Origin of the sequence: Lentzea sp. NPDC005914 (genome assembly GCF_040629405.1) — a bacterium.
In the GTDB taxonomy this organism is placed as follows: domain Bacteria; phylum Actinomycetota; class Actinomycetes; order Mycobacteriales; family Pseudonocardiaceae; genus Lentzea.
Map to the genome: position 1 here is coordinate 1 of NZ_JBEXVQ010000053.1, position 56,463 is coordinate 56,463.

At 66.8% G+C, this 56,463-nt stretch carries 55 protein-coding genes, 1 tRNA gene and 2 pseudogenes (1 of these 58 only partly in view); 17 read left to right on the plus strand and 41 right to left on the minus strand.

Going from position 1 to position 56,463, the window contains the following annotated elements; translation table 11 throughout:
• Positions 1-137: 137 nt before the first annotated feature.
• Positions 138-785 (minus strand): GntR family transcriptional regulator, encoded by a 648-nt coding sequence (locus ABZ345_RS43705; RefSeq protein WP_359861038.1) that lies wholly within the window; start codon positions 783-785, stop codon positions 138-140.
• 53 nt (positions 786-838) lie between these two features.
• Between ABZ345_RS43705 and ABZ345_RS43710 the strand changes: the two genes are divergently transcribed.
• On the plus strand, positions 839-1,555 hold the full coding sequence (locus tag ABZ345_RS43710) for a haloacid dehalogenase type II (protein WP_359861040.1): 717 nt from the start codon (positions 839-841) through the stop codon (positions 1,553-1,555).
• Positions 1,556-1,595: 40 nt separating this feature from the next.
• On the opposite strand, the gene ABZ345_RS43715 is transcribed toward ABZ345_RS43710, so the two are convergent.
• Entirely contained in the window at positions 1,596-2,066 is a 471-nt protein-coding gene (locus ABZ345_RS43715) for a GatB/YqeY domain-containing protein (RefSeq protein ID WP_359861042.1), read from the minus strand.
• 68 nt (positions 2,067-2,134) lie between these two features.
• Here ABZ345_RS43715 and ABZ345_RS43720 point away from each other — a divergent pair, with 68 nt between their 5' ends.
• Together ABZ345_RS43720 and ABZ345_RS43725 are read left to right on the plus strand one after the other, a co-directional pair.
• Positions 2,135-3,088, plus strand: coding sequence for a metallophosphoesterase (locus tag ABZ345_RS43720; protein WP_359861043.1), 954 nt, complete (start codon positions 2,135-2,137; stop codon positions 3,086-3,088).
• Positions 3,089-3,107: 19 nt separating this feature from the next.
• Positions 3,108-3,181 (plus strand) — tRNA-Pro (locus ABZ345_RS43725).
• A gap of 643 nt (positions 3,182-3,824) precedes the next feature.
• On the opposite strand, the gene ABZ345_RS43730 is transcribed toward ABZ345_RS43725, so the two are convergent.
• The 10 genes from ABZ345_RS43730 to ABZ345_RS43775 all read right to left on the minus strand — a co-directional run bounded on the left by ABZ345_RS43730 (position 3,825) and on the right by ABZ345_RS43775 (position 15,317).
• Positions 3,825-5,924, minus strand: a complete 2,100-nt coding sequence (locus ABZ345_RS43730; RefSeq protein ID WP_359861045.1) for a hypothetical protein — start codon at positions 5,922-5,924, stop codon at positions 3,825-3,827.
• A gap of 481 nt (positions 5,925-6,405) precedes the next feature.
• Complete coding sequence (locus ABZ345_RS43735; RefSeq protein WP_359861047.1) at positions 6,406-7,914, minus strand: LacI family DNA-binding transcriptional regulator; 1,509 nt, start codon at positions 7,912-7,914, stop codon at positions 6,406-6,408.
• Positions 7,915-8,555: 641 nt separating this feature from the next.
• Positions 8,556-9,719, minus strand: a complete 1,164-nt coding sequence (locus tag ABZ345_RS43740; protein ID WP_359861049.1) for a DUF3631 domain-containing protein — start codon at positions 9,717-9,719, stop codon at positions 8,556-8,558.
• A gap of 88 nt (positions 9,720-9,807) precedes the next feature.
• Positions 9,808-10,221, minus strand: coding sequence for a DUF2742 domain-containing protein (locus tag ABZ345_RS43745; protein ID WP_359861051.1), 414 nt, complete (start codon positions 10,219-10,221; stop codon positions 9,808-9,810).
• Between the two features lie 349 nt (positions 10,222-10,570).
• A complete protein-coding gene (locus ABZ345_RS43750) occupies positions 10,571-12,850 on the minus strand; it encodes an ATP-binding protein (protein WP_359861053.1) in 2,280 nt (759 codons plus the stop codon).
• A gap of 1 nt (position 12,851) precedes the next feature.
• The gene (locus ABZ345_RS43755; protein ID WP_359861054.1) at positions 12,852-13,778 is read right to left on the minus strand and encodes an ABC transporter permease; all 927 of its coding nucleotides are present in this window, start codon (positions 13,776-13,778) and stop codon (positions 12,852-12,854) included.
• Positions 13,775-14,056 carry a hypothetical protein gene (locus ABZ345_RS43760; protein WP_359861056.1) on the minus strand — a complete coding sequence of 94 codons (282 nt, stop codon included), beginning with the start codon at positions 14,054-14,056 and terminating at the stop codon, positions 13,775-13,777. The genes ABZ345_RS43755 and ABZ345_RS43760 overlap by 4 nt, the downstream gene beginning before the upstream one ends.
• Positions 14,057-14,168: 112 nt before the next feature.
• Positions 14,169-14,387: a hypothetical protein gene (locus tag ABZ345_RS43765; RefSeq protein ID WP_359861058.1), complete on the minus strand. Its 219-nt coding sequence runs from the start codon at positions 14,385-14,387 to the stop codon at positions 14,169-14,171.
• Between the two features lie 133 nt (positions 14,388-14,520).
• On the minus strand, positions 14,521-14,922 hold the full coding sequence (locus ABZ345_RS43770; protein WP_359861060.1) for a hypothetical protein: 402 nt from the start codon (positions 14,920-14,922) through the stop codon (positions 14,521-14,523).
• A 50-nt stretch (positions 14,923-14,972) separates the two neighbouring features.
• Positions 14,973-15,317 (minus strand): hypothetical protein, encoded by a 345-nt coding sequence (locus tag ABZ345_RS43775; protein ID WP_359861062.1) that lies wholly within the window; start codon positions 15,315-15,317, stop codon positions 14,973-14,975.
• 127 nt (positions 15,318-15,444) lie between these two features.
• On the opposite strand from ABZ345_RS43775, the gene ABZ345_RS43780 reads away from it, so the two are divergent.
• The gene (locus ABZ345_RS43780; RefSeq protein WP_359861064.1) at positions 15,445-15,774 is read left to right on the plus strand and encodes a winged helix-turn-helix domain-containing protein; all 330 of its coding nucleotides are present in this window, start codon (positions 15,445-15,447) and stop codon (positions 15,772-15,774) included.
• A gap of 5 nt (positions 15,775-15,779) precedes the next feature.
• Here the strand turns inward: ABZ345_RS43780 and ABZ345_RS43785 are convergent, their stop codons facing one another.
• The gene (locus ABZ345_RS43785; protein ID WP_359861066.1) at positions 15,780-15,983 is read right to left on the minus strand and encodes a hypothetical protein; all 204 of its coding nucleotides are present in this window, start codon (positions 15,981-15,983) and stop codon (positions 15,780-15,782) included.
• A gap of 183 nt (positions 15,984-16,166) precedes the next feature.
• Here ABZ345_RS43785 and ABZ345_RS43790 point away from each other — a divergent pair, with 183 nt between their 5' ends.
• Positions 16,167-16,952 (plus strand): aminotransferase class IV family protein, encoded by a 786-nt coding sequence (locus tag ABZ345_RS43790; protein ID WP_359861068.1) that lies wholly within the window; start codon positions 16,167-16,169, stop codon positions 16,950-16,952.
• 55 nt (positions 16,953-17,007) lie between these two features.
• Positions 17,008-17,946, plus strand: coding sequence for an SUMF1/EgtB/PvdO family nonheme iron enzyme (locus ABZ345_RS43795; protein ID WP_359861070.1), 939 nt, complete (start codon positions 17,008-17,010; stop codon positions 17,944-17,946).
• 176 nt (positions 17,947-18,122) lie between these two features.
• Here ABZ345_RS43795 and ABZ345_RS43800 read toward each other — a convergent pair whose 3' ends face one another.
• Positions 18,123-18,488: a hypothetical protein gene (locus ABZ345_RS43800; protein ID WP_359861072.1), complete on the minus strand. Its 366-nt coding sequence runs from the start codon at positions 18,486-18,488 to the stop codon at positions 18,123-18,125.
• Positions 18,489-18,596: 108 nt separating this feature from the next.
• On the minus strand, positions 18,597-19,829 hold the full coding sequence (locus ABZ345_RS43805; protein WP_359861074.1) for a helix-turn-helix transcriptional regulator: 1,233 nt from the start codon (positions 19,827-19,829) through the stop codon (positions 18,597-18,599).
• A gap of 124 nt (positions 19,830-19,953) precedes the next feature.
• On the opposite strand from ABZ345_RS43805, the gene ABZ345_RS43810 reads away from it, so the two are divergent.
• Both ABZ345_RS43810 and ABZ345_RS43815 read left to right on the plus strand, forming a co-directional pair.
• Complete coding sequence (locus tag ABZ345_RS43810) at positions 19,954-20,388, plus strand: hypothetical protein (RefSeq protein WP_359861076.1); 435 nt, start codon at positions 19,954-19,956, stop codon at positions 20,386-20,388.
• An 823-nt stretch (positions 20,389-21,211) separates the two neighbouring features.
• Positions 21,212-21,436 (plus strand): hypothetical protein, encoded by a 225-nt coding sequence (locus ABZ345_RS43815; protein WP_359861078.1) that lies wholly within the window; start codon positions 21,212-21,214, stop codon positions 21,434-21,436.
• Positions 21,437-21,442: 6 nt separating this feature from the next.
• Here the strand turns inward: ABZ345_RS43815 and ABZ345_RS43820 are convergent, their stop codons facing one another.
• Entirely contained in the window at positions 21,443-21,922 is a 480-nt protein-coding gene (locus ABZ345_RS43820; RefSeq protein WP_359861080.1) for a GAF domain-containing protein, read from the minus strand.
• A gap of 152 nt (positions 21,923-22,074) precedes the next feature.
• Between ABZ345_RS43820 and ABZ345_RS43825 the strand changes: the two genes are divergently transcribed.
• A complete protein-coding gene (locus ABZ345_RS43825) occupies positions 22,075-22,827 on the plus strand; it encodes a heparin lyase I family protein (RefSeq protein ID WP_359861082.1) in 753 nt (250 codons plus the stop codon).
• Here ABZ345_RS43825 and ABZ345_RS43830 read toward each other — a convergent pair.
• Complete coding sequence (locus tag ABZ345_RS43830; RefSeq protein WP_359861084.1) at positions 22,806-23,255, minus strand: DUF3291 domain-containing protein; 450 nt, start codon at positions 23,253-23,255, stop codon at positions 22,806-22,808. The genes ABZ345_RS43825 and ABZ345_RS43830 overlap by 22 nt on opposite strands.
• Complete coding sequence (locus tag ABZ345_RS43835) at positions 23,252-23,872, minus strand: hypothetical protein (protein WP_359861086.1); 621 nt, start codon at positions 23,870-23,872, stop codon at positions 23,252-23,254. The genes ABZ345_RS43830 and ABZ345_RS43835 overlap by 4 nt, the downstream gene beginning before the upstream one ends.
• Before the next feature lie 42 nt (positions 23,873-23,914).
• On the opposite strand from ABZ345_RS43835, the gene ABZ345_RS43840 reads away from it, so the two are divergent.
• The 3 genes from ABZ345_RS43840 to ABZ345_RS43850 all read left to right on the plus strand — a co-directional run bounded on the left by ABZ345_RS43840 (position 23,915) and on the right by ABZ345_RS43850 (position 28,634).
• Positions 23,915-25,726: a prolyl oligopeptidase family serine peptidase gene (locus ABZ345_RS43840; RefSeq protein ID WP_359861088.1), complete on the plus strand. Its 1,812-nt coding sequence runs from the start codon at positions 23,915-23,917 to the stop codon at positions 25,724-25,726.
• A 59-nt stretch (positions 25,727-25,785) separates the two neighbouring features.
• A complete protein-coding gene (locus ABZ345_RS43845) occupies positions 25,786-27,291 on the plus strand; it encodes a trypsin-like peptidase domain-containing protein (protein WP_359861090.1) in 1,506 nt (501 codons plus the stop codon).
• Between the two features lie 365 nt (positions 27,292-27,656).
• Positions 27,657-28,634 carry a DUF4872 domain-containing protein gene (locus ABZ345_RS43850; protein ID WP_359861092.1) on the plus strand — a complete coding sequence of 326 codons (978 nt, stop codon included), beginning with the start codon at positions 27,657-27,659 and terminating at the stop codon, positions 28,632-28,634.
• 51 nt (positions 28,635-28,685) lie between these two features.
• On the opposite strand, the gene ABZ345_RS43855 is transcribed toward ABZ345_RS43850, so the two are convergent.
• From ABZ345_RS43855 to ABZ345_RS43865, 3 genes are all read right to left on the minus strand, one after another.
• Positions 28,686-29,162, minus strand: coding sequence for a DNA starvation/stationary phase protection protein (locus ABZ345_RS43855; RefSeq protein WP_359861094.1), 477 nt, complete (start codon positions 29,160-29,162; stop codon positions 28,686-28,688).
• Positions 29,163-29,178: 16 nt separating this feature from the next.
• Positions 29,179-29,601, minus strand: a complete 423-nt coding sequence (locus tag ABZ345_RS43860; protein WP_359861096.1) for an organic hydroperoxide resistance protein — start codon at positions 29,599-29,601, stop codon at positions 29,179-29,181.
• Positions 29,602-29,680: 79 nt separating this feature from the next.
• Positions 29,681-30,256 carry an NAD(P)H-dependent oxidoreductase gene (locus tag ABZ345_RS43865; RefSeq protein ID WP_359861098.1) on the minus strand — a complete coding sequence of 192 codons (576 nt, stop codon included), beginning with the start codon at positions 30,254-30,256 and terminating at the stop codon, positions 29,681-29,683.
• 65 nt (positions 30,257-30,321) lie between these two features.
• Here ABZ345_RS43865 and ABZ345_RS43870 point away from each other — a divergent pair, with 65 nt between their 5' ends.
• The gene (locus ABZ345_RS43870; protein WP_359861099.1) at positions 30,322-31,374 is read left to right on the plus strand and encodes an alpha/beta hydrolase; all 1,053 of its coding nucleotides are present in this window, start codon (positions 30,322-30,324) and stop codon (positions 31,372-31,374) included.
• On the opposite strand, the gene ABZ345_RS43875 is transcribed toward ABZ345_RS43870, so the two are convergent.
• The 7 genes from ABZ345_RS43875 to ABZ345_RS43905 form a co-directional block, all read right to left on the minus strand.
• Positions 31,350-32,525 carry an MFS transporter gene (locus ABZ345_RS43875; RefSeq protein ID WP_359861101.1) on the minus strand — a complete coding sequence of 392 codons (1,176 nt, stop codon included), beginning with the start codon at positions 32,523-32,525 and terminating at the stop codon, positions 31,350-31,352. The genes ABZ345_RS43870 and ABZ345_RS43875 overlap by 25 nt on opposite strands.
• A gap of 11 nt (positions 32,526-32,536) precedes the next feature.
• Complete coding sequence (locus tag ABZ345_RS43880; protein ID WP_359861103.1) at positions 32,537-33,721, minus strand: MFS transporter; 1,185 nt, start codon at positions 33,719-33,721, stop codon at positions 32,537-32,539.
• 195 nt (positions 33,722-33,916) lie between these two features.
• Positions 33,917-35,335 carry a gluconokinase gene (locus ABZ345_RS43885; protein ID WP_359861105.1) on the minus strand — a complete coding sequence of 473 codons (1,419 nt, stop codon included), beginning with the start codon at positions 35,333-35,335 and terminating at the stop codon, positions 33,917-33,919.
• Between the two features lie 10 nt (positions 35,336-35,345).
• On the minus strand, positions 35,346-37,346 hold the full coding sequence (locus tag ABZ345_RS43890; RefSeq protein WP_359861107.1) for an ADP-ribosylglycohydrolase family protein: 2,001 nt from the start codon (positions 37,344-37,346) through the stop codon (positions 35,346-35,348).
• Positions 37,343-37,648, minus strand: a complete 306-nt coding sequence (locus tag ABZ345_RS43895) for a hypothetical protein (RefSeq protein WP_359861108.1) — start codon at positions 37,646-37,648, stop codon at positions 37,343-37,345. The genes ABZ345_RS43890 and ABZ345_RS43895 overlap by 4 nt, the downstream gene beginning before the upstream one ends.
• A 284-nt stretch (positions 37,649-37,932) precedes the next feature.
• Complete coding sequence (locus ABZ345_RS43900) at positions 37,933-38,997, minus strand: aspartate-semialdehyde dehydrogenase (RefSeq protein WP_359861110.1); 1,065 nt, start codon at positions 38,995-38,997, stop codon at positions 37,933-37,935.
• Positions 38,994-40,259, minus strand: a complete 1,266-nt coding sequence (locus tag ABZ345_RS43905; protein WP_359861111.1) for an aspartate kinase — start codon at positions 40,257-40,259, stop codon at positions 38,994-38,996. The genes ABZ345_RS43900 and ABZ345_RS43905 overlap by 4 nt, the downstream gene beginning before the upstream one ends.
• Before the next feature lie 104 nt (positions 40,260-40,363).
• On the opposite strand from ABZ345_RS43905, the gene ABZ345_RS43910 reads away from it, so the two are divergent.
• The gene (locus tag ABZ345_RS43910; protein ID WP_359861113.1) at positions 40,364-41,587 is read left to right on the plus strand and encodes a hypothetical protein; all 1,224 of its coding nucleotides are present in this window, start codon (positions 40,364-40,366) and stop codon (positions 41,585-41,587) included.
• Positions 41,587-42,147 (plus strand): nitroreductase family protein, encoded by a 561-nt coding sequence (locus ABZ345_RS43915; RefSeq protein WP_359861115.1) that lies wholly within the window; start codon positions 41,587-41,589, stop codon positions 42,145-42,147. Before ABZ345_RS43910 ends, ABZ345_RS43915 begins: the two co-directional genes overlap by 1 nt.
• Here ABZ345_RS43915 and ABZ345_RS43920 read toward each other — a convergent pair.
• From ABZ345_RS43920 to ABZ345_RS43930, 3 genes are read right to left on the minus strand one after another with little or no spacing between them, the layout of a single operon-like run.
• Positions 42,133-42,633: an NUDIX domain-containing protein gene (locus ABZ345_RS43920; RefSeq protein ID WP_359861117.1), complete on the minus strand. Its 501-nt coding sequence runs from the start codon at positions 42,631-42,633 to the stop codon at positions 42,133-42,135. The two genes, ABZ345_RS43915 and ABZ345_RS43920, sit on opposite strands and share 15 nt — an antisense overlap.
• Positions 42,634-42,643: 10 nt before the next feature.
• On the minus strand, positions 42,644-42,931 hold the full coding sequence (locus ABZ345_RS43925) for a hypothetical protein (RefSeq protein WP_359861119.1): 288 nt from the start codon (positions 42,929-42,931) through the stop codon (positions 42,644-42,646).
• 18 nt (positions 42,932-42,949) lie between these two features.
• Positions 42,950-43,246 (minus strand): hypothetical protein, encoded by a 297-nt coding sequence (locus ABZ345_RS43930; RefSeq protein WP_359861121.1) that lies wholly within the window; start codon positions 43,244-43,246, stop codon positions 42,950-42,952.
• A 570-nt stretch (positions 43,247-43,816) separates the two neighbouring features.
• Here ABZ345_RS43930 and leuA point away from each other — a divergent pair.
• Positions 43,817-45,625, plus strand: coding sequence for a 2-isopropylmalate synthase (gene leuA / locus ABZ345_RS43935; protein ID WP_359861123.1), 1,809 nt, complete (start codon positions 43,817-43,819; stop codon positions 45,623-45,625).
• Positions 45,626-45,635: 10 nt separating this feature from the next.
• On the opposite strand, the gene ABZ345_RS43940 is transcribed toward leuA, so the two are convergent.
• The 4 genes and pseudogenes from ABZ345_RS43940 to ABZ345_RS43955 form a co-directional block, all read right to left on the minus strand.
• Positions 45,636-46,577, minus strand: a complete 942-nt coding sequence (locus ABZ345_RS43940; protein WP_359861144.1) for a hypothetical protein — start codon at positions 46,575-46,577, stop codon at positions 45,636-45,638.
• Positions 46,554-47,713: pseudogene (locus tag ABZ345_RS43945) on the minus strand (MFS transporter); the annotation flags it as partial. The gene ABZ345_RS43940 and the pseudogene ABZ345_RS43945, both read right to left, overlap by 24 nt.
• A 14-nt stretch (positions 47,714-47,727) precedes the next feature.
• Positions 47,728-49,296: a discoidin domain-containing protein gene (locus ABZ345_RS43950; protein ID WP_359861125.1), complete on the minus strand. Its 1,569-nt coding sequence runs from the start codon at positions 49,294-49,296 to the stop codon at positions 47,728-47,730.
• A gap of 154 nt (positions 49,297-49,450) precedes the next feature.
• Positions 49,451-50,146, minus strand: coding sequence for a DUF4184 family protein (locus ABZ345_RS43955; protein WP_359861127.1), 696 nt, complete (start codon positions 50,144-50,146; stop codon positions 49,451-49,453).
• A 92-nt stretch (positions 50,147-50,238) separates the two neighbouring features.
• Here ABZ345_RS43955 and ABZ345_RS43960 point away from each other — a divergent pair.
• A pseudogene (locus tag ABZ345_RS43960) lies at positions 50,239-50,661 on the plus strand (VTT domain-containing protein); the annotation flags it as partial.
• A 20-nt stretch (positions 50,662-50,681) separates the two neighbouring features.
• On the opposite strand, the gene ABZ345_RS43965 reads toward ABZ345_RS43960, so the two are convergent.
• The 6 genes from ABZ345_RS43965 to ABZ345_RS43990 all read right to left on the minus strand — a co-directional run.
• Positions 50,682-51,263 (minus strand): helix-turn-helix domain-containing protein, encoded by a 582-nt coding sequence (locus ABZ345_RS43965; RefSeq protein ID WP_359861129.1) that lies wholly within the window; start codon positions 51,261-51,263, stop codon positions 50,682-50,684.
• 68 nt (positions 51,264-51,331) lie between these two features.
• A complete protein-coding gene (locus tag ABZ345_RS43970) occupies positions 51,332-52,408 on the minus strand; it encodes an oligopeptide/dipeptide ABC transporter ATP-binding protein (RefSeq protein ID WP_359861146.1) in 1,077 nt (358 codons plus the stop codon).
• Positions 52,409-52,434: 26 nt separating this feature from the next.
• A complete protein-coding gene (locus ABZ345_RS43975; protein ID WP_359861131.1) occupies positions 52,435-53,433 on the minus strand; it encodes an ABC transporter ATP-binding protein in 999 nt (332 codons plus the stop codon).
• 6 nt (positions 53,434-53,439) lie between these two features.
• Positions 53,440-54,363, minus strand: a complete 924-nt coding sequence (locus ABZ345_RS43980) for an ABC transporter permease (RefSeq protein WP_359861133.1) — start codon at positions 54,361-54,363, stop codon at positions 53,440-53,442.
• A gap of 5 nt (positions 54,364-54,368) precedes the next feature.
• Positions 54,369-55,373: an ABC transporter permease gene (locus ABZ345_RS43985; protein ID WP_359861135.1), complete on the minus strand. Its 1,005-nt coding sequence runs from the start codon at positions 55,371-55,373 to the stop codon at positions 54,369-54,371.
• Positions 55,374-55,414: 41 nt separating this feature from the next.
• Positions 55,415-56,463, minus strand: partial view of an ABC transporter substrate-binding protein gene (locus ABZ345_RS43990; protein WP_359861137.1) — the 3' portion only. The gene runs 631 nt beyond the window's last position; the window shows 1,049 of its 1,680 coding nt (coding positions 632-1,680); the start codon falls outside the window, past its right edge; its stop codon occupies positions 55,415-55,417.

Sequence of the window (56,463 nt, forward strand, 5' to 3'; positions counted from 1 at the left end):
CCCGTGTTCGGTGGTCAGACGGGTGCATCGTGGCGCCGGCCCCGCGTCCTCATCCTGGTTGGCTGTGGGCGTGGGGCCGGTGCCGCGAGGCGCCCTGCTGAGCGCCGAAGACACGGCGAAGGTTGGCGGTCGCAGCACTAGAGCATTGCCTTGAGACGCTGCACGCTGGCGTCGATGTGTGTGCGGATCTCGGCGACCGCCCTGTCGCGGTCGCCGGATCTGATCGCGTCGAGGATCACCTGGTGCTCGGCCACGACCTCCTCCGGCTTCTCCTGCCTGGTGAGCACCGTGAGGTAGAAGCGCAGCTCCTTGGTCATGGCGGCGAAGAACTCGTCGAGCCTGGTGCTGTCGAGCAGCGCGACGATCTTCTGGTGGAAGACGAGGTCGCGGTCGACGATCTGGCTCGTGTCGCCGGTCTTCGTGGCCTCTTTCAGCTCGTCGAACGCCCTGGTGATCGCGTCGAGCTGCTCGGGGCTCGGCGTGCGGGCCGCCGCAGCCGTTTCGAGGCGCTCGCGGGCGGTGTAGAGGGCCTCGACGTTTTCGGGCGTCGGGGCGATGACGACGGCGCCGCGGTTGACCTCGTAGCGCACGAGGCCGGTCAGCTCCAGGATGCGGACGGCCTCGCGGATGGTGTTGCGCGCGACGCCCAGCTCGGCCGCGATCGCGCTCTCCCTGAGCCTGTCACCAGGGCCGAAAGCGCCGGCCATGATCCGTTCGGAGAGGCCGTCGGCGAGCTGCTGGGCCGTGGTGGTGCGGCGTACTTCGAGGCCGTCGAGGGCGGACATGTGCCGAGTTTAACTCGGTTGCCCTACAGTTGAACTGTACTACAGTTTGGGTCATGGACCTGACTGCGTTCAAGGCGCTCAGCTTCGACTGCTACGGCACGCTCATCGACTGGGAGAGCGGGCTCGCCGCGGTGCTCTCACCGTGGGCAGGCTCCGAGGGACTCTCGCTATCCGAGGAGGAGTTGCTGCTCGCGTACAGCTCGCACGAGGCGGAAGTGGCGGCGGAGACACCGTTCCGGCTGTATCCGGACGTGCTGGCCGAGGCGTTCCGGCGGACGGGTGCGGAGCTGGGGCGCTCGGTGAGCGACGAATGGGCTGCGCGGCTCGGTGCGTCCGTACCGGACTGGCCCGCGTTCCCCGATTCCGCAGATGCGTTGGCGCGCCTGGCTTCCCGTTACAAGCTGATCATTCTGTCCAATGTGCACCGTGCCGGGTTCGCGGGCAGCAACCGGTGGTTGCGCGGCGACTTCGCGGCGATCATCACGGCGGAGGACGTCGGCGGTTACAAGCCCTCGGAGAACCACTTCCGGGCGCTGGACTCGACGCTCGACTCGTTGGGCATCGAGCGTTCCGGGCTGCTGCACGTGGCGCAGAGCCTGTTCCACGACCACGTTCCCGCACGTCGCGAGGGGCTGCCGTCCGTGTGGATCAACCGGCGGCACGACAGGCCGGGCTGGGGCGCGACGCCTCAGCCGTCCGGCGAGTTCAGCTACGACCTGGAGTTCGGGTCGATGGGCGAGTTCGCGGACGCGGTCGAGAAGGCGTTCTAGATGGGGGTGCCGCAGCGGTTTGGGCCGCTGCGGCACTTCGTCAGCTCGTGAGCCTGGACTTCACCGCGGCGGCCACCCGGCCACCCTCGGCGCGGCCGGCGACCTCGGCGTTGACTGCCTTCATGACCTGGCCCATCTGCTTGGGTCCCGGCGCCTCACCGAGCTGCGCCGTCACGGCCTCGACCGCCTTGTCCACAATGGACGCCAGCTCGGCGTCGTCGAGCTGGGCGGGCAGGTAGATCTCGAGCACGGCGAGCTCCTGACGCTCCAGGTCGGCCTTCTCGGCCCGACCGGCACCGTCGAAGGCCTCCGCGGCCTCCTTGCGCTTCTTCGCCTCGCGCGTGAGGACCTTCACGACCTCGTCGTCACTCAGCTCGCGGGCCTGCTTGCCCGAGACCTCTTCGTTCGTGACAGCCGTGAGCGCCATCCGCAGCGCACCAGCCGTGACCGTCTCCCGGGCCTTCATCGCCACAGTCAGGTCGTTCTGCAGCCGCGCCTTCAACTCCGCCATGGCGCAGAACGGTACCGCCCGCAGGATGCCGCGCCGATCGAGTTACCCACCTTCCGTACCCTTGACGCGTGAACAAGCTCGGCCGAGCCCTCCTCGCCACGACCGCACTGGGCGCCGCAACCGTCGCGTACGCGGCGGGAATCGAGAGAAGGCACTGGACCCTGCGCACGGCGACCGTGCCGGTGCTGGCCCCCGGTGCTCGCCCGATCCGTGTGCTGCACATCTCAGACCTGCACATGACGCCGAACCAGGTGTCGAAGCAGCGCTGGGTCGCCTCCCTGGCCGACCTGAACCCGGACTTCGTCGTCAACACGGGCGACAACCTCGCGCACAAGGACGCGGTCCCAGGCGTGCTGCGCGCGCTCGGCCCGTTGCTCGACAAGCCGGGCGTGTTCGTGTTCGGCAGCAACGACTACTACGCGCCCCGACTGAAGAACCCGGTGCGCTACCTGCTGCCGTCCTCCAAGACCAAGCGAATCCACGGCGTGACGCTGCCGTGGCGCGACCTCCGCGCGGGCATGATCGAGCGCGGCTGGCTCGACCTGACCCACGTGCGCCGCAAGATCGAGGTCGCCGGCCAGACGATCTTCGCGGCAGGCCTGGACGACCCGCACCTGAAGCGCGACCGCTACGCCGACATCGCGGGCGAGCCGGACCAGTCCGCGGCGTTGAGGCTCGGCGTCACGCACTCGCCAGAGCCGCGCGTGCTGGACCCGTTCGCCGCCGACGGCTACGACTTCGTGATGGCCGGGCACACACACGGCGGACAGTTGCGCGTGCCGTTCTACGGCGCTCTCGTGACCAACTGCGAACTGGATCGTGGTCGTGCGCGCGGGGTTTCGCGGTGGGGATCGCACATGTGGATGAACGTGTCCGCAGGGATGGGCACTTCGCCGTATGCGCCGGTGCGGTTCTGCTGCCCTCCAGAGGCTTCGCTGCTCACCCTCGTTCCTCGGCCCGTTACGCCTGGTCAGGGCCGGAATGAGGGGGTCCGATTCGGAGCTGGGGCGGACATGATGTAGAGTTCTACTCGTTCCCAGCCGGGGTGTGGCGCAGCTTGGTAGCGCGCTTCGTTCGGGACGAAGAGGTCGCAGGTTCAAATCCTGTCACCCCGATTGAAATAGATGCAGGTCAGCCCCTGTCCACAGTAGACGTGGACAGGGGCTGATTTGTGTTCGAGGCTCATTCCGGGCCGTTTTGGGAGAAATTTGGGAGAACAACTCTCCGACTCGTCTCCCCTGGCTGGGCGTTGAAGCGCCCCAGAGTCCTCCAGCGCGCACGAGCGAGCAGCAAGGTCGGCGAGTTAGCGCGAACCGGCAGGTAGCCCATCAACGGGCGTTGTGCCCACGAGGCGAACGCACTGGCATGCAACCCATCGAAGTCACTACGTCCCGGCAGTGCGCGGCGGCTGCTCGACTGAGGGCCCGGACGCTTGTGAGGCAACCAAAGAGCAACTCGACCAGCGTGGGCACACAGCAACGGGCAGCACGCGGTGGCTCAGCCCTGCCGGATGCTGCCACGTATGAGCGCTGAACTCGTGTTCAGATCGTCAGGGCGGCCCCATACTGGTCGCTGGCGCGCAAGGTCTTTCCGGCCCGTCCCTACACGGACAAACCGACAGGATGACCGAAACCGCCGGCGTGTTCTGTGCCAGCGGGCGACGGGGCGCGCGCCGTCCCCGCCAACCCATCAGAGGCAACCACACGCGTCAACGTCCTTAGGTGAAAATCCCGTAATGCCCCTACATGCTGTACGGCGTTAGGAGATCTTGCGGATGACCGAGTCGTATCGATCCTGGATGTGGTCCTCTTTCGCCTTGCCAGCTTTGGCCTGCCTAAGGAACGTCAAGAGATCGCGCTCCGTAAGGGGAAGGACAAAAGCGCCCCGATCCTGCGCGATTCTCCGAATGTGACTGTAGTACGCGGGACTGATGGCATCTCCGCGGTAAGCAACTACGATGAACTTACCGATGATGTCGTTCATGTAGTATGACAACTGGTGAAAGTCGTCGGACTTTAGGTCCTCGTAGTTCTTGCACTCCCAAATTACCTGTTTAGCTTTGTAGCTGCTTCGCACCATCTCCCAGAAGCCATCACTTGCCCGATTGGCGCATACCCAATCTCGAATTACGGATCCGTTGACATCTCGGACACGGGCCTCAATGTTGTTGAGAGATCGATAGAAGCATAGGCGCAAAATGTCACCTACAATATCTTCGAACTGAGAAGCGCCTTCCGTTCCCTTGGGGAGTCCGCGCAATTGGGTCATCACTTCATCGACACGTTCGACGTACTCTGCTGCCGTTGCGCCGTCTGGCAGTTCGGTCAAGAGACCAACACGTCCAAACTCCGCCGCCTGGGGCATCTCACGGACGAGTACGTCTTGAAGGTCGAGCGCAGACCAATATGCCCGATGAACTTCAACCTCGGTTTGATAGGAAACAGGCGGAGGCGAGGTATCTTGAGAACCAAGCGCACGGAACTGCGTGGACTTATGTGGAGCACGGAGTCCAATAAACCCAATGTTGTAGAGCAACCGTACGAATGACTCTACCGTAGCGTGGCGGAAAATCCACGCCGCACAGGCCTTTTTAACTTCTTGGTCGTCGAGCAATCTCGACAGGACGGATTCCATTCCGCCAACCGTGAATCGTCGCCCGAGGCCATAGAACCGTGTGAGGACAAGGATAACTTGGGGGTAGTTCTCGGCATACTCATCACCGAGGTCCTTAAGGCGGTTGTCAGAGAAACGTCTACGAGCACCCAGGACGTCCACTGTAAGAATGCGGCTATGCTTTTGACTCTGCGCAGCCTCTACAGCGTAACTCACGTAGATCAGGACATCGCGAGGACGGTACTGACAAAACTGCAATATCTCCTGGCGTGCCGTATCGCCGTCCTCGAAGAAGGCGTTCCAAGTAGTTCCGTCGAGAGCGAACTTCGTGTTGAATGGGCGGTTCAGTCGCCGCTCAACCAGCTCGACCAGCTGAGGTTCGGTCCAGTCAAGGCCGACTACAGCGGTTTCAATCCTTGATGACTCGGAGTCTCGCTCGCGAACTCGTTCGAAGATATTCTCTCGCAGGAACATCATTGCGCGCGCCCATGGAATTTGACTAGACATTTCGAGGCACGCGTGCATGAAGGCGGTAAGGTAGGCCAAGGCCTGCTCAGAACCATCCCAGAAGTCGTCGATGCTGTCGATCAACAAAGTGTACTTGGCGCCACCACCAGGATCTAAAGTGTTCATAGCATCACCGATCAGCTTGGCCATTTTGTTTTCGCGTAGCCACGCCTGATCATCGTGGTTGGCCAAAGGTCGACTGATTCGGCTAATGAACTGCAAAGTCCGAAGATCGAAATCGTAATCCCGGAACTGATCCAACTCTTGGGCGATTACAGGCGGGATATTCGCATAGAATGGATGATCCTTGCGCCACATAGCAAGGATCTCGTCCTGCAGTGCGCGCCTAAACGCGGATACGAGAGAGCGGAAGGGCTTCTTATTTGTATCTTTGAACAGGTCGACATCGATGAGAGAGTACGACGGCGAAAAAATCTCTGGGACAATAACGGTCGTGTGATCTGAAGACCTGTCACAGAATCGGCGAAGTGCTGTCTTACCGGTACCGCGCCTTCCAACATAGAAGTACTTGCCAGATCTAAAGTCCTGCACGGTTCTGTACGCAGGTGTCTGAACATATGTACGCTCGTCTTCCAGCGCTGGGTCATACTCGGCAAACGCCTGGCCGATGTTTATGCGATCTATACCGCCTTTGGGAAGGCGTGGTCCGGAAGTGGCCTGCGGCATTGGCTGCGAAGCGGTTGTTTCAAGATTCCGACGTCGCCGACTCTTCGCCATTGGCCCTCCTGTCGCCTCACCGATGCCGCAGCGTAGCAACGGTTACCGCAGTCTGCATCGATTAGACGTGTGGGCGTGTTACCGCTGGTGAGTACCAGCTCTGACTCACGACACCTGCACTTGCCATATTTGACTCGACTAGATCAACGGCGCCGCTGCTGGTGGCATGGAGGGCCAGTTGGCTCAACGTCCGTCCATCCCGGCTCCATCCAATGCGCTGCGCCGGTCGGCCAGGCGGCGCAGCGCGCCGTACCGCGAATGTCGGCTGATCGGCAACGATCCGAAGCGAAGTCGGCCCCGACTCTCAAAAACGCCAACATGGTCACCTCGGACAAGCTGAGCGCGGCGCTCGACCAGAGGACGAAAGACGACGCTGACCCACGAAGAAGGATTCGCAGGTCAGCGTCGTCCGCAAGGCTCTACTTCAGCCTTGCTTGGTCTCCTCGAAAATCTTGTCGACTCCATGGAAGCGTGAGCTGCCTTAGGTGGCCCTGAGCAGCCTGTCGAGCGCGACGACCAGCGACCCTGGGCTCATCGCTCGCCGTAGCTCCAATGCTTGCTCCCAGACCTCCGTCAGGTCGGCCATGAGCCGATCCCTCATCGTCTGCGTCACGTGCGAGTAGCGCCCTTGCACTGTGCCGTCCAGGTGCCCCAACCGCTCATCCTGAAGCGGCCTCGCCACCCCCAACTCGACAAGCAGCGTCTTATGTGTGTGCCGGAGGCCATGCGGTGTGAGGCCGGCCGCCACAGGAAGCCAACTCGCGTCCGCCCGAGCCGCGGCGCCTCTCCCCCGTGCTGGCACTCCAGGAAACGGGTTGCCAAGGATGGGCACCGGTTGTGCGGCACGCGGCGCTTTCGCCGGATACCAACCAGTCGCGGCAGGCTTGAAGAGCCACGTCGCGAACCCGTTCCGACGCCAGTGCGAAGCGAGCTGTGTCGGGACACCGCCACGGACGTACCCGAGGTCGGCAATCGCGGCCTCGATCGCAGGCCGGGTTCCCGCCGCCACCAGGTCCGGACGGTTGAGGAAGTTCGACACCGTTCCCGTTGAAACGCCGGCCAGTCGAGCGACGTCGACGAGCTTGGCACCGACCCGGCGAACGGACGTGTTGCTTGGCCGGTGACCCGTGAACACGTAATCGCGCTCGTGACACGAGCACGGTGCAGCCGTCTTGTACGCCAGGTGCTCGATGAGGAGTTCTGAGTGCCACTTCGGGACGTCAATCGTCCGGTATGAGTCGTCTTTCGGTGGGCATCGATGGAACTCGCCCGTATCCAGCTCGTAGAGCTGCCACTCAACGCGAATCCCGTCCTCCTTCACGTACTCGGTTTCCAGTCCGACCAGTTCGCCCCAGCGCATCCCGGTGTAGCCCTTCGTGGTGATCGCTACGAACTCGTCATCACGCCCGGACAGCAGGGCCGCACGTTCGGCGATCAGCAACACTCCGAGCATGGTCGTGATGACCTTCTCCGGTCCTCGCTTACTGGACCGCCCAGCGCGCTTCCCTCTCCCCCGTCGCCTTGCTGCTGGGTTCGAGTCGGCCAGCCCCTCGTCGAACGCGTCCGCGAGGACCAGGTGCAGGGTTCCGCGCCAGGTCTTGATGCTCGACTCGGCGTAGCCTGCCGCGCGCTGTTCCTTCTCCCACTCGTTGACGTCCATCGGGCGTATCCGGCGGATCACCTCATCCTCGAACTTCGGCAGGATGTGTTCCTCAAGATGCCTGCGGTAGTTCTGCATCGTGGATGCCGCGAGGTCCTGCACCGAGTACCACTTGTTCACGTACTCGCCGAAGCTCATGTCGGCCTTCATGACCGCAGTAACACGGCCGTTGCGGATATCAGCCTCGGCCTCGTCCGCCGCCTTTTCAGCATCACGCTTCTTCGCGAACTTGATTAGCTCGCCGAACTCGTCCCGCACCGTGCCGTAGTTGCCCGGCGCAATCTTGTACCTCGCGCGGTAGTAGTCGCCGCGCTTCTCCGCGTATCCCATCGTGCGTGCTCCCGAGAGAAAGCGTGTCCCGCCGCGATGGATCTCACGGCGGGACACGGCAGTTGGTCATTCAAGCGGCGGTCGAGCGCGTTTCGTTCTGGCGAGCACGCCGTGGTGAACGCGAGCGAAGCTTGACGACAGGACCGTTGGTACGTGCGGGGTTTCCGCGCGGAGCTGCCTCCGCAACCACGACCGGAACAGGACCCGAGATTGGCCGCTTCTCGCAGATCGACACGATTTCGTCAATGTGGGCGTCCGTGAACAGGTAACGGCCACCGATCCAGCTAAACGGGATCCTCCGGCGCCGTGCCTGCTCTTTCACCCACCATTCCGAGCATCCGAGCCTCTTCGCTACTTCGCTCGGCTTGTGCAACGTCGAGACGTTCTTGTTCTGGGACATCGCGGCATCTCCCCCATTGGGCAGGAGGCGGGCCGCCCAGATTTGGGCGTGCGCCATCGCCTCAGGTTCGAGTGGTGACTGCGGTGGCGCGATCACGCCGGGATTGGTCGGGTAGCCGTCCCAAGCGTCCCAAGCGTCCCAGTGCAGGTCAGAGCTGGGACGCTTGGGACAGCCGGGACGCTTTGAGGCGTCCCAGGGACGGTTACGGGGTAGTTCTGCGAGCTACGGCCTTCGGGACGCCTCAAGCCGTCCCAGACAGTCGAGCCGTCCCAGGCCTGACCTGCGTTGGGACGCTTGGGACGGACGGGACGGGTGTCCCCGTGTCGGTGTCGGAAACGAGCGCAACCGGCAACGGGCAGTAGCGTTCCCAAGCGTCAACGAAGTCGGCTTTCTCGTAGCCTTTTGCCTGGCCGCCTTCAGCAAATCGGATGTTGGACGAGCGAATATCGAACTCACCGAGCATCCGACCGAGCTTCGCCGCAGTGAGGCCACTCGTTCCGTACTCCCTCCACGGTGCTTCAAGGTCGGAGTTGAGCCGTTCGAGCAGCGTCGCGGACGGCAGGGCGGTTGCCCCGGAGAACGCCGTCCGACAGTCCTTCAGCAAGCGCACACCGAGCGAACCTTTGTCGCTGTCTTCAGCTTCAGCGGTAAGAGCGAGTACAGCGGCACGAGCACGTTCGGGCCAGTGACCTCCTGCGTGGTTGGCGACGATGAACAACGGTTCCCAGGTGTCGGCGGCCCGGTCCTCCACCGGCATGGCTGGCTCCGCGGCTTCCAGGTCCTCAAGGTCAGTTCGCAGCCACTCAGCCAGTTGGCCGGCGAGTTCACGCAGGGCGGTCCGGTCGCGACGGTGCCGGAACGGCGAGACGGTTTCGCCGGGTGCACGGCGACGCATACGCACCACCACAGCACGGTCTTCGATGGTGTCGGGCATCGCGCCGATGCCCGCCAGCGCGGCCATTGCGAACGTGGGGATGGATTCCACGCGTCCGGTGGCTGCGTCGTAGCGCTTGGCAGGGCGGTTGCGCTGGTGACCGGCATTGAGCAGGCCCCGTAGGTCTTCGTTGCCATCGGCCTTGGGGCCGAAGATCGTGTCGGCCTCGTCGACGAGCATGGTCGGCGGGTCCTCGCTGATCGATCGGTAGACAGCGGCGGACGACGAGTTGACCGTGATGAACGGTTGGTGGCACGTGGCTTCCACGACGTCGAGCAATCGCGACTTGCCACAGCGCTTCTCCGGAGCGCGGATGACGAGCCGGGGCGCGTGTGCCCACGCGGGTTGGGCGTGAGTGGCCGCGATCCACAGCGTGACGGCGTCAACGGCGTGTGCACTGGGCAAGATGACGTAGCGGGTGAGCGCGGCGTGCAGGGCGTCCAGCAGCTCGGCACCGGTCGGTGTGGTCATGCGGCTGTCCTCCTCTCGGCATCGCGGCCGGAGTGGCCGTGTGCTTTGTCGGGTGTGAAGTTGTGGGCAAGCAAGACAAACGGGTCGTTCAAGCGGCGGCCTTCCGTGGTGTGGCGGTGGTGTCGATCAGCCCCCACGACTGGTGAGCGCGACGGCGGATCTCGTCGGCGGTGAGCGGCGGTGTGGCGTAGGTGGTGCGGCGAGCAGCGAGCGTGCAGAACGGCAGGTAGCGGTTCAGTGCGCCTGCGGTGGACATCGCTGCCGACACTGCGGCGGCGGTCTCCTTCTGTGCGGTCAGCTCGTCGCGGTGCTCCGCTGCCAGTTCGTGCGCGAAGCGCGTCGCGATGGCGCGCGGCGTGGACTCCTCAAGATGTGCGAGCGCGGCATGCAGAACCGCGGCGAGCTTGCGCGGGTCGTCGTCGTTGAGGGCCTCCCACCGCGTGCTGCCTGCCATCGGCATGGAGTCGCCGGGGCTCATGGCGGCCCATGCCTGCTTGAGCAAGGGCTCGCACCAGGCACGTACGACGGCGGGGTCTCGAAGCGGCCGACGGTTGAAGGCTTGGATGTCGTCAGGGTCAGTGAGGAACGTGCGGCGGTTCGTCATGCCTTGCTCCAAGGTGACTACCTTCAGTGACAGTGATCGGGTATGCGGAACCGCGACGGGGAGGCACAGCCTGGCCGTCACAGGTCCTGTTTCTCGGGGTTATTGCAGGTCGGAGGCGGGCACCTCCCCGGCTCCCCGTCGAAGCGTTGTCGCTGCTCAGCGTGGGGAGTTCGGTACGGGGAGGCGTGCGGGGACTACTCCCCGCACAAGGCGCGCCTCCCCGTGTTCCTCCGCGTCGGGTCCCCGCTTACTCGCCATCGATTTCGTCACGCTCCGCGATCGCCGCGTGCACAGCGGCAGTGCGGACGGCCATGACTCCGCCATGTGCCTTGTAAGGCTCGATCCCGGCGGCGCCGAGCCTGGCGGCGAGGTCGCCCGCCGCCATGCCCTCGTAGGTCGCTGGGTGGAGCTCGCGCAGCCGCTGGCGGATGACCTCGGTTCGTACACGGGTCTCGCCGCCCATCACCGCCGCAAGATCGGCGAGAAAGTCCCGAGCCGGGCCGACACTGCCGGCGTCGGTCGTGACCGGAGCGCGCATCGCCTTCGCTCGCTCGGCGACCTCGGTGGCTTCCTCCCCGTCCACGAAGTGGGTGCGAACCGTCAGGCTGGACTGACCAGGGGCCAGAGGCACGCCGTCACCAGCGACCACGAGCGTGCCCTTGTCCAGGCCCTGCCGGAGCTTGTGTGGTGCTGCTCCGGCGTTGACCGCCTTGTCCCCCAACGCCATCCGAGATTCGGCCTCGGTACCGAGCACCAGTGATCCTCGGATGTGGGCGCCCTCGCGGACGAGCTTCGGGAGGTTCTGATCGGTGGGATTCTGCGTGCCCTGCCAGAGAATCACGTTCACCGCGCGGCCCTGGTTGTGGATCTTGCGTGCGGCCATGAAGTACCGCGACGTGCTCTTGCTTCCTCCATACGGTCGCTTGTCATCGCCCACCGCCGGACACATGAACGCCTGCTGTGCTTCGTCCACGATCAGGACGAGCGGGTGGAAGCCCTCGCCGGAACGAGCCAGGTCACGCGTAACGCCGTTCTTGTGCACCTCGGGGTCGACGGCGGCCAGGCGACGTTCCATCTCCTCCACACCTCCCTCCAGCATGTGCGTGGCCGAGATGACGTGCTCGTCGGTCGGTCCGGCGATCATGGTCGTGGCCAGGCCGGTGAACATGTGCCAGTCACCAATGCCCTTCAGATCAGCAATGCGCAGCTCGACCGTGGGGTCCAGCGCGAGCCACAAGGCCAGCGCTCGCAAGGCAGCGGTCTTGCCCTGGTTGGACAGACCAGTGACGAGCAAGTGCCTTTGCAGCAACGCAATCGCTACCGCGTCACCGCGCAGGTCCTGACCCCACGGGGCGCGGCCGGTGTAGAGATCGGCGGTCATCGTGTCGTCCAGCACGAGCGGCGACGGGCCGATCGGCTCGTCCAGCGCGCCGGGGTCGGCGATCCACAGCCGCACCGTGCGCGCAGCAGTCGGGATGGTGATGAACACCTCGTGCTCGTGCCGGTTGAGGTTCTCCGCCAGGCGGCGATGCCGGTCGGTGATGTCCTTCGTGGACACACCGGACGGCAGCGACACTTCCAGCTCGACACCGCACCCGGCGAGCACGATCGGCGAGAGCATTCCGGCGCCCGCGTCTCCCATGTCGTCAATGGCCTTGCGCAACTCCCGGACCCCGAGGTCACGCAGAGCCTTGACCACAATGGACGGCGTGATCGGCGGAGCGTCGTCACGGGCCTGGCGGGCGGGGGCGAGCCAGGTCGGGACGTCGACCTTGCGGCCGATGTTCCACAGCACGCCCAGTCCAACCGTGGGCACGGCCACGGCCAGCGGCAGCGCAAGCACCGACGCCAGCCACACCAGCCACGCAATCGCGTCGATCACTGCCGCAATCGGCTCCAGTACCTGCGCGAACTCGCCTGACGACACGGCCAGGATGATCCCGAGCAGGAGCAGCAGCACCGTGACCGTGACGATGCTGACTGCGGTGGCCCTCGCGATTGCAGCCGGTGCGTTCAGCAGCGCCTGGCGGCGGCGGTGACGGCGTTCCCGTTCCTGTTCGCGCCGGGCCTCCCAGTCCGCGACCTTGTCCAAATCGCCGGCCAGTTCGGCCTGTCGCATCATCCGCTCGTAGCGGGCGGAAGTCTGCGACTCCCACAGCCGTTGCGCTACCTTGGCCGCGCCTGCCGGGATGTAGACGAACATGTTGCGGCCCAGCGCTTTTGCCACGCGATGAGTGCGCTCGTCACGCACCACGCGCACGGTGCCAACCGCGACGGTGCGGCTCGTACGCACTACAACCGCGGTCGTCCTCGCGGCCCGCGACAACACCAACTCGCCACGCTCCACGCGGGCGTCCAGTGCGGCGTTTGCCTTGTCGCTGACGATCTCGCCGTCGAAGACCTTCGGCTCGACCGCCGTACCGGGCTCAACGGCAGGTGCGGCGCGGTGAGCACTCAGGTCGTACACGGTCGCGCCCGCGTCAGCGGTGTCGTCGTTGTCGGGCTGGGTGTTGTCCAGGGTGCTCATGTCAGCGCACCTCCTCCGGTTCTGTGTCGTGGGTGTTGTCGTCGGTCATCAGGTGCACCAGCGCGGCGCCGAACCCGAGCACGATCACGGGCAGACAGGACACGACGGTGGTGATCTGCCACGGGGCAACGGTCATGCCCGCGGCTTTCATCAGGTGGTAGGCGACCTGGCCGCCCGCACCGAGTACGAGCGCACCGAGCGCGGACCACTTGGCGAACGAGCGCGCCTTGTCCGAGCGGGTGTGACCGGACAGCCACACCTGCAACGCCAATGCCGCGTAGGCCTCCATCCCGAGCGGGAGAGTGATCGCGGAGTTGATCGTCCAGCTGTCCGCGATGCCTGGAAGCGGGGTGATCTCACCGAACCCGGTGAGCTTGCCCAACTCGACCCAGCCACCCCAGATCGCCACGAACGCACCAAGCGCAATGAGCGCAATCGGCCATCGCCGAACCCTCGACCGCGCTCGCAGCCATCCCGCGCGGCCCGACGTGCTCACGGTGGGCACAGGTGCGCCCACGACGGGGCTTGCCTGCGTCGCCGTCTCCGGACCGCCCACAATGTCGATCGGCGAGACGAGCGCGCCCGGCGTTGTCGTGTCCGTCGCGACTGGTGCGGCAGGCACTTCCTCGACTGCTTCCGAGAAAGCGTCACCGGTGAGCGCGCTCGTCTCGGCGGTGATCGGTGGGACGGCGTGCAGCAGACGAGCACTCAGTTTGTCGTGCGCAGGCTCGGACGCAGGCGCGGTGTCGGAGTTGAGTGCGTTCACGGTGTCGTCGGCAAGCGCGGCCAGGGCCTCGCGGGCTTTCGGCCGGCCGACTCGGAACTTCGTCATGACCTGGTTCGCGGACGGCGTCTCGCCAATCTCCTCGGCCAGGGCGCGCACCTGCGCGGTCAGCTTGTCCATCGATGTGGGGTAGGCGCTGGTCATCGGTGTGCTCCCTTCGCGAGAACGCGGGTTGAACGGACAGCGGTACGAGCGGCACCACGGGCGGCGATGCTCGGGAGGTAGAGAAGAGCGAACGCGGCCAGCAGCGCGGGAACCCCGAGCGCCAGAACCTGTGCGATGGGCTCGTCCGGCAGGCCCGTGATCACGGCCCACTGCGAGGCGACGATGCCGACCGTGGTGATCAGCAGCTTCCACAGCAGTACGGCGAACACGAACACGAGGCCAGAACCCAGCAGCAGCAACAACATCGGCTCGTCCATCACCGCGTCACTCCCATCGAGCGCGCGGACTGACACAGCGCAAGCGCGTCGTAGGAGTGCTCCCGCGCCAGCTCGCATGCCTCCGCGTACTGCGGGTGCGTCGGGACGGCGGTCATGACTCGTTCTCCTTACTGCGCAGGTGGTTGGCGGACTGCTCGGCTTTGCGGGCGAAGTGCCGCGCCTGGTCGAACTCGGGGTGGTCGGGGTTGCAGGTGATGACGGCCAGCAACTCGGCCTTCAGCGCGAACCACTCGGCAAGCTCGGCATCGGTCGCGGTGGCGCGCGGCGTGCGCTCGGTCCAGACCGCGAGGACTTCCGCGAGCTGTGGCAACCGATCCACTGTGCCGCCGTCGGGTGTCGGGGAGGACACTGGCTGAGCCCTTTCGGTCATGAGATTGATCGAGAGATGGGCACCCCGGGCCTGTGGCTGAGTCCCGCCAAGAACCGCCCACAGGCCCGGGGCTTCACGAGTCGGCACGAAATGCCTCGTCGGCCTCGCGCCACGAGCGCACCCAGGCCGCAACCTTCTCGGCGGAGTCGCGCCACGAGGTGTCCGGCGCGGCGTGAAAGGCTCGGGCCAGACGAACCGCCTGCGCCTGGTCGGTGGTCGTGAACGGCAGCAGCGCGCCGAACCCGTTGCCGCAGAACCCAGGCGTCCAGCGGCTGAAGTCCACTCGAAGGCTGGTGTCGCCTTCGGTGTAGACCGCCGGAACGAGGACCAGGCCGCTATCGATCGGCAGGCTCGGCAGCTCCCACGACACCGTGGTGCCGTCGCCCAGAGCGAGCGTGCTGCGCAGCGTGTTCACGCCGATGCCGCCGGGGTGGCGCTGGACGAAGTGGCTGTGTAGCTGAAGGAAGTTCGGCACGTTCTCGCTCCTGGTCTTCTCAAAGTTGTTGGAAGTAAAGGACTTGCTCATCAGGCCGCGTGGCGAGCGACGACCTGTGCCCGCACGGCGTTGCGACGAGCCCGGCGGCCCTTGGCCTTCGTCCTGCCGTGGACCGGGGTGGGGAGAGCGGTCGTGACCGCGACGGGCCGAACCGGCGCCAACTCCTCCCCCACGGCCTGAGTCAGCGTCACGCCGTACTTGGGCGTGATGCCCTTCGCGGCCCGCGCCAACATCCGAGCGTTTCGTGCCGCACGTGCTGAGCCGTCCGACAGCGCCGACGTCGGGGCGTAGAGCGACCCGATTTCCTTCGAGACCTCGCTGACCAGGGCGGTCACGTTCTTGTAGGTGAGGCCGTCCGGGCTGTAGTTCGTCATCGTCGTTCTCTTTCGCTCTAGTGTGCGCTAGTGCGCTCTAGTTCAAAACTACGCAGACGGGTTCCGCTGCGTCGATACTCCGAATGAGTGATCTAGTGCGCGCTAGTGCGCGCTGTAAGCTGACGGGATGGCGCTCTCAGAGGTCGAGGGACACCCGTACGAGGTACTTGCGAGCAAGTACAGGGACAAGATCAGAAGAGGTGAGCTTCAGCCGGGCGACAAGATGCCGACCCAACGGCAGCTCATGGAGGAGGAAGGCCGGCCAGCCGCCACGGTGCAACGGGCATTGGCCAAGCTCGAAGAAGAGGGATGGATCAAGGCGATCCCTGGTCGTGGAAGCTTCGTCCTCGATCGCCAAGACCAGGAAGAACCTGATCTAGCCGAACAGGTGCGCGAGATGCGCGGTCAACTCGCAGCCCTAGCCGAGCGCGTTGCGACGCTCGAACAGGACCGGTGACCCGGTCACGATCCGAAGGCCCCTGCGAACGTGGCCAGGGCGTCCAGCGCCGTCCCTCCCCATCCGAGCAACTGCCGGGCCGCCGTCGCCGACCCGGCGGGGTCGCGGATCACCAGGGCCAACAGGACCCCGCACACCACCAGCCCCAGGAAGCGTCGGCCAGTTCCGCCGCCGGTCGGCAGCGGCATCATCGTCTGCTTCTTCGCCATCTCGGTGCCCCGTTCTCGTCTGTGGTCCGTTCTGCCCCAAGCTTGCTGCGACCTGGGCCACACGAGAACTGTCCGAGTAGTACCTCAACGCCGAACTTGCACTGAACTTCGATCACTGAACTTTCACCGAACTTCGGTGCGCCCCACCTTCAGAATCCGGCGCTTGAGTGGGAGCCTGAGCGCATGGACCTGAATGGCACCCCCGCCACGATTGATCAGATGAAGGTGCTAGCCCTCACGAACTACGGCCACTTCACGTCGATGCTCGTGGAAAGCGGCGCGGTTCGAGGTCTTTCGTTGCACATGGCACGACTTGCCCGTGATTGCCGACTGCTTTTTGACCACGACCTCGACACGGACCAGGTCCGCGGCTACGTCCGCAAGGCCCTCGGTGAATACGCGGGCGGGCGTGTGGTCGTCCGAGTTTCGGTCTTTGATCCTGCCTTGGACCTGGGGACCATCGGACGCGACGCGCGCCCCTACGTGCTGGTCACACATCGCGAGGCGGCAAGCGGTACTCCGGCACCTTGGCGGCTTCAGGCTGCCGCGTACCAACGCGACATGCCGGCCGTGAAGCACGTCGGGCTTTTCGGCTCTATGCAGCGCCGTCGAGCCGCACAGCGTGAGGGCTACGACGATGTTCTTTTCCTCAACCCTGACGGCACAATTTCTGAGGTCGCCACCTCGAACATCGGATTCGTTCGTGAGGGGCGAATCGTCTGGCCACGATCGGCATACCTCGCGGGCATCACAATGACCCTGCTCCATCAGGAACTGGACGAGCAGATCGAGACGGAAGCTCTGACACTGTCGGACCTTCCGCGCATGGATGCGGCGTTCGCAACCAACGCAGCGACCGGCGTTCGAGCTGTGTCCTCGATCGATGCGACTGAGTGGCCGTCAGAGGCGCACCCTGTCCTGAAGGAGTTGAGGGAGCTGTATGCCGACATTCCTGCCGAACCGGTATAGGCGGCGCTATCGGCGAGCTAGGCTCACTCGGAAGCTATCCGAGGGGACGTGTTCAATGCCGACCGTGCAGCGCTGGACCGGTGTGGAAGTTCGCGCCCTACGCGATGCAATGCGCATGAGCCTCCGCGAGTTCGCCGCCCATCTCGGAGTGAGCGAGCGCATGGTCTCGAAGTGGGAGGCAGGCCGCGAGAACATTCAGCCGCGGCCCGTGAACCAGGCAGCCTTGGACACCTGCCTCAACCGCAGCGACCCCGACACCCATGCGCGCTTTACTTTCCTCGTCGGTGACTCGGTGCTTGGCGCTGGTGAGCAAGAGACGCAGGTCGAGCCGATCGGGAGCGGCCAGGTTCACCACCCGACTGATGGCAGCGCCATGATCATGGTGGAGGGAAGCGTCTTCCTAGGAGGTCCTAGCAACACGCCTGCTTGGATACCTGGCTACTACATCGATGTGTTTCCCGTGTCCAATGAGGACTACGCGCGTTTCGTTGCCGCAACTGGACATCAGGCTCCGGATCACTGGCCGGATGGGCAGTGTCCTCCCGAGATCAAGGACCACCCGGTGGTCTACGTGACGTGGAACGACGCGAGTGCCTATGCGGCTTGGGCAGGGAAGTCGTTGCCGACGGGCCAGCAGTGGGAGAAGGCCGCGCGAGGAACGCGCGGCACGGTGTACCCATGGGGCGACCAGCCGACGCCAGCCAAGTGCAACGTCAGGGAGAACGGCGTCGGGCAGACAACAGCGCGTGACAACTACCAGAGCGGCGTGAGCCCGTACGGTGTCTACGACCTGTGCGGGAACGTCTGGGAGTGGTGTTCGACCGAGACCAAACCAGGTCGCCACGAACTCAAGGGCGGCGCTTGGACGAGCCCGTTCAACCGGGCCACTCCCTCGTCCTTCAACGATGCGAACGCCACGATGAAGGATGACGACACAGGCTTCAGGTGTGTGGTCGCCGCCGACGCGATGGACGAGCTGCTCCGCCGCCGCTGACGGCTCCAAGCACTTCTGACAGCGTTGGCGGTCCACGAGAATTCGAGGAACGGGCACACAGACGGCGCCGCACGTGGCGAACCACAGAGGTATCCCGTTGAAGAGGATCTGTGGCGCGTCCGGGGCGATGACGTGGATAAGCGGCCGGAAGACTCCTGCCCCGAACTGGCGCTGAGCTACGGCGTCCATAGCTTCGGTGCTGCGCCGATGATCAGCGTTGGTGCAAGCTGCGAGCCCGGCGAGGGAAGTGCCAGCAGTTCGTGGACGACCTCGGGCAGAGTGCCGCTTCGCTCCCACACAATCGCGGGCGCAGTGTGCTTGTCTGCGGGGACGCGAATACGTAGGCCAAGTGCGTCGGTCTCATCACGGACTCGGATGCAGTCCCGCCATCCGGCGGGCCAGATCCTCACGGCGTCGAGTTCGGCGTTGGGGTCGCCGGGGTCCTCGACCGGGAGGAACTTCCAGCCCGCATCGCGGAGAAGGATCAGGTGCTGGAGGCTGGGGAAGAGCTTCACTGCCTCCGCGTCGGTGAGCGGATTCATGACCCACCCGCCGATACGTCATCCGCACTAGTGATCTGCCGCATGTTCGGGACCGTAGGACTGCCGCGACATGCCACGGGGTACAACCTGTACCCCCACCTGATCAGGTCAAGCCGCGATGCCCACCCGTTCGCACAAGTCGTTGACGTCCTGCCGCAGTCCAGTTGGCGGGTTGCTGCGCAGACCGATCAGCATCTCCCGCGCGAACCCGTTGTACTTGATCGTCTCGGAGGCGGTGCGCTCCGAGTGATTGAGCAGCGCCCAGGCCGCGTGCCGCTCGCCGCGCTGGTCGTGCGCACGCGCCACCTCGATCAGGTGCCGGGCACGACGCGGCACAGACGCAATCGTGTCCGGGTCGAACTGGTCGGCCGCACGCAGCGCCTCTGCGGGACGTCGCAGCTCCACACCGAGTGTGGTGGCGTGCGCGGACATCACGGGACGGCTGAACGACGATTGCGTGTGCCGGTAGCCGATCGGGAGCTCCTGGGCGACGCGGTCCGCGAGCTCCCATGCTTCCCAGGCTTGCCCGTGTCGACCGCGGCGAGCGTGCACATACGCAACCTCGACCTTGAGCGCGCCCCACATGCCGCGCCAGTCGTCGCCACTCTCCAGGTAGGGCTCGATCTCGCGGGCACCGAACGCTGCGACGTCCAGCGCTTCATCCCAACGACCGGCATCACGCAGCACTTGAACCTTTGCCCAGGCGCCCCCGGCGATCGCGAGCGGATCGTCAGCCTCCATCGCCTCGTTCATCGCGCGATCAGCGACGAGCCACACGAGTTCTGGCGCAGGTTGGTACGCGCAGTAGAAGTCAGCGAGCCGGTACACCCCGGCAAGCACGCGTCGCGCGTCGCGGCGTTGCTCGCCACGGATCACACGGACGGCGCGCTGAGCGTCCCGGATGAGATCGGGGAGGAGCAAGCCGAGTTGGGTCCGGTGGTCGGGGCTCGCATGCCGAACCTGCCACGCCTGCTCCAGGCGCACGGCGAGGTGCGCAACGTTCGGCGGCGAAGCATCGCCAAGTAGGTGGTAGTCGGTGAGCGCGGCTTGAACCGCGGTTAGCGCCATGTGCCGTTCGCCCGCGAACACAGAGACGGGGACGGCAAGTCCGTTGCCCGTGAGGTCAGCGAGGTCCTGCACGCCAAGGGCGTGTGCGATGCGGAGCAGCATCGGCAGGCGAGGCGCTTGCAGCCGACCGTTCTCGACCGCTTTCACCCACTCGGCGCCCCTGTCGACCAGGCCACCGAGGACGGGGCGCGACATGCCGGCACGTTCTCGCGCCCACTTGATGCGCTGCCCGATCGTGGTGTGCGCAGGGTCGGGAAAACCCGAGGTCACCATAGGTCCACCTCATCGCCGGATGTGTCCTCGCCGATGCCCCCGGTGGCCAAACCGGGGGCGCGCATCCGGCGAGGATGTCAGCTACCAGCGTAGCGAGTCGTGCGCTGGTTTCGATGATGTCGGCATGGACCCAGTTGTGGCGACTTTGCTCGGCACGGTGGTTGGCGCCGTAGGAACAATCCTCAGCCAACATGTGGCCGGAAGGGCGACGGAACGTAGTGAACGGCGTGTGCGGTTGGCTGAACGACGCACTGAGCTTCGGACAGCCATCGAGGGATTCCTAGAGGTCTACCAGGAGATGGAGCGTGCGGTTTCCGATGATCACAAGCGCTCGTCCGAGCTTTCCCACCGCATGTGGTTCATGCACAACCGTTTGGCGCTGATCGCTTCGACCGACTTGTTGGGGCCACTGGGAAGCCTGGCCGACGCGTTGAACAGGACTTACTGGCACGGCACTCCTGATGGCCAGCAGGCCGGGGAGTATCTCCACGAGGCGAACCGCCAATTCCGCAGAGCGGCACACATCGAGTTGAACGCTCTTGAGCTACCCAGTGGCTGAGGAGGCTGTCTGACCGATCGCTCGTCAGGCAGCGTCGAGTGTGTCCCTCGTTCATGCCGTAGCCCGTTCCTGTCAGGAGGCCAACACCAGCAGGTCGCCCGCCAACCATGACTGGTACTCCGCTGGGCGGCCCGTCGCGGCCGACTTGAGGCTTACGCCTGGGAGAGCTTGGGAGAAATTTGGGAGAAGAACCTCCGACAGTCACCCTTGGCGGCCAAAGCAGACCAACGGCAACCAACGCCTTGACCAGCAGCGATGAAGATCAGCGCAGCTCACCGCCGCCGTTGGACTTAGTTCGGGACGAAGAGGTCGCAGGTTCAAATCCTGTCACCCCGATTGAATAACACAGGTCAGCCCCTGTTCACAGTAGATGTGGATAGGGGCTGATTTGTGTTTCCGGCCCGTTGTGGGAGAAATCGAAAAAGGCCGAACTTCGCGAATGTCGCCGGCCGCCGTACATCAGCTTTCCGGCAGCGGTAGCGGCCGGCCACCTGGTGGTGCCCACCCTGCGCGACCAGGGCGCGTCCCAGCACCACGAGCTCGGTGCGGCCAAGATCGCCAGGCCTCCTCCACCACAGTGTTTCCGCAGCCCAATAAGCCACCCGAACGTGTGGTGTAGCTCGACACGAGCGGCCGCGAGGGTCACCGTGTTGATATGACTGAGCGCCATCGTTCCGCACCAAACTATACGGAACGTGCACGTAGTGTTAACCCTTACGAGTGAAGGTTGACGGTTCAACTCACGGTGCGTAACAGCTGTCTTGATCCAAACGACGAAGGCAGTGGTTCGGCACTCGTTGAAGAAGTCGGGAGATGCACTGTGATGGACTCCGCTGCCGCCAATCCTGTTCACAGGTCATGGATCGTCATAGCCGCCAAGTCGATCGTGGTGCTGCAGGCGCTGGCGATCGTGTACATGCTCAGCTCGGTGTGGGTGACGGTTGCCGTCGCCGCCGGTTTCATGACCGTTGTCGTCGCGATCAAGGCGCTGTCGCGGGCCTCGCGGCAGGTCGACGAGATCTTCGACGAAGAGCTCGGCCGTCAGTGAGCCCGTCTAGCTGAAGAAGCCTCGCGCGGGCAGGCCCTCGGGGAAGCGTTCGAGTGCGGCGCCCGCGTCCAGGGCCAGCGTCTCCAGCGTCTCGATCTCGGTAGGCGTGGCGGCATGTGGAATCGCCCAGTAGCAACCGATCGCGCCGAGGGGTTCGGGGCGCAGGATCGGGGCCATCAGCAGGCTTCGCACGAATGTCGGGCGATACGCTTCCTGAGGAATTCTCGCATCGAAGCGGATGTCCCTGATCGCCACCGTCTGGCGGTTCAACATCGCCCAGCCGCTGATGCAGTTCACCGCCGGGAAACGCTGGCCCTTCCACAGCGGGCTCATCGAGTCCTCGTCCGCGTAGTAGCAAAGATCGCCGTCTAGCAGCACCAACGTGGCTCCGTGGGCTGCCAGCGAGGAACGGGCCGTGGTGCGGACGATCCGTTGCACTTCCTCCAACGTGGCTGCCCCGGCGAGGCGTTCCATCGTTTCGGACATGTATCAACATTAACTCGCGCCGTGCCGCAGACCTAGATATTCCGGGGGCCGCGGAAAGCTGGCGCGATCAATTGAAGGTCGATACTGTGCGAATCACGCCGCAGACATCCGATCTATGCCTTCGCCGCGGGCGTTGCACAGAAGGAGATCTGATGCGCGCACATTGGGCGCTCGCCATCATCATCACCGCCGCGTTGATCACGCCGGGCCAGGCGCAGGCCGCGAACATCCTCTGGGAGGCCGATCCCGCGAAGGGTCCGGCGGCCGTGTTCGACGGGCTGGAGCAGGATCCCGGCAGCATCACCGTCGCCAACGACGCGAAGTACGGGGCGTCGATCAAATACGAGACCTGGGACTGGAGCAACGGCAAGGAGCGCTGCGAGAGCCGGGGCATGCGCAAGAACGGGTCGCCGTACCGGATCGGCTCAGCGGACGTCGGGAAGGTCTTCTACTTCGGCTGGCGGGCGAAGTGGGACGTCAACCCCAACGGCGGCCACTGGATCTCGGTCTACCAGCTGCACATCTCGGGGGCGAGCGGGTCGCAGCCCAAGTCCGGGCCGTTCGTGCTGCGGACGCTCGGTGACGGCAAGCTGAGCTTCCAGCTCACCGCGCCGAGTGGTGGCAGCAAGCACATCTGGACCGTGCCGTTCCCGACCGGGCAGTGGAACGACTGGGTGATCGGCTTCAAGCTCAGCCGCGGCAACGACGGCTGGGTCGAGCTCTACCGCAACGGCGTGCAGCAGACGTTCGACAACGGGCAGAAGCGGTACGCCGGCGCGACGCTGTGGGGCACGCACGTCAACACCAAGTGGGGTGTCTACCGATCGGGCCCCAACAGCGGGCGCGCCACGGCCTGGCTCAACAGCGCCAAGCTCGGCACCAGCTACGCGGACGTCGCGCCGTAGGTCTGCTGAAGCGTGAACACGTGCGAAGACGGGCCGTGCGAACGCAGGTGCACCAGCCGTTCCTCGGCCTCCGCGACAGACGGGCGGTGTCCCGCGGGCACCCACCACAACGCCGTCATCGCCTCGGCCGGGTGATGGAACCACTTGCGCCGGCCGCGCAGCACGGACCGGTGGGCGTCGCCGTAGACGTAGGCCAGCAACGTCTCCGGCGACTCCCACACGGACATGTTCACGATCAACCAGTCGTCGTCGAAGACCCGGATCGCGGTCGCGTCGCCCGCCTCGCTCTGCAGCCGCCAGCGGAAGCCGGGTGCGGCGTCCGCGACCGCGTTCACCTCGTCGAGGGCGTCGACGAACTCCTTGAGCTGCGGGCTGTCCAACGGCGCCAGCAGCCGCGAGATGTTGACCTGGGCCAGCTCGGAGGTCATCGGCGGTTCCTCGGCACGTGACCCTGTGCCAAGGACAGCTGATGCTTCGCCACGATCCACTGCTTCACGGCCGGGCGCGACGCCAGGAACAGGCTGAACGCGCAGACGCACATCAACGCGGCCACGCCCAGCGAAGGGACGAGCTCGGCTGCTCCTCGGCGCAGCGAGCGGACCAGCATGACGCCGAGGAAGACGAGGGTGATGGTCCCGGACATCTGCGACGCCGTGGTGTTCGGGAAGTGCGGGTGGTTGATCGACAGCGCCCCCAGCGCGTTGAACGCACCGAACAGGGCGATCAGGACCGCCATGATGACACCGACGATCAGGGTGCCGCCCGACATCAGGAAGCTCATGATCACGAACGCCGCGATGCCGAAGATCCCCACCGCGAGCACCCAGTTCAGCAGGGCCAGGACGGTCAGCTGGGACGGCTTCGGCGGCAGCCAGCCGGGCGGCGGCTGGTGCTGCTGCTGATACATCGGAGGTGCCTGCTGCGGATAGCCCTGCTGCGGACGACCCTGGGGCGGGTAGCTCTGCGGGTGGCCGGGCTGCGGGTGAGGCTGCTGGAACGGCGGCCGCGCAGGTGGCGGCGGTCCCCACTGTGGTGGTTGTGTCATTTCGAATCCCCCTAGAACCACCCGTGACTCTAGTGTTGAGACGTGACGACGCACCCTGCTCCCAACGTTCCGGACCAGCTTTTCGACGATCCGGCCGCCGAGACCCGGTGGCGCGAGCGGTTCACCGCTCCCCGGATGAGCCTGCCCGGCTGGGCCGACGACGCACCGGACCGCACGCTGTACGTCTCCAACGCCAGTGGCGTCTGGGAGATCTACGCGTGGGACCGCGCGACCGACGAGCACCGCAAGGTCACGGACCGCCCGAACGGCACGTCCCACGCGACGCTGAACCCGGACGGCACCGAGATCTGGTGGTTCGACGACCACGACGGCGACGAGTTCGGCGTCTGGGTGCGCGAGCCGTTCATCGCTGACGGCAGCAAGGCCGAGCCCGCGGTCGCCGACATCCACGCCGGTTACCCCGCCGGGCTGGAGCTCGGCCGCACCGTGGTCGCGGTGGCGGCCTCGACCGACGACGGCACCACGGTCTGGCTGTCGCGCGACGGGCACACCGAGGTCATCTACCAGCACGTCAACGACGCCGGCGTGACCGCGCTGTCGAAGGACGAGTCGCTGGTCGTGATCGCGCACTCCGAGCACGGCGACAACCGGCACATGGCCCTGCGCGCGCTCGACGCCTCCACTGGTGAGACCAGGTCGGAGAAGTGGGACGGCAAGGGCAAGGGCCTCGACGCCATCTCGTTCAGCCCGGTCCGCGGCGACCAGCGGCTGCTGGTGCTGCACGAGCGCCGCGGCCGCGAGGAGCTGCTGATCTGGGACGTCGCCGCCGACACCGAGACCGAGATCGTCCTCGACCTGCCGGGCGAGGTCGCCGCCGACTGGTACCCGGACGCGTCCGCGTTGCTGATCGTGCACACCCACCACGCCCGCAACACCGTGCACCGCTACGACCTGGCGACCGGCTCGCTGTCCACTCTGGACACCGCGCCGGGCGTGATCGGCTCCGCGGGAGTGCGTCCGGACGGCACCGTCGAGTACTCGTGGTCGTCCGCCGAGAAGTCCACGGTGATCCGTGCGCTCGCCACCGACGGCACCGAACGCGTGCTGGTCGAGCCGCAGGGTGCCAAGCCCGCGACGTCCGCCCCGTTGGAGGACGTCTTCGTCGGCGACGTGCACGCGCTGGTCTCGAAGCCCGCGGGCGAGGGCCCGTTCCCGACCGTCTTCCTGATCCACGGCGGCCCGCACTCCTCCGACGAGGACCGCTTCTCCGCCTACCGCGCGGTGTGGCTGGACGCAGGGTTCGCCACCGTCCACGTGAACTACCGCGGTTCCAGCGGCTACGGCTCGAAGTGGCGTGACGCCATCGAGGGCAGGCCCGGCCTGACCGAGCTCGAGGACATCGCCGCCGTCCACGACTGGGCGGTCGAGTCCGGGCTCACCGACCCGTCTCGCTCGGTCCTGAGCGGCGCTTCCTGGGGCGGCTACCTCACGTTGCTCGGCATCGGCGTGCAGCCGCAACGCTGGACCGTCGGCATCGCGGGCGTCCCGGTGGCGGACTACTTCGCCGCGTACGAGGACGAGATGGAGCCGCTGCGGGCGTTCGACCGGGCGTTGTTCGGCGGCTCGCCGGAGGACCTGCCGGAGCTGTACAAGGAGTGCTCGCCGCTCACCTACGTCGAGCAGGTGACCGCGCCGGTGCTGGTGCTGGCGGGCGAGAACGACCCGCGCTGCCCGATCCGGCAGATCGACAACTACCTCGACGCGCTGGCGGCTCGCGATCACGCCTACGAGATGTACCGCTACGACGCGGGACACGGCTCGCTGGTGGTCGCCGAGACGATGCGGCAGACCGCGGCCGAGGTCGACTTCGCGCGGCGTCACCTGCCGAAGTAGATCCCACCCCTGTGGCCGAGTCAGTGAAACGTCACCGGCTCGGCCATAGGGTCGCGACCATGAGGAAAGCTCACTGGGGAGCGGCGTTCGCGCTGGTGGCGTTGATGCTGCCGGTGCACGCCGCAGAAGCCGCAACACCGCAGAGCAAGGTCGCCACACCGCGGGCCGAGATCGGTTCGCTGTCCGACACCAGCGATCCCAACGACCACCACTGCTCCGGCAGCGTCGTCACCAGCCCGCGTGGCAACGTGATCGTGACGGCCGCCCACTGCGTCTACGGCAAGCGCAACGTCTTCTTCACGCCCGGCTACCACGACGGCCAGGCGCCGTACGGGACGTGGCAGTCCGCGGCGATCTACGTCGACGACGGCTGGAAGACCAACCAGGACATCTACGGCGCCGGGTCGCCGTACGACTACGCGTTCGTCGTGCTGCAGCCCCGCAGCGGCAAGAACATCGCCGAGGTGACCGGCTCGCTCAACCTGCACGTCGACGCGGGACTGCCCGCGGACATGACCGTCTACGGGTACCCGTCCGCCAAGGACAAGCCCTACCTGTGCGACAGCAATGCGAGTCGCGACGGCCAGTACTGGGAGACGCTGCAGTGCCTGGGCATCCCCGGCGGGTTCAGCGGCGGCCCGTGGGTGCTGCGCGGCACCAAGGAGCTGATGGGCGTCATCGGCGGCAAGGGCCAGGACCTTCCCGCCACCGACCCGCGCAACTACAGCGTCCGGTTCGACGGCCGCGTCAAGGCGTTGTACGACAAGGCAGTCGCGGCGCCGGTACCGCCCGGCAACGGCAACCTCGGCTACCCGCTCGGCAGCGGGTCGACGTGGAAGCACGCCCAGCTGATCACCTCCGGCCGGTTCACGGGCAGCACGCAGCTGGACATGATCGTCCGGTGGAGCGACGGCGAGGTCACGCTCTACAAGGGCGGTTCGAGCACCGACCCGCAGAAGCCGTTCGCCGGCGAGACCAGGCTCGCGGCGGCGCAGAGCATCTGGACGCACGCCAAGGGCATCGCCACGGTGGGTAGCGGGCTCGTCGTCACGTGGGACGACGGGGAGGTCACCTACTACGGATCCGTCGACGAGGGTGGCTTCCACAACGAGCGCCAGCTCGCCGCGCCCAACGCCCTGTGGAAGGACCACGCCTCCTACATCGCCGGGCTCGGCGGCGATCTCGTAGTTGTGTGGAACGACGGCGAGACCACGCTCTACCAGGGGATTGCTTCGAACGGGTTGGGGGCGGAGCGGCAGCTCGCGGCGCCCGGCAGCATCTGGACGCACGCTCAGACCGTCTCTGGTGGGAACTGGACCGGCTCTGGTACGCCTGACCTGCTCGTTCGGTGGAGTGACGGGGAGTTCACGATCTACGGTGACGTTGCTGCCGCGGGGCTTGGTCAGGAGCGTCAGGTTCAGGCGCCTAACAGTCTTTGGACGCACGCTTCGGTTACGGCTGGGCGGGGTAACGGGGTTCTGGTTCGCTGGAGCGATGGGGAGCTCACCTTTTATCCCGATGTTGACGGGCAGTTGCACCGGGAGATTCAGCTCGTGGCGCCGTGACGTCACGGCAGGCTAGGTGGGGCGCGAGGCTTGATCGCGAGTTATCCACAGGCTGGCGGTTTTCTGACCTGCGGTTATCCGGATTCGGCTAGCCTGTGGATAGAGCGGGAACCAAATCAGTGGGTGGCGCGTTGCGTCACAAGGAAAGGCGCGGGGGGCGGCGTGCACGGCGGATCGGACACTGCCAAATCCAGCTCGTGGCACCGTAGGATGGCGGCGGCGCTGCCGGAGCGCCTCACCTCCTGATCGGTCACCCACGCTGACCGGCGTCGCGGAGGCAAAGGGGATTCGTGTCCTCCCGGCGCCGGTCGGTCGTGTGCAGGAACGCAGCCCGGACGAGCTGAGCTAGGCGTGGGGAACGGCTCGTGCGCGTCCGCGAGAGGCACGCCATGACCGAGCAGAAGTCGTTCAAGCGCCTGGTTCGCGCCCGGATGGAGCGCACCGGCGAGTCGTACACCACCGCGCGCAGGCACGTGCTCAAGGATGCCCGGCCCACCGGTCAGATGCACGACTCCTGGCTGTTGCGGGAGATCCTCGACGACGAGTGGTCCGAGGCGATGCTGGCCGGGCTGGCCGGGGGCATCGGGTTCATGTACTTCGTCTTCGAGTACAAGGGCCACGCGCCGACCATGACGATCATCGCGCGCCACCACCCGGCGCCGCCGTTCATCCAGGCGGCGCTCACGCACGCGGGTATCGCGCACGACGTGACGACGACGTCGTCCGCGCGCAAGGCGGAGAAGCAGCTGCGGGAGGCCGATGGCCCTGTGGTCTGCATGCTGGGGCAGTACAAGCACCCGGTCGGCGTGCTCGGCGTCGATGGCGACACCGTCACGATGCTCAACCACGGCACCACGCACGAGCCGATCGACGAGTTCATGTTGCGGTGGGGCAACGGGAAGCACGAGATGATCAGCATTGGCGAGCGGGTCGGCGAGCCGGATGTCGCGGCAGCCGTGCGGATGACGTGCGAGCACCTCACCGGGCCGGTGCTGGGCAACAACTTCGACGTGAACTTCGGGTTTTCCGGCATGCGCAAGCTCGCGGAACAGTTGCGCGACAAGGGGAAGAAGGGGTGGGCCCAGCGCTGGGCCGACGACCCCGGATTCGTCGCCCAGCGGCTGCACGACTGTCTCGAGGTCGAGTACACCGGGCCGGGTGCGACCCGTCCGCTGTACGCGGACTTCCTTGCCGAAGCCGGACTTCCCGGTGCGCAAGAGTTCCGGCGGTCCGGGAAGTTGTGGTCGGAGATCGCACGAGGTGGCGACTACGACGAGCTGGCCCAGAAAGTCGACGAGGCCCGCTCCATCGAGGAACGGGCCATCCGTCAACTCATGATCTAGGCACGACTTGGTCAGCTAGCCAGCCTGGGCAGCTAGCCAGCCTGGGCGCGGCTAGGCCGCCTGGGCCTGCCACATCCAGTGCGCCTGCTCCAGCTCCTGTGTGATGCCGATGAGCAGATCCTGCGTGACGAGGTCGGGCTTGTCGGTCTCGTCGATCCGCGAACGCATGCGAGAGATCAGCGACGCCAGCGACGAGGTGATCGACGAAACGACCTGGTCCTCCTGCAGCCACCCGGCGGCGATCTCGGGCACGCCGGACGACGCGGCGATGGTCTTCGCCGTGCCGTTCGGCGTGACGCCGAGAGCGGCCGCGCGTTCGGCGACCTGGTCGGCGGCATTGCGCGCCAGCACGACCAGTTCGTCGAGCTGGAGGTGGACGCTGCGGAAGTTCTTGCCGATCACGTTCCAGTGCGCCTGCTTCCCGATCAGGGACAGGTCGACGAGGTCGACGAGGGTCGCCTGCAGAACGGATCCGACCGCGTCACGGTCGGCGTCGGGCAGCGGGCTGGTGATCGGGTTCTTGGCCATTGTTGAACGCGCCTCCTCAGACGGTGACGGTGAGCGCCACCTCGATGTTGCCGCGCGTCGCGTTGGAGTACGGGCAGACCTGGTGGGCCTGCTCGACGAGCTTCTCCGCGACCGCCTGGTCGAATCCGGGGATGTTCACCGCGAGCTCGACGGCCAGCTGGAAGCCGCCGGCGCCGTTCGGGCCGATCCCCACCTTGGCGGTTACCTCAGAAGAAGCGAGCTGAATCTTGCCGGCGCGCGCGACTGCCGAGAGGGCGGAGTTGAAGCACGCCGCGTAGCCGGCCGCGAAGAGCTGCTCGGGGTTGGTCGCGTCACCGCCGGGGCCGCCCATCTCCTTCGGCACCGACAGCACCTCGTCGATCACGCCGTCGGAGGAGCGCACCTCGCCGTTGCGGCCTTCGCCGTAAGCAGTCGCCTCGGCCGTGTACAGCGTGTCCATTCCGCTCTCCCTTGAGTCAGTGGTTTTGTTACCCACCAGTCACAACGGATCGCACACGACTTATCTGCCCGATCGTGAGTCAGTTCACGTCGATATGAGACGCCTGGCGCAGCGCGAACTCGGCGACCTGGCGGCCGATCACGCGCAGGTTCCGGTCCACGTCGGCGTCCGAGCAGGCACCGTCGCCGTCGAACTTGACCTGCGCGGAGTTGATCGCAGCGCCGAGAGGAGTCGGCCAGCCGCGCAACGCGTGCACGATCGAGCGGACCGCAGACAAAGTGTTCACGGCGGCCTGCCAGCCGTACGCGGCGGTGATCGTGCCGACAGCACGGCCGTCCAAATAAGGCCGCTCGTCGTCACGCAGGTCCTCGATGTAGTCGAGGGCGTTCTTGACCAGGCCGGACACGGTGCCGTGGTAGCCGGGCGACACGAGGATCACGCCGTCCGCGCGACGCAGGTCCTCGACCATCCGCAGAGCGACGTCCGTCCGTTCCGGCACAGACGGGTCGTAGAACGGGAGCACCAACTCGGGGCCGCTGTACTGGATCGTCTCCGCTCCGAGTTCGCGCGCGCCCGCCAGAGCCACCCGCAGCGCCCGTTCGGACTGCGAGTCGGACCTGATCGAGCCCCCGATGCCCACCACCGTCACCGTCATGACGCCGATCCTTCCACCTCCAGATACCTGGAGATCCAGCACTACTCGCTAGTAACGTGCAACACATGTCGAACTTCCAGGCCGGCGTACTGGCCGGTGCTCTGCGCTTCGCGTTCGGTCTTCCCGGCCCGTTGCGCCGCCTCATCGCCGGTAACCCGATCTACCTGGACGGCCAGTACCTGCACCCGGAAGCACAGCTGCTGCTGAAGCTCGCGCACCTGTCCGGCACTGACTGGCGCACGAAGACAGCATCCGAGAGCCGCCTAGATCTGGAGTTGAGTTCGAAACTCGTGTCCGGCCCGAAGATCACCGGGGTCGGGTCGCGGGACCTCACGATCGGCGAGTTCGCGGGCCGGCTCTACACGCCGCGTCTGCTCCCGACCGGGTCGCCGTTGTTGATCTTCTACCACGGTGGCGGCTGGGTCACCGGTGGCCTGGAGACCCACGACAACCTGTGCCGGTTCCTCGCGAAGGAAGCCGGCGTGCGCGTGCTGGCGGCCGACTACCGGCTCGCGCCCGAGCACCCGTTCCCGGCGGCGGTCGAGGACGCGGCCGAGGTGCTGCGCTACGCCATCGCGAAGGCCGAGGACCTGGGCATCGACGCGAACCGGATCGCCCTGGGCGGCGACAGCGCGGGCGGCAACCTGGCCGCGGTCACCGCGCACAACGCCGAGGTCGACATCGCGTTCCTGCTGCTCTTCTACCCCGGCGTGGACGCCTCGGTGCGCCGCCGGTCGCGGGAGATCTTCGGCAACGGGTTCTTCCTGACCGACGAGAAGATGGACTGGTTCCTCGACCAGTACAGCGCCGGTGGCCAGGACCGCCACGACCCGCGCCTGTCGATCATGCTCGCCGAGGACCTCTCGAACCTCCCGCCCACCTACATCGCGACCGCGGGCTACGACCCGTTGCGCGACGAGGGCGAGGCCTTCGCGGAACGGCTGGCCGCCGAGGGCGTGCCGGTCGTGCTGCGCAGGCACGAGGGCCTGTTCCACGGCTTCGCGAACGTGCTCGGCGTCGGCGGGATCTTCCGCGAGGCCGTGTCCGAGGCCGTGGGCGCGCTGCGAACCGGCCTCGCGCTGGCCAACTCCGCTCAGGACGTGGCCGAGACCGCCTGACGCTGCCTGCTGAGCAGGAAGCCCAGCCCGGCGATCACGAGTCCGGCCAGGCCTGCGACGACGAAGCCGAGCGGGGGTCCGCTGTGGTCCACCGCGACCCCCGCGAGCGGCTGACCTGCAGCGACGCCGAACGTGAACGCCGAGCCCTGCAGCCCCAGGGCGAGGCCGCGGGCTGACGGCGGCGCGTACCTGCTGATCAGTTCGGTCGAGGCCGCGATGGTCGGCGCGCACGCGAAGTTCATCGGGATGAGTGCGATCGCCAGCAGCGCCACGTTGCCGTCACCCAGTCCGACCGGGATCTCCAGCAACGCCATGACCGCGAGCAGGACGACCCCGCTCGGCACCCGTTTCAGGCTGCCGTAGACGAGCCCGCCCAGGGCCGACGCCGCGCACATCACCACGAAGACCAGGCCCAGCCAACTCTGCTCACCAACGCGTTCCAGCGACGCGATCGAGGCGATCTCCATGCCCGACAGCACCATCGTGGCGCCGAACGGGATGATCAACGCCGCGAGCACCGGCCCGCGCAACCACTCCTTCAGCCGGGGTTGCGGACCGTCGACGACCTCGTCCTCGTGCACCAGCACCGGGTTCACCACGAACAGCACCGCGCTGGCCACCAGGATCGCCACGCCGATCGCGACGAGCGCGGTGCCGGTCGAGAACTTCGTCGCGATCAGCACACCGGCGGCGGGTCCGACCATGAACGACAGCTCGACCGAGATCGAGTCCAGCGAGAAGGCCGGACGTCGTTGCGCTTCCGGTACGAGCGCGGTCAACGCCTGCCTGCCGATCGACATCATCGGCACCGCCACCAGCCCGTTGGCGAACGCGAGCACCAACAGCAGGTAGTAGTCCATCAGCGGCGCCGTCACCCAGAAAACGCCTTCGAGCAGGCTCAGCGCGAGCGTGACCCGCAGGCCTTTGCTGTCGACCAGCTTGCCCATCAGCGGCGACCCGAGGCCCAGGCCGATCATCGTCGCGAAGCCCACCGTGCCGGCCGCCGCGTAGCCCTTGTCGAGCGTCGTCACGACGTGGAGGGTCACCGTGACGCCCGCCGCCGTCGGAGGAATCCTCGCGAACAGCATCAGCAGCATCAGGGGACGGACCCCCGGCAGCGCCAGGACATGTCGGAAGGGGGCGAGGTTCACGCCCCCCATCGTCACCCGGTTGGCAATGGGATTACCCGCTCACGTTGCCGGGCGAGCATCCAGGCAACTCCCGCCACGAGCAGTCCGGCCACGCCGACGACGGCGAACCCGAGCGGGGCGCCGCCGCGGTCGATCGCCACGCCCGCGAGCGGTGCGCCGATCGCGCCGCCGATGGTGAACGCCGAGCCCTGCAGCCCCATCGCCAGCCCGCGCGCGGTGGGTGGCGCGAGCCTGCTGATCTGCTCCCCGCACGCGGCGATCAGCGGTGCACACACCAGGTTCATCGGGATGAGCAGGACGCAGAGCCAGAGAACGCTGCCGTCGCCCAGTCCCACCGGAATCTCGCACACCGCCATCACCACGAGCAGCACCAGGACGTTCGGCACCCGCTTCACACCGCCGTAGACCAGCCCGCCCGCGATGGACGCCCCGCACATCGCAAAGAACACGATGCCGAGCCAGCCCGACTTGCCGATGTGCTCCATCGACGCGATCGCGGACACCTCCATGCCCGCGAGGCAGACGGTCTCCGCGATGCAGACGACCAGCACGGCGACGATCCGGCCGCGCAGCCACTCGGACACCTTCGGCTTGGGCCCGTCGACGATCTCGTCCTCGTGCACCATCGGCGGGTTCGCCCAGTACAGCAGCGCTCCGGCGAGCAGGGTCGAGACGCCGATGAACATCAACGCCGTGTCGGTGGAGAACTTGGTCGCGACCGCCACGCAGAGCGCCGGTCCTCCCATGAACGACAGCTCGACCGAGATCGAGTCGACGGACAGCGCGACTCGGCGCTGGTGTTCCGGTACGAGCGCGGTGATCATCTGCCTGCCGAGCGACATCATCGGCACGCCGAGCAGGCCGACGACGAACGAGCAGACCAGCAGGGTCCAGTAGCTCATCAACGGCGCGGTGAGCCAGAACGCGGCCGACGCCGTGACGCTGAGCGCGAGCATCGCCCGCAGCCCGCGTTCGTCGACCAGCCTGCCCATCAGCGGGGCTCCCAGGCCCATGCCGACCGTGCCCGCCGCTCCCACCAGTCCCGCGGCGCCATACCCCTTGTCCAGGGTGACCGCGACGTGCAGCGTCAGGATCACGCCGGTCGCGGCGGGTGGCATCCTCGCGAAGAACATCAACAGCGCTAGCGGGCGAACCCTGGGCAGCATGAGGACGTGTTTGAAGGGGGCGAGGTCCACATCGTCATCCTCACTCGGATGGCAAGATGTTTAACCTTTCGTTTTCTTGATGTGTTCAAGATCGCAGGACTAGGGTGAGGGCCGTGCCAGCACTGGACCACCTCGTGTGTCGCGAATGCGGGCGGGTCGAGGACGTCGACTGCGTCTTCGAGCCGGCGGTCGAACTCGCCGGGTTCCACGTCGAGCGGGCCGAAGTCACGTTCTGGGGGCGATGCCCTCGCTGTACAGCTCTTCGAGCGCCCGGTACGCCTTTGCCACGAACGGCCGTGCCGTCGCATACCTCGTGATCGCGTTCTCGTCCGGTGTGATCGTCTGAGTCGGCTGGACGAGGTCGACGGTCAGGCTCGGGATCTCGCCGAGGGCGCGCCAGGCGAGCAGGGCGGCGCCCACGGCCGAGCCGCCGCTGTCCTCGGTCAGGTGCAGCGGCATGCCGAGCGTGTTGGCCAGCGTCTGGGCCCAGATCGGGGCGCGGAACGCTCCGCCGGTGATCCGCAGCGACTCCACGTTCGGGACGGCGTCGAGAACCAGGGCCAGTTGCTGGCAGACGCCTTCCACCAGGGCTTTCGTGATCTGCTGCGGGGTGTGTTCGCGACGCAGGCCCAGCAGTGCCGCGTGGGCCGTCGGGTCCCACCACGGCGCTCGTTCGCCCAGCAGGTACGGCAGTGCGACCACACCGTCGGAGTCGACCTCGTTGGCCTGTGCGAGCAGTTCGCCGACCGGGATGCCGAACGTTTCCGACGCCCACTGCGCGACGACACCGCCGTTGCTGATCGCGCCGCCCCGGACCCAGAGGCCCTCGGCGATGGCGTAGCTGAAGGTGCGGCCTTCCTCGTCGACGCCCGGACCCTGTTGTGCCACGCGGAGTGCGCCTGACGTGCCGAGCGAAACCGCTCCGGCTCCTGGGGTCGCCGCACCGACGCCGAGGTTGCCGAGCGGGCCGTCGCCGCCGCCGATGATGACCGGGATGCCTTGGCGCAGACCGGGAATCGCGGCCTTCAGGGGCGTCGAGTGGGTGGGTTCGACGAGCGGCGGGAGTTGGTCGGCGGTGACGCCCGCGAACTCCAGGGACGGCTCGTGCCACTGGAGGGTGTGGACGTTCATCAAGCCCGTGCCCGAACCGCACGAGTGCTCGTTGAGCAGCTCGCCGGTCAGGTGCAGATGCACGAAGTCCTTGATCTCGCACCACTTCGCGGCCCGCACGCCGTTCTCGTGGAACCACGCGAGTTTCATCAGCGGCGTGAACGAGTGGATCGGAGCACCGGTCGCCTGGTGCAGGGCGCGCCCCTCGGCCGTCCCGCGCAGACGTTCGGTCTGTTCGATCGCACGGTTGTCGGCCCAGCTCAGCGACTCGGTGACAGGAGCCAGCGAGGCGTCCAGGCCCATGATCGAGTGCATGGCGCCGGTCAACGCGATGGCCCGGACGTCCTCCGACGCCAGCTCCGCGAGTGCGTCGAGAGCGGCGTTCAGAACCTGGAACGGATCGTGCGTGGCTTCCAGACCACTCGTGCGCATCGGGTAGCCGCGCTCGGTCGAGGCCACGACTCGCGCCTGGGCGTCGACCGCGACGACCTTCGTGGCCGTGGTGCCGAGATCTACCGCCAGAACAACCGCCATGACCTCAACCCTATGTGGGCGGGTAGCGGGTCAACCACTCCTGCGTCGTCGGCGGGTTCGGCCCGGTCTCGGTGGCCCAGTCGGCGACCATCGCGTCGATGACCTCGCGGAACTGCACGCGCTCGACCCAGTCCGGACGGATCTTGTCGACGCCGTGCAGCGCGCCGACGAGGTTGCCGCACATCGACGCCGTCGAGTCGTTGTCGCCGCCGTGGTTGACCGAGATCAGCAACGCCTCGTTGGGGTCTTGAGTCACCAACGCCGAGTACAACGCGATCGCCAGCGCCGTGTCTCCGACGCCACCACGTCCCAGCTCCTCCACGCGGGCCACACTCGGTTCTCCCAGAGCGGCCAGTTCGATGGCGTGCTCGACCGCGGCGACGACCTCCTCGTGGTGCTCGTACCGAATGATCTCCTTCATCGCGGAGTCGACACCTTCGAGCAAACCATTGCCCTGCAACGCTTCATGGATCAGCACGGCGAAGAAGCCCGCGGACAGGTACCCGCTCGGGTGGCCGTGGGTGAGCTCGGCGGCATACTTCGCCAACGAAAAGGCTTCCAGCGCATCCTCCGCGTAGAAGGCGATCGGAGCGACGCGCATGGCCCCACCGCAGCCCTTGGAGTCGTTGGCGGGGTTCTCGCTCGTGGCCATCACGCCGGTGCGGCCGTACTGCTGCAACGCCGACGTGACGGTGAGTCCGGGCGCGCGCAGGCGGAACAGGTCGCGGTGACCGATGAGCCAGCCGTCCGGTTCGTCCAGAGTGGACAGTGGACCGCGTGCCTTCTCCCACGGCGTCTTCTGGGTGTGCAGCCAGCGCTGGTAGGCGTGCTGGACGACCTCGGAGAAGCCCGCGTTGCCGGTGATCCGCTTGCGCACGTGCGACCTGATGGCCGCTTCGAACGTGAACAGCGTCATCTGGGTGTCGTCGGTGATCGCCGGATCGTCGGGCAGGTCGGTGATGCCGTCCGGCCCGTGCCGCTCGTAGACGACCTCCATCGGCAGGTTCTCGGTGTTCGCGCCCAACGCGTCACCGATCGCTCCACCGATCAGGCAGCCGCGCAGGCGCCCGGTGTCCACGAGCTCGTCCTTGATGAGGAAGTAGCGGTCGTGGGCGTCACGGGCGAGGGTGAACGAGAACTTCGTGGCGACCACCGGCACCGCGTCGACGGGTGCGGCCCGCATGATCCTCCCCAGCACGGCCAGGTCGGCGGGAGAGATCCAAGGACCCACCTCGCTTCCCCACCTGTCGTGCTCGTAGCACCCGCACATCCGCAGGTGTTGCGACGCCTCGTCGGCGAACGCGCTCAACGGCAACACGGTGTCGTACCGCTGACCTGGGTTGATGTGCAGCTTCGCCGGCCTCGTGCCCTGGAACCGCGGCCCGTAGATCCTGGCGAGGATCGTGCTGAGCGCGACCCGGTACCAGCGGGTGGTGCCTTCCGGCAGCAGCTCGGACGTCGTGTGGACCTCGAGCGTCTCCGGGTAGTCGAACCGCTCGAGCGACGCGTCGCCCGCGATCAGCACCTCGCCGTGCACCCCGTTGTGCGCCAGACCGGGGCGGTCGTACCAGCCGCGCTCGAAATAGCTGAGGAAGCGCTCCATCGGCGTCGTCGGCCACGGCTCGCCCGACGCGACCGGCCCCGGCACGTGCGCCGGGTTGGGGTGGAAGTCGCCGTTCTCCTTCGAGCGCCAGCCCGCGACGGCGGTGAAGTACGGGTCGGTGCGCATGCCCGGCATCAGGATGAACTCGGGGTCGAACACGGCCTCCCACGGCCGGTCCACGACGTTGCCGTCGTCGATCTCCGCGAACGTGCCCAGCACGTGCACCTCGACCCCGGTCTTCGGCCACTTGCCGCCGCCGCGGACCCGGCCGTCCTCGCTGGGCACGGCGTATCCGGCGCTCCAGCCGTCCCGCGTCTGGAACACGCTGTCCGGATCGACGCGGAACTCCTCGCCGCGGTGCTCGGCGACCCACCGCTGAGCCTGGGAAATCGCCTCTTCGCGGTTCACCACGACCTCCGGTACAGCTCTTCGGCGACGTGCGCGATCTCGTGTTCAGGCCCGCCTTTCAACGCACCTGCGATCGCCCGCGCGACACCACGTCCTTCACCACGAACGGCCTGCGCCAGCGCACCGGCGGCGGTGAACGGGTCGGCGTCCGGTGGATCGAGCTCAGTGCCTGTGAAGAGGTGTTCGGCCAGCATGATCACAGCATCGGCAGCCGGCGAATCGGGGCCATGGGTGAGCTCGACCAGCCCGCGAATCTGATCAGCTTCAAGTCGCCGCACGGCAGCGGGCAGCGCCCAGATCAACGCGCCGGGCCCCTGCGATCTGACCTTGCCGTGCACGCGAACGGACTGGCGTGACACCAGATCCGGCTGAACGGCGGGCCTCCCAGCCCACTCCCGCAGCGCCGTCGCGGGATCGTCAGCCGAACACGCGACCAACTGGTCGACGAGTCCTGTTCGGACACCCGCACCGCTTGCAAACCCTTGATAGGCGGCCACGACCTGAGACAGTCGAGGCGGCCGAATCCATTCGATCTCCCCCATCGCTGCCCGACCATACCTGGCCGGGCAGCGGTGGAAGGACGGATCTACAGGCGCTTCGCGAGCTCTTCCGCGACCTCGTAGGTGTTCAGCGCCGCACCCTTGCGCAGGTTGTCACCGCACACGAAGAAGTCCAGCGTGTTCGGGAAGTCCAGCGCCTGGCGCACGCGGCCCACGTACGTGGGGTCGCCGCCCACCACGTCGGCGGGCGTCGGGAACTTCTGGGCGGCCGGGTCGTCGATCAGCACGATCGTCGGCTGCTCTTCGAAGATCTTGTGCGCCGCCTCGACCGTGACCTCGCGGGCGAACGTCGCGTGGACGGACAGCGAGTGGGTCGTGACGACCGGGACGCGGACACAGGTCGCGGAGACCTTCAGGTCCGGGATGCCGAGGATCTTGCGAGCCTCGTTGCGGACCTTCAGCTCCTCGGACGACCAGCCGTCGTCCTTCACCGAACCCGCCCACGGCACCACGTTCAGCACCAGCGGGGCCGGGAACGGCGAGTCCTGCGCGGACAGACCGGCGGCGGCCAGAGCCTCGGCCACGTCGCCCGCGTGCACACCCGCCTCCTTGCCGGCCAGCGCGCTGATCTCGGCGTAGAGGCGGTCGATGCCGGACTGACCCGCACCGGACGCGGCCTGGTACGAGGCGACGACCAGTTCCTTCAGCTCGAACTCGCGGTGCAGGGCACCGAGCGCCGCCATCATCGACAGCGTCGTGCAGTTCGGGTTCGCGATGATGCCGCGCGGGCGGTTGTCGATCTGGTCCGCGTTGACCTCGGGCACGACCAGCGGCACGTCCGAGTCCATCCGGAACGCGCCGGAGTTGTCGATCGCGATCGCGCCGCGTTCGGCGGCGATCGGAGCCCACTGCGCCGAGATCTCGTCCGGCACGTCGAACATCGCGATGTCCACGCCGTCGAACGCCTCGGGCGAGAGCGCGATGACCGTCAGCTCCTGGCCGCGCACGCTGATCTTCTTGCCCGCCGAGCGCGCGGACGCGATCAGCCGGACCTCGCCCCACGGGAAGTCGGAGCGGGTGTTCATGATGTCGATCATCACGGTGCCCACGGCACCGGTCGCGCCGACCAGCGCGATCACGGGGGCGGTCATCGGCCGGTCCCCGCGTAGACGACGGCCTCTTCGTCGGTGCCCAGGTCGAACGCGTCGTGCAGGGCACGGACGGCGTCGTCGAGCTGGGTGTCGCGGCAGATGACCGAGATGCGGATCTCCGAGGTGGAGATGATGTCGATGTTGACGCCGGCCGTGGCCAGGGCCTCGCAGAACGTCGCCGTGACGCCGGGGTGCGAGCGCATGCCCGCGCCGATCAGCGACACCTTGCCGACGTGCTCGTCGTAGAGGACCTGGTCGAAGCCGATCTCCTCGCGGGACTTCTCCAGCGCCGCCACCGCGCGCGGGCCGTCGACCTTGGCCAGCGTGAACGTGATGTCGGTGCGGCCGGACGCGGCCTGCGAGACGTTCTGCACGACCATGTCGATGTCGAGCTCTGCCTGCGCCACGACCCGGAAGATCTTGGCCGCGATGCCGGGGTGGTCGGGCACCGCCGTGACTGTGATCTTGGCTTCAGACCGGTCGTGCGCGACGCCGGTGATCATCGCCTGTTCCACGTGAAGGTCCTCCACTGAACCGGACACGATGGTTCCGGTCTTGTTGCTGAACGAAGAGCGGACGTGCACGGGCACGTTGTAGCGGCGGGCGTACTCCACACAGCGGAGCATCAGCACCTTGGCGCCACACGCGGCCATTTCGAGCATTTCCTCGTAGCTGATCGTGTCGAGCTTCTTCGCGTTCGGCACGATGCGCGGGTCGGCGGTGTAGACGCCGTCCACGTCGGTGTAGATCTCGCACACGTCGGCTTTGGTCGCGGCCGCGAGCGCCACCGCTGTGGTGTCGCTGCCGCCACGGCCGAGCGTGGTGATCTCCTTCGAGTCCTGGGAGACGCCCTGGAAGCCGGCGACGATCGCGATGGCTCCCTCGGACGTCGCGTCCTGGATGCGGCTCGGCGTCACGTCGATGATGCGGGCTTTGCCGTGCACCGACGTCGTGATCACGCCCGCCTGCGAGCCCGTGTAGGACCGGGCCTCGGCACCGAGGGAGTTGATCGCCATCGCGAGCAGCGACATCGAGATCCGCTCACCCGAGGTGAGCAGCATGTCGAGCTCACGTGCGGGAGGCACCGGGGAGACCTGGCGGGCGAGGTCGAGAAGCTCATCAGTCGTGTCGCCCATGGCGGACACCACGACCACGACGTCGTTGCCCGCTTTCTTGGTCGCGACGATGCGCTCGGCCACGCGTTTGATCCGCTCGGCACTTCCAACCGATGAACCGCCGTACTTCTGGACGACGAGCGCCACCGACCTGACCTCCTTCGCGCGACTAAAACCCCACGTCGTAGGCAGACTACCCGGACCACCTGGTGAGACTCTGGAGCCGTGATGCGCGTGACTACTCTGTCCGGGTGTCGTCGACCGCCTATGCCGTGGAGGCCCCAGCAGCCGTGCATGAGAGCAGTGCGCGCTCCCGGTTGGCCGAGGCGCTCAGACACCCCGCCGCGCTCTGGTCGGCCCCGGCGCTGATCTACCTGTTCATCCGACAGGTGGGTCTCTACGTCCTGCAGCTGGTCGTCGAGTACCAGAACAAGCTCCACGGCACGACCAACACCGCCATCGGCGAACTCAAGTCGTGGGACGGCGAGTGGTTCCTCGGCATCGCCGCGGGCGGCTACGACGACGTCCCCGGCCGCCTCGCCGACGCCGCGGGCAAGCGCACGGCGGAGACCCCGCTCGCGTTCTTCCCCGGCTACCCCGCCCTCATCCGCTGGGTGGACGCCCTGCCCGGCGTGAGCGTCGAAGGCGCGGCCTTCGCGGTCAGCGTGATCAGCGGCCTGTTCTGCGCCTACGGCCTCTTCGTCCTCGGCCGCTCCGTCCGCGGCGGCTCCACGACGTCCGGCCTGGTCCTCGTCACGCTCTTCGCCGCCTCGCCCATGGCCGTGGTCCTGTCCATGACCTACTCCGAGGCCACGTTCTGCGCGTTCGCCATCTGGGCCCTGGTGGGCGTGGTGAAGAAGCGCTGGATCCTCGCCGGCGTCTGCTGCGCGGCCGCGGGCCTGGTCCGCCCGACCGCGGGCGCCCTGATCGCGGCCGTCGTCCTGGCAGCGCTGGTCGCGGCGTTCTCGGACAAACGCGACTGGCGAGCGTGGGCCGGCGCACTGGTCGCCCCGCTGGGCCTGCTCGGCTACCTCGCCTGGGTGTCGGTCCGCACCGGCGACCTCTCGGGTTGGTTCGGCGTGCAGCAACGCGGCTGGGGCTCCAAGTTCGACGGCGGCGCGGCCACCCTCAAGTTCGCCTTCGAACACCTCGGCAACCCGCGCTCCGAGCTCGAGACCGGCACCGTCTGGCTCCTGATCCTCGCCATCGTGCTCGTCTTCTGCGCCTTCCAGCGCCGCCTCGAATGGCCGCTGATCGTCTACGGCATCGGCGTGCTGGTCATGGACATCGGCTCGAACGGCCTCATGAACTCCAAGGCCCGCCTCCTCCTGCCGGCGTTCACGCTGCTGATCCCCCTGGCCCTGGTACTGGCCCGCCGCCGCCTGTCCACCGTTCTGACCGTCCTGGGCCTGGCCATCGTCTTCAGCGCCTGGTTCGGTGCCTACTCCCTGGCCGTTTGGCAGTATGCGATCTGATGAACGAGCTGATCTCCCAGCGCTGGAGCCCACGCGCTTTCGACCCTGACGCAACGGTGTCCGACGACGAGCTGCGCGTCCTGCTGGAAGCCGCCCGCTGGGCCCCGTCCCACGGCAACAGCCAGCCCGCCCGCTTCATCGTCGGCAAACGCGGCACCCCGACGTTCGCCGCGATCTACGAAACCCTCCGCCCCGGCAACAAGACCTGGGCCCACCTCGCCTCCGTGCTCCTGATCGGCTGCGTGATCACCCAGGACTCCCGCGGCGACCTCCCGAACATCGAGTTCGGCCTGGGCCTGGCCATGGAGAACATCGCCCTGCAGGCGGTAGACCTGGGCCTGATCGCGCACATGATGGGCGGCTTCGACAAAACAGCGGCCCACGAGTCGTTCAACATGCCCGACGACGTGCGCCCGCTGGTGGTCATGGCCCTGGGCCACCTCGGCAACCTGGAGGACCTCCCAGACGACCTTCAAGCCCGCGAACAGCGCGAACGCCGCCGCCACCCGCTCTCCGAAACAGCCTTCACCGGCACCTGGGGCCAGTCACTGTTCGGTTGAGAAGTACTTGGTCGCGACCTCGTTGTGCAGCGGAAACGCCAACGGCTCGCACTCGAAGATCACCCTGCGCTCGGAAGCCTCGTCGTTCGGCACGAACGGCGGCATGTCCTCGGCGTTGATCGCAGGCGCGGTGGCGAACAACAACACCGTCGCACCATCCGGCGTCGACACGAAGTGCAACGGCCGCAGCTCACCAGGCTCGATGCTCACCCCGGCCTCTTCTTCGAGCTCACGCGCCGCACTCTGCTGCCAAGACTCCCCGCGCTCCATGAACCCGCTGACGAACGCCAGCTGCCCCACCGGCGGAATCGCCCTCCGCACAGTCAACAGCCCGGTCCGGGCCCCGTCCTTGACCGGCACGAGCAACACGACAACCGGCACCGGATTGGCCCACACGGACGCACCGCAGTTCGCGCACGAACGCGGGTAGGTGGACACCTCGGCGTACCGGGTACCGCAGCTGCTGCAGAAGTCGTCGCGCGCCATGCGCACGAACCTAGTTCAGACGCCTAACGAGCTTAAGGACAATCGCTCGAACGGCCAGCCAGAACAACGCCGCCAGCCCGAAGTTCACCAGCACCTTGAGCTTCGCGTCGGCAGGCGCGAACAAGTCCTTGAACGCCAGCGCAACCGGCTCGGCAACGGCCTTGATCGTGCTGGTGATGGGGTTGTCAGGGTTGGCCCCGCCGACGGTCAGCACCACGTGCACCACGAGCACGACCGCCAGCGCGAGGCCGACCCAACTGACAACACCTACCGCGATCCCGACCACGCGCGTACGCATAGCCGGGCAATCTACTACTCAGTAGCGCGATACCGCACGAGCAAGAATGCCGGTCACGACCAGCCAGAACACGGCGGCCAGACCGTAGTTGAGCAGCACATCGACGTTGTAGTTGCCGGTAGCGAACAACCCTGGGAAGAACAGTGCGAGGGGCTCGGCGAGGGACCCGATGAACCTGAAGAAAGCGTTCGCCTGGTTCGCACCGAGCACGATCATCAGGATGTAGAGGATCTCGATCAGGGCGAAGACCACACCGATGCCGCTGATCACGCGTGAAGCCGTGCCGCGGCCACTGGTCGTACGTAATCTGGACATACATGAACTTTTCCCAGATCCACGCCTGCCAAAACTTGTCTTAACACCACCATCCGAAGCCGCCACCTCAAGCCGATGCCGAAGGCGAGGCGACCCGAAGGCGAAGCCGAGGCGTTCTTCCCGTGTGGTTCCGGTGGGGTGGTCCCGTCACGAGTCGTGCCTGATCGTTTGCCGCGCCAGGGCGCCGCCGAACGCAACAGGCGTGCCATCAACCCGCAAGCGGCGCTGGCTGGTCTTTGATCAGATTGGCGGGGTCCGGGGCGGAGCCCCGCGCCCTAAACGGGACTCGCTCAACGCAAGGTGACCACCCACAAAGCCGCGGATCGCACGGAACCCGCCAACGCAACCCAGCCACCTACGGACCCCCAAGCGCCCGGTCGCACTCAGTAACCACATCCCACGATCCGGTCCCTCAGTTCCATCCCACCCCGATCTGTGGCTACTCTGTCCGACGTGTGGCGTTCCCTCCTGCTTCGCTGCCGTGACGGGGTCTGATCAGACCGGCCCCCCGTCGCGGGACTCAGCGTTGCCGCCGGTCGTTCCCATGAGACGACCCGCAGGAGCACCAGGATGACCCCGTCAGACGCCTACTCGTCAGCAGACGCGTACACCTCCGGCAACAGCCGTATCCGCCAGCCAGCGCGCCAGGCCCCGGAATCCCAGCCCACCTGGAACCGCCAACTCGGCAGCAGCATGCCGTTCCACCGCTACCGCCCGTTCCACGAGGTAGTAGAGGTCATCGACGTCCCGGACCGCACCTGGCCGACCAAGCGAGCGGAAACCGCCCCCCAGTGGTGCGCGGTGGACCTGCGGGACGGCAACCAGGCCCTGATCGACCCGATGTCCCCGGCGCGCAAGCGCAAGATGTTCGACCTCCTGGTCCGGATGGGCTTCAAGGAGATCGAGGTCGGCTTCCCGGCGGCATCCCAGACCGACTTCGACTTCGTCCGCGAGATCATCGAAGACGGCGCCATCCCGGACGACGTGACCATCCAGGTCCTGACCCAGTGCCGCGAAGAGCTGATCGCCAGGACCTTCGAGTCCCTGCGCGGCGCCAACAAGGCCATCGTCCACTTCTACAACTCGACCTCGATCCTGCAGCGCCGCGTGGTCTTCCGCAGCGACCGCGACGGCATCAAGAAGATCGCCGTCGACGCCGCGAAGTTCGCGAAGAGCCAGGAGAAGGACTACCCGGAGACCGACTTCCGCTACGAGTACTCCCCCGAGTCCTACACGGGCACTGAGCTCACGTATGCACTGGAAGTCTGCAACGCGGTCACCGAGGTCATCCAGCCCACGCCCGAGAAGCCGCTGATCATCAACCTGCCGGCCACCGTCGAGATGGCCACCCCGAACGTCTACGCGGACAGCATCGAGTGGATGTCCAGGAACCTGGCCAACCGCGACAGCATCATCCTGAGCCTGCACCCCCACAACGACCGCGGCACCGGCGTGGCCGCCGCAGAGCTGGGGTACCTGGCCGGCGCGGACCGGATCGAGGGCTGCCTGTTCGGCAACGGTGAGCGCACCGGCAACGTCTGCCTGGTCACGCTGGCCATGAACATGTTCAGCCAGGGCATCGACCCGCAGATCGACTTCAGCGACATCGACGAGGTCCGCCGCACCGTCGAGTACTGCAACCAGCTGCCCGTGCCCGAGCGCCACCCGTACGGCGGCGACCTGGTCTTCACCGCGTTCTCCGGCTCCCACCAGGACGCGATCAAGAAGGGCTTCGAGTCGCTGGAGGCCGACGCCAAGGACGCGGGCCAGCACGTCGACGACTTCCCGTGGGAGGTCCCGTACCTGCCGATCGACCCGAAGGACGTCGGCCGCAACTACGAGGCCGTCATCCGGGTCAACTCGCAGTCCGGCAAGGGCGGTGTCGCCTACCTGATGAAGCAGGAGCACCACCTGGACCTGCCGCGGCGCCTGCAGATCGAGTTCTCGAAGGTGATCCAGGAGGTCACCGACACGCAGGGCGGCGAGATCAACCCGAAGGAGATGTGGGACGCCTTCGCGGAGGAGTACCTGCACGGCAGGGTGCCGCTGTACCTGCTCAAGCACCGCGCGTCGTCGGACGGCAGCGGGCACGAGGAGATCACCGCGACGCTGCTGATCGACGGCGAGCAGCAGGAGATCACCGGGTCGGGCAACGGACCGATCGCCGCGTTCGTCGACGCGCTCGCCTCGGTGGGCTACGACGTGCGGGTCCTGGACTACGCCGAGCACGCGCTCTCCGCCGGTGACGACGCCCGCGCCGCCGCCTACCTCGAGTGCGCGGTGGGCGACCGGGTGCTGTGGGGTGTCGGCATCGACAGCTCCACGGTCGCCGCGAGCTTCCGCGCGATCGTCTCCGCGATCAACCGAGCGCAGCGTTAGGTCAACCGAGCTAACCGCTGACGAGCGACGGGGAGGACGCGTGCGGCACCAGTTGCCGCGGCGCGCCCTCCCCGTTCGCCTGCACGGCCCAGATGCCCTCTCCCGGCAGGCCGTAGGCGATGGTGTCGTTGTCGAGCCACACGACCTGGTCGTCGATCCCACGGGTCTCGGCCAGCGGTATCTCCACCATCGTGCTCAGGTCCAGCACGTGCTCGCGCCACGGCCGCGCGCCGTCGCCCGGCACGCGCTTCTTGAACGCCACGCGCTTGCCGTCCGGTGACAGCGACGGGCATTCGGCGTTCTCCCGCAACGACTTCGCGGACTTGTCGACCGCGTCGCCCTGGATCAGGTAGGTCTTCCCGCCGACGCCGAGCGTGGCGTAGAAGAGGCGGTCATCCGGGGTGAACGTGACACCCCAGTAGTTCATGTCGTTGGTCATCTTCCGGCCCTCGACCCGCAGACCCTCGAGGTTGCTGGCGTACTCCTCGGTCTCGGTGTCGAAGATTCCGGTCCGCGTCGAGAACGTTCCCGACTGCGCGTACGAGTCACCGGTCACGAACGTCGTCCACGACGCCATCCGCCCGTCCGCCGACAGCTTGGCCCGGTTCGGCACCCCCGCCACCTCCACGCGCCGGCGCTCGTTCAACGCCTGGTCGACGAACACCGCCGTCGAGCCGGGCATCGGCCGGGACACGTCCGCCAGACACAACCCCTGCCCCGCAGCCGTGTAGAAGCGCTTGCAGGACAACGAACTCACCCGCCGAGGCCCACTCGGCGAGGACAACGGAACGGAAGCCACCTTCCCGCTCACGTCGTCGACGAACAGCAGCCGGCCCGGCGAAAGCGAGACCGGCCCTGCTTCCGTGGCAACGGAAACCTCGTCCGGTGACCGCAACGCATACGCCGTCGCACCGGCGCCCAACGCGATCACGGCCGCGACGACGATCAGGATCCTCACCAAGCGAACCACGTCCAAAGAGCACCGAACAGGACGGAAGAACAGGCACGGGCCAGCACCTGGCCGGTCTGGAGCAGGGCCAGACCGGACGTGCGCAGCTCCTCGGGAATCATCGGCCCGGCGACGGCCATCAACACGCCGTCGGTGCACGCGTAGAACAACCCGTGCAGCAGCAGAACGCCGACGAGCAAAGAAATCCCAGACGCACCGACGAACAGGACGTATGCGCCGAGCAGCGCCAGGTGACCGGCGAGGAAGATCCGCCAGCGCCCCACGCGGTCGGCCAGAGCGCCGATCGGCACGGCGGCGAGCAGGTACACGCCGGCCGTGCCGAGGGGCAGCAACGCGATGTAGGCGACCTCGACGTCGAGCTTCTTCTGCAGCAGCAGGTAGACGAACCCGTCCCCCAGCGTCAGCAGTCCGAGCCCGCACGCGACCACACAGACCCGCCGGAAACGTGGGTCGCGCAACAACCTGAACGCACTCCGGAGCGACACCGCGACGCGTGGCAGCACGTCCCGGTGGTCACGGACGAAGAGCACCAGCACCAGAAAACCCACAACCGCGAAGCAGAAGCTCACCACGAACACGACGTCGTAGCGGGCCGGGAGCGTCCACAAGAGACAGAACGCCACCAGTGGGCCGAGGAACGCGCCGACGGTGTCCATGGCACGGTGGACACCGAAGGCGCGTCCGAGCGCCGAAGGCTCGCTGCTCAACGTGATCAGCGCGTCCCTCGGCGCGGTGCGCAAGCCCTTGCCGGTTCGATCCCCGGCCAGCACGAGCCCCATCGCGCCTGCCGAGGTCCCGGCGGCGAGCAGGCCGAGCTTGCCCAGCGCCGAGATCCCGTACCCGAGCCCGGCAACGAACTTGCGCCGTTGCCAGCGGTCCGCAGCGTGACCGCCGACAACGCGAACCAATGCCGTCACACCGGTGTAGACGCCGTCGAGCACACCGAACTGCAGCGGGGAGAACCCCAGCCCCAGCACGAGGTAGAGCGGCAGGATGGCGGTGACCATCTCCGACGAGATGTCGGTGAGCAGGGAGACCGCGCCCAGCGCGAGCACGTTCGCCGCGATCCTGCCGGTGCCACCCGCGGCTGGAGCTTGTCGAGCAGTAGCGATGTACACGACGGCCTCCGAACCTAACGACAGTTGTAAGGACCGGCCTTGTCGCGCACCTTGCCGGCGGTGTCGATGACCTCCCACGAGTAGGAGGTGCCGGACAGGGTGAGCTTCATGACGCCGTGGCTGTCCGCGAAGTACTTCTCGACACCGGCACGCGGGGTGCGCTCGTCGTAGAGGTAGTCACCGCCGATGCCGACGATCGCCGCCCGCATGCCGTTGACCGGGTCGACCGCACCGCTCTTGCTCAGCGGCGAGAACCGCTCGTAGTGGTGGTCGTGACCGTTGAACACGACGTCGGCCTTGGCGTCGGCGAACGCGTTCCAGTACGGGGCCACCTGGGACAGGTCGCCGTACTTGCCCGAGTTGAACCGCGGCTGGTGCCAGTAGCCGACGACGCAGGGCTTGGTGTTCGCGGCCAGGTCGGCCTTCAGCCAGTTCAGCTGCGTCGAGTCGCTGCCGTTGTCGTACATCGGGTTCGAGTCGACCGAGACGAAGTGGAACTGGCCTGCGTTCCAGGTGTAGTACGGCTTGCCGTTCGGGTAGGCCTGGGCGCCGAAGTACGACTTGTAGCCGTTGAGGTTGTCCTCCCACTCGTGGTTGCCCGTGGCGGGGTGGGTGATGCTCTTGAACTTGCCCCACGACTTGTCGTAGTGGGCCTTGAACTCCGCGAGCGTGCCACTGTCGTACTGGTTGTCGCCGACGGTGAGGATGTGGTTCGGCTTGATCTGCTCGACCAGCTTCGCGGTCTCGTAGTGCTCGGAGTTCGTCAGCGACGCGATGTCACCGGCGACGACGACCGTGATGGTCTCGCCGGGCAGGGCGGGCTGGGTGGTCGCCTGCACCGCGTTGCTCGCGGGCCCGAGGTTCCCGGCCGCGTCCCTCGCTCGGACGGTGTAGGTGAACTGCGTGCCGGACGCGAGGCCGGTGTCGGTGAACGACGTACCGGTGGGAGTGCCGACGACGCTGCCGCCCCGCAGGACGTCATATCCGGTCACACCGACGTTGTCGGTCGCGGCCGTCCACTGCAGACTCACCGAACTCGACGTGGTGCCGGTGCTCGTGAGGCCGCTGGGCGCGGTCGGCGGGGTGTTGTCGCCGTTGGGGTTGCTGCCGTAGACCTCCAGCCCGAACAGCGAGTACCCATACGCCGTGCCGCGCTTGGTGCCGTAGATCCGCACGTACCGGCCGCTGGCGCTGAGGGTGTTGTCGTCGGTGCCACCGTTCTGACCGGTGAGGGTCTTCTTGGTGCTCCACGTCGAGCCGTCGGCGGACGTCTGGATCTTGTACTCGGAGGCGTACGCGGCCTCCCAGGTGAGCTTGACCCTGGAGATGGTCGCGGTGCCGCCGAGGTCGACCGCGATCCACTCCGGATCGTGGCCTTCGAGGCTCGCCCAGCGAGTGGTCGGATCTCCGTCGACGGCGTTCGCGCCCCCGAAGGTCTCCGCTTCGACGGACGACGTCGTGGTGGGTTTGTTGGCGGAGAGCAGCGTGTCGGCCGCGTTGGCCGTACCCGACCCCGCGATCTGGGGCATCACCAGCGCTAACAGCGCTAGGGCGACACCCGTGCGGGTGTGTTTTCTGATCACTTCGTCCTCCTGGGCAAGGGTCGGCGGCGAAGGATTGGTAAACAAGCTTTCCTATTGGAGTTCGGAGGTTAACGACGGCTGAACAAGCCGGTCAACGGCAGTTCGAGCGCTTGAATGCGTGACAGATGCGAAATCGACTCACTGAACCGGGCTGTCATCGCCCGTCATGTCGTGACTGTTTGAAGCCCCACAGGACGGCGTGGACGGCCAGTCCGGCGCATGTGCCCTGGATCACGCCAAGCAGCAGGCAGCGCACCCAGTCATAGAGGCTCGCCTGGCTGACAGGATCGGACAAAGACCAGGCAGCGCCGACGACGGCCGCGAGCCCGACGAAGATCCGGAACTTGGACCGGGAAATTCGATCGTGTGACGGCCAGTCATTGCCCCTGGGGGCAGCCAGACCGAGCCGGGCGAGCAGGACGAGGCCGCCGAGCGATGACACGTACCCGATCACGTTGTAGAGCCTGTGCGGCCCGACTACCGAGACGTTCAGCCAGTCCCACCGTTGCACGAACCAGCCGTCGGTCTGCGTGAAGGCGTCCCACAGCAGATGTGTGAGCACTCCCACCACAATGGACAACGCTCGGGCGAACGGCTGACGGACGTCTCCGGGATGCGACACCCGCGTGCGCACGAACTCCGGCGCCAACGCCATCACCGACGGCAGCAGCAGTCGTCCGGCCAGCAACAACACCACCGCGGCCAGGGATCCGCCGAGCACGTCGTGTGTCGGCAGGACAGGGATGTAGTAGCCGAGATCGGGTGCCATCGCGCCCGCGACGAGTCCCGGGAACCAGAGGAACCGGCGCAGCGGCAGGACGGCCGCCGGATGCGCGAGCGTGAACGGCACAACGGGAGCGTAGATCGACTTCCATCCTGTGGGTGCGCTGAAGAAAGCCCCAGGTCGGGATTGTTCATCTGGGTCACGTACGTTCACCGATCATGAGCACCACAGCCGCCAGCCTCGTCGTGCTGTTCCTGGTCGCCGTCGTGCCACTGGCACCGACGGAGGCCGTGCTCATCGGCGCCGGTGTCCTGGCCGCGTCCGGTGAGGTCCCGCTGTACCTCGTGGTCGCCGTCGCCGCCGCTGGATGCCTGGCCAGCGACATGATCAACTTTACGATGGGCCGCCGGATGGGCATGAGGGCCCTCGACCGGGTCAACAAGAACGCCAAGGCGCGGGCGATGGTCGTGTGGACCGCCGACCAGCTCGCGTCCAAGGGCGAGACGATCCTCATCGCGGCGCGGTTCCTGCCGGCGGGCGGCATCGTGGGCGCGTTGCTCGCGGGGGCGCTGAAGTGGCCGCTGAGGCGCTTCGTGCCGGTCGCCGCGGTCGGGTCGGCGCTGTGGAGCCTCTACCCCGCCGCCGTCGGCTACATCGGCGGTCAGATCGTCGACGAGGCCTGGCTCGCGATGCTGCTGTCGTTCGCGGTGGCCACGCTCATCTCCATCCCGGTCGGCATGGTGATCCGTGCGCGCAACGCCGACCGCACTCTCTCGTACGCCGAAGCGTCGTCGTAGAGCACCGCGAACCGGTCCGCGGCGGTCAGCAGAGCGTCCACTTCGAACGCCATCTGCGCGTCACCGCACAGCCGTTCCAGCAGTGAGAACCAGCGCAGGTTGAAGAGCATCAACGCCTCGCGCACGCGGCCGGGGCGGGCAGCGAACTCCGAGCGCGTCACGACGAAGAAGCAGCCTCCGGGGAACACGCGCCGCTTCGAGTAGTCGAGCCAGCGCCCGCACAGGTCCAGCAAGGTCCCACCGGCGATCACCACCTCGCGCGAGAAGATCTCCGCGGCGACGTGGACGGTGGAGATCTGCAGCTCCTCCTTCGACCCGAAGTGCGAGAACACCCCGCTCTTGCTCATGCCGAGCTCGACCGCGAGCCGCCCGATCGTGACGCCCTCGAGGCCGTCCACCGACGCGATCTCCGCGGCCCTCAGCAGGATCGAGCCACGACTGTCCATTCGCCCAGGGAAGCGCCGAACCCTGGAGAAACGAACGGGGCCACCTCGAAAGGTGGCCCCGGATCGTCTTACGGGTTCAGCGCCTCGGTGACGGACGCCGGTCCCACGAGCGGGACGTCGGGCGAGATGCCGTCGTCCTCCTCGACCAGGATCGGCTTCACCTCGTGCGGCTGGATCTCGCCGGACTGGATCTGCTCGGCGTAGTGGCACGCCACCTTGTGCCCCGGCTTGAGCTCCCGCAGCACCGGGCGTTCGGTGTCGCAACGGGACGCCTGCCGCCACGGGCACCGCGTGTGGAACCGGCATCCGGTGGGCGGGTTGGCCGGCGACGGGAGGTCACCGGCGAGCAGGATCCGTTCGCGCCGGTCCTCGATCACCGGGTCGGGCACCGGGATCGCCGACAGCAGCGCCCGCGTGTACGGGTGCAGCGGCTCGGCGTAGAGGTCCACCGCGGTGGCCTCCTCGACCAGTCCGCCGAGGTACATCACGCCGACCCGGTCGGAGATGTGCTTCACGACGGCGAGGTCGTGCGCGATCACCAGGTAGGTCAGGCCGAACTGTTCCTGCAGCTCCTCGAGCAGGTTCACGACCTGCGCCTGCACCGACACGTCCAGCGCGGACACCGGCTCGTCGGCGACGATCAGGTCCGGCTCGAGCGCCAGTGCCCTGGCGATGCCGATGCGCTGCCGCTGACCGCCCGAGAACTCGTGCGGGTACTTGCGCAACGCGGTGGACGGCAGGCCCACGGCCGAGAGCAGCTCGCGCAGCCGCTTCGACGTGGACTCCTTGCCCTTGTCCATGTCGTGCGCCCGCAGGCCCTCGACCAGGATCGACTCGACGGACTGGCGCGGGTCCAAGGACGACAACGGGTCCTGGAACACCATCTGGATCCGGCGCCGCATCTTGCGCAGTTCTTCGCCCTGGAGCGAGGAGAAGTCCTGGCCGTCGAAGACCATCTTGCCCGCGGTCGGCTCGTTGAGCCGCAGCATCGCCCGCCCGAGGGTGGACTTGCCGCAGCCGGACTCGCCGACCAGGCCGTAGGTCTCTCCGCGCTTGATCTCCAGGTCCACGCCGTCGACCGCGTAGACGTACCCGACGGTGCGGTCGATGAAGACGCCGCGCTTGATCGGGAAGTGCACCTTCATGTCCTGGACGGACACCAGGGTCTCGCTCACACCGGCACCTCCTCGGCTGCGGGAGTTCCCGGAACCACCGGGTTGTGGCAGCGGAGCAGGCGGCCCAGCTGGTCTTCCTCGGCCGGCGTCTCCGTGCGGCAGATGTCCAGCGCGTTCGGGCACCTCGGTGCGAACGCGCAGCCCTGTGCCCACGGGATGTTGTCCGCGACCGAGCCCCTGATCGGCGTCAGCTTCTCGCCGGGCGCCGCGTCCAGGCGCGGGATCGAGGCCAGCAGGCCGTGCGTGTACGGGTGGCGCGGCTCGGCGAAGAGCTTGTGCCGCATGGCCTTCTCGACCACCTTGCCGCCGTACAGCACGTTCACCTCGTCGCACAGCCCGGCGACGACACCCAGGTCGTGGGTGATCATCACGAGCGCGGTGCCGAGGTCCTGCACCAGTTCCTTCATCAACGACAGGATCTGGGCCTGGATGGTCACGTCCAGCGCCGTCGTCGGCTCGTCCGCGATCAGCAGCTTCGGCCGGCACGCCAGCGCGATCGCGATCAACGCGCGCTGCCGCATACCGCCGGAGAGCTGGTGCGGGTACTCCTTGAGCCGCCGGTTCGGGTCCGGGATGCCGACCTTGTCGAGCAGGTTCTTCGCCTCGATCATGGCTTCCTTGCGGGACATGCCGCGGTGCCGTTCGAGCACCTCGGTGACCTGCAGGCCGATCGGGACGACGGGGTTGAGCGACGACAGCGGGTCCTGGAAGACCATGCCGAGCTCGCTGCCGCGCTTGTCGCGCATCTGGCGGTCCGACAGCTTCAGCAGATCCGTGCCGTCGTAGGTCACGCTGCCGGTGACCAGGGCACCGCGCTTGGGCAGCAGACCCATGATTGCCAACGATGTCACGGACTTGCCGCAGCCCGACTCGCCGACCAGGCCGACGGTCTGACCTGGCTCGACGTCGAAGCTGACGCCGTCGACCGCGATGAACGGCTCCTCGCCCCGGCGCTGGAACACGACGGAGAGGTCACGTACTTCGAGCAGTGCCACGACGACTCACCGCCTGTTCTTCGGGTCGAGGGCTTCGCGCAGGGTCTCGCCCATGAGCGTGAAGCCGAGCGCGACGATGATGATGCAGATCGCGGGGTACGCGGCGAGGTGCGGATGCGTGTCGAACACGTTCTGCACGTCACCGAGCATCTGCCCCCACTCCGGGATCCGGTCGTCCGGGTTGCCGAGGCCGAGGAACGACAGCGCCGCCGCCTCGATGATCGCGGTCGCCAGCACCAGCGTGGACTGCACGATCACCGGGCTGAGCGAGTTCGGCAGCATGTGCCGGAACACGATCGCGCCCTTCTTCACGCCGAGCGCGGTCGCCGCCAGCACGTGGTCGCTGTGCCGTTGCGCGAGCATCGAGCCTCTGAGCAACCGGGCGAACACCGGGATCTGCACGATCGCGACCGCGAGGATCACGGTGAACTGGCTGGGCTTCGCGAACATCGCCGCGATCGAGAACGCCAGCAACAGCGACGGCAGCGACAGCATGACGTCGACCAGTCGCATGACGACCGAGTCGACCCAGCCGCCGATCGCGCCGGCCAGCGTGCCGAGGATCAACCCACCGGTCAGGCCGATCAGCGTCGCGCCGACACCGACGATCAACGTCTGCTGCGAGCCGACCAGCAGCCGGGACAGGAAGTCGCGGCCCTGCAGGTCACCGCCGAGCGGGTGGCCCGGCTGGGAGGGCGGGATCTCGTTGCGCGCCTTGACGACCTGGTCGATCAGCATCGGGTCGGACGGGCTGTGCGGTGCGAGCCACGGCGAGATCAGCGAGACCACGATGAAGATGCCGATGATCACCGCGCCGGTGAGGAACACCGGGCTGCGGCGCAGCCTCTTCCACGCGCTCGCGGCGAGCGAGACGCCCGCGCTCTCGGCGAGGTCGTCGATCTTTTCCTTCTTGGAGACTCCGAGTGTCACTGCGCTCACCTCGTCCTGATGCGCGGGTCGATGAGCGCGTACGAGAGGTCGACCAGGAGGTTGACCACGACGTAGACGATCGTGGCCATGATGATCAACAACAGCAGCACCGGGTAGTCACGTCTTTCGAACCCGATGGCGAGCGCTTGGCCGACCCCCGGGATCGAGAACACCTTCTCGGTGAGCACGGCGCCGGAGAGCAGCGCACCGGTCTGCAGACCGATCGTCGTGACGACCGGCAGCATCGCGTTGCGCAGCACGTGCCGGCGGCGGATCACCTGTGCGGTGAGGCCCTTGGACTCGGCGGTGCGCACGAAGTCCTCGTCCAGCACGTCGAGCACGGCCGCGCGGGTGATCCGGAAGATCACCGCGAACGGGATCGTGGCGAGCGCGATCGAGGGCAGGATCAGGTGTTCCAGCGCGTCGAACGTCGCGTCCCACTCACCGGTGAGCACGCCGTCGAGGGTGAAGAACCCGGTGACGCGGGTGGCGTTGATGTCGCCCTGCCGGCCCTGCGACGGCAGGCCGAGACCGACCGATGCCGCGTCCTTGAGCACGTAGGCGAGGAAGAACACCGGCACCGCGACACCGATGAGCGAGCCGATCACGCTGAAGTTGTCGAACAGGCCGCCACGGCGCTTCGCCGCGAGATAGCCGAGCGGAACACCGACCGCGACCGCGATCACGATCGCGAAGAAGCTGAGCTCGATCGTCGCGGGGAACCGCTGCAGGAAGATGTCGAGCGCCGAGTCACCGGGCTGCACACCGGTGGAGACGCCGAAGTCGCCGGTCGCGGCGCGACCGAGGAACTTGAAGTACTGGACGAAGATCGGCTGGTCGAGGCCGAGCTGCTTGGTGAGTTCGGCTGCCTTCTCCGGAGTAGAGCGATCTCCCAGGAGGGCCGAGACCGGCCCTCCTGGGAGAAGTCGCATCCAGGAGAAGAGCAGCAGCGAGAGCACCAGCACCACGCCGACCAGCTGAATCAGCCGTCGAATCGTGTAGCGGAGCACTGAGCTACCCCGTTGTTCTCTTGTGGTGGGAGCTGGTCAGCTCAGCCCTTGGAGGCCGAGCCGAACTTCTCGTCGGTCAACGGGCTCGGGACGACACCCTTGATGTCCGACTTCAACACCAGAGCGGGCGGGGAGTGCGAGATCGGGATCGCCGGGAGGTAGTCCTCCATGATCCGCTTGTTGATCCCCTCGTAGAGCGACTTCCGCTTGTCCTTGTCCGGCTCGGAGTTGGCCTTGGCCAGGTCCTCGGCGAGCGTCTTGCCCCACGGCGACACACCGGTGTTGAAGCGGTTGTCGGTGCGGCCGAAGAACGTGCCGACCCAGTTGACGGGCTGACCGTTGTCACCGGTCCAGCCGAGCAGGAACAGGTCAGGGATGCTCTGGTCGACGTCGGTCAGGTAGCCGCCGTTCCACGGCTTCGTGACCGTCTCGATCGTGATGCCGGCCTTCTGCAGGTCGCCGGAGATCGCGCCGAACAGGTCCTTCGGGGACGGCATGTACGGGCGGGTGACCTCGGACGGCCAGTAGAACTTCAGCTTCAGGCCCTCGGCGCCGGCTTCCTTGAGCAGGCTCTTGGCCTTCTCCACGTCGTACGGAGCGGCCTTGAGGTCCTTGTTGTACCCGGCGACGGTGTCCGGCATGAACTGCGTCGCGACCTTGGCACCCTCAGGCAGCTGCGACTTGACCAGCTGCTCCCGGTTGATCGCGTACATCAGGGCCTGACGGACCTTGAGGTCGGCGAGCTTCGGGTTGTTCTTCTGGTTGATGCCCACGTAGAAGACGTTGAACGCCGGGCGGATCGCGACGTTGAAGCCGTCGGACTTCAGGCCGGCCCAGTCAGCCGCGTTCGGCAGGTCGTAACCGTCGATGTCGCCGGCCTTGATCGCCTGCTTGCGGGCGGTCTCGTCCGGGATGATCTTGAAGACGATCTTGTCCAGCTTGGCCTTGGTGCCCCAGTAGTCCTCGTTGCGCACGAGTTCCACGGTGTTGTTGGCCTTGTCGTACTTGCTGAACTTGAACGGGCCCGTGCCAGTCGGGTGCTCGTTCGCGTAAGCCGGGTAGGTGAACGCGTCACCGGCGGCCTGGACGT

Bases quoted from the DNA above. Each gene is read 5' to 3' on its own strand.
- ABZ345_RS43705 (WP_359861038.1), bottom strand. From the start codon at position 785: ATGTCCGCCCTCGACGGCCTCGAAGTACGCCGCACCACCACGGCCCAG.
- ABZ345_RS43710 (WP_359861040.1), top strand. From the start codon at position 839: ATGGACCTGACTGCGTTCAAGGCGCTCAGCTTCGACTGCTACGGCACG.
- ABZ345_RS43715 (WP_359861042.1), bottom strand. From the start codon at position 2,066: ATGGCGGAGTTGAAGGCGCGGCTGCAGAACGACCTGACTGTGGCGATG.
- ABZ345_RS43730 (WP_359861045.1), bottom strand. From the start codon at position 5,924: ATGGCGAAGAGTCGGCGACGTCGGAATCTTGAAACAACCGCTTCGCAG.
- ABZ345_RS43735 (WP_359861047.1), bottom strand. From the start codon at position 7,914: ATGGGATACGCGGAGAAGCGCGGCGACTACTACCGCGCGAGGTACAAG.
- ABZ345_RS43740 (WP_359861049.1), bottom strand. From the start codon at position 9,719: ATGACCACACCGACCGGTGCCGAGCTGCTGGACGCCCTGCACGCCGCG.
- ABZ345_RS43750 (WP_359861053.1), bottom strand. From the start codon at position 12,850: ATGAGCACCCTGGACAACACCCAGCCCGACAACGACGACACCGCTGAC.
- ABZ345_RS43755 (WP_359861054.1), bottom strand. From the start codon at position 13,778: ATGACCAGCGCCTACCCCACATCGATGGACAAGCTGACCGCGCAGGTG.
- ABZ345_RS43760 (WP_359861056.1), bottom strand. From the start codon at position 14,056: ATGGACGAGCCGATGTTGTTGCTGCTGCTGGGTTCTGGCCTCGTGTTC.
- ABZ345_RS43775 (WP_359861062.1), bottom strand. From the start codon at position 15,317: ATGACGAACTACAGCCCGGACGGCCTCACCTACAAGAACGTGACCGCC.
- ABZ345_RS43780 (WP_359861064.1), top strand. From the start codon at position 15,445: ATGGCGCTCTCAGAGGTCGAGGGACACCCGTACGAGGTACTTGCGAGC.
- ABZ345_RS43785 (WP_359861066.1), bottom strand. From the start codon at position 15,983: ATGGCGAAGAAGCAGACGATGATGCCGCTGCCGACCGGCGGCGGAACT.
- ABZ345_RS43790 (WP_359861068.1), top strand. From the start codon at position 16,167: ATGGACCTGAATGGCACCCCCGCCACGATTGATCAGATGAAGGTGCTA.
- ABZ345_RS43795 (WP_359861070.1), top strand. From the start codon at position 17,008: ATGCCGACCGTGCAGCGCTGGACCGGTGTGGAAGTTCGCGCCCTACGC.
- ABZ345_RS43800 (WP_359861072.1), bottom strand. From the start codon at position 18,488: ATGAATCCGCTCACCGACGCGGAGGCAGTGAAGCTCTTCCCCAGCCTC.
- ABZ345_RS43805 (WP_359861074.1), bottom strand. From the start codon at position 19,829: ATGGTGACCTCGGGTTTTCCCGACCCTGCGCACACCACGATCGGGCAG.
- ABZ345_RS43810 (WP_359861076.1), top strand. From the start codon at position 19,954: ATGGACCCAGTTGTGGCGACTTTGCTCGGCACGGTGGTTGGCGCCGTA.
- ABZ345_RS43815 (WP_359861078.1), top strand. From the start codon at position 21,212: ATGGACTCCGCTGCCGCCAATCCTGTTCACAGGTCATGGATCGTCATA.
- ABZ345_RS43820 (WP_359861080.1), bottom strand. From the start codon at position 21,922: ATGTCCGAAACGATGGAACGCCTCGCCGGGGCAGCCACGTTGGAGGAA.
- ABZ345_RS43825 (WP_359861082.1), top strand. From the start codon at position 22,075: ATGCGCGCACATTGGGCGCTCGCCATCATCATCACCGCCGCGTTGATC.
- ABZ345_RS43830 (WP_359861084.1), bottom strand. From the start codon at position 23,255: ATGACCTCCGAGCTGGCCCAGGTCAACATCTCGCGGCTGCTGGCGCCG.
- ABZ345_RS43835 (WP_359861086.1), bottom strand. From the start codon at position 23,872: ATGACACAACCACCACAGTGGGGACCGCCGCCACCTGCGCGGCCGCCG.
- ABZ345_RS43845 (WP_359861090.1), top strand. From the start codon at position 25,786: ATGAGGAAAGCTCACTGGGGAGCGGCGTTCGCGCTGGTGGCGTTGATG.
- ABZ345_RS43855 (WP_359861094.1), bottom strand. From the start codon at position 29,162: ATGGCCAAGAACCCGATCACCAGCCCGCTGCCCGACGCCGACCGTGAC.
- ABZ345_RS43860 (WP_359861096.1), bottom strand. From the start codon at position 29,601: ATGGACACGCTGTACACGGCCGAGGCGACTGCTTACGGCGAAGGCCGC.
- ABZ345_RS43865 (WP_359861098.1), bottom strand. From the start codon at position 30,256: ATGACGGTGACGGTGGTGGGCATCGGGGGCTCGATCAGGTCCGACTCG.
- ABZ345_RS43870 (WP_359861099.1), top strand. From the start codon at position 30,322: ATGTCGAACTTCCAGGCCGGCGTACTGGCCGGTGCTCTGCGCTTCGCG.
- ABZ345_RS43885 (WP_359861105.1), bottom strand. From the start codon at position 35,335: ATGGCGGTTGTTCTGGCGGTAGATCTCGGCACCACGGCCACGAAGGTC.
- ABZ345_RS43900 (WP_359861110.1), bottom strand. From the start codon at position 38,997: ATGACCGCCCCCGTGATCGCGCTGGTCGGCGCGACCGGTGCCGTGGGC.
- ABZ345_RS43915 (WP_359861115.1), top strand. From the start codon at position 41,587: ATGAACGAGCTGATCTCCCAGCGCTGGAGCCCACGCGCTTTCGACCCT.
- ABZ345_RS43920 (WP_359861117.1), bottom strand. From the start codon at position 42,633: ATGGCGCGCGACGACTTCTGCAGCAGCTGCGGTACCCGGTACGCCGAG.
- ABZ345_RS43925 (WP_359861119.1), bottom strand. From the start codon at position 42,931: ATGCGTACGCGCGTGGTCGGGATCGCGGTAGGTGTTGTCAGTTGGGTC.
- ABZ345_RS43930 (WP_359861121.1), bottom strand. From the start codon at position 43,246: ATGTCCAGATTACGTACGACCAGTGGCCGCGGCACGGCTTCACGCGTG.
- leuA (WP_359861123.1), top strand. From the start codon at position 43,817: ATGACCCCGTCAGACGCCTACTCGTCAGCAGACGCGTACACCTCCGGC.
- ABZ345_RS43965 (WP_359861129.1), bottom strand. From the start codon at position 51,263: ATGGACAGTCGTGGCTCGATCCTGCTGAGGGCCGCGGAGATCGCGTCG.
- ABZ345_RS43970 (WP_359861146.1), bottom strand. From the start codon at position 52,408: ATGAAGGTGCACTTCCCGATCAAGCGCGGCGTCTTCATCGACCGCACC.